This is a genomic window from Streptomyces sp. NPDC091972 (genome assembly GCF_044756385.1).
Taxonomy (GTDB): domain Bacteria; phylum Actinomycetota; class Actinomycetes; order Streptomycetales; family Streptomycetaceae; genus Streptomyces.
The window spans coordinates 1-57,671 of record NZ_JBIVSV010000014.1 but is presented as its reverse complement, the minus strand read 5'-3'; the positions used below and the strand labels follow the sequence as shown (position 1 = coordinate 57,671).

Sequence of the window (57,671 nt, the reverse complement as noted above, 5' to 3'; positions counted from 1 at the left end):
CAGTGGGGGGCGGACGACGCCCGCGCGCACGCCCTGTGGATGCTGCCGGACCACCACGTCGACCGACTGTTGGTGTCGTTGCTCGGATATCTGACGGAGGACACCCCTACAGAGGTGCGCCGCGTCGTGGCATCCCGACTGGCACGCACGGGCCGCCCAGAGGCGCAGGACGCGCTGTTCACCGCCCTGGAAGCGGAGCAGGACCCGGCCGTGGCGTCACAACTGCTGTTCCTGCTCGCGCGATCGGGGGACGAACGTCTGCTCGCTCAGGCCTCGCGCTGGCTGGGCCACGAACGCGCGGGACCGTCGGCCGCCACTGCCTTGGGGTCCGTCGACGGCAAGGTCGCCGCGAGGCTCCTGCGAGCCCTCCTCACCGACCCGGCAACGGCCCCCCGCACACTCGCCGCAGCGGCGACTGCCTATGGCGGCATGGGGAGATGGGACGCCGTGTGGCTGCTGCTGCCCCTGCTGGACCATGCCGCGCCCGAGGTGCACGAAGGTGCGGTGCGCGGCCTGGACGCCATGGCGGACGACGGGTTCCGCCCGTGGGAACGCGGGGCGGTCGCCCGCGCGCTGGTAGCCCGTCTCCAGGTCGACCACACCCTGGTCGGGGTGGTGCAGAGGGTCCTCACAGGCCTGTCGGAAGCCCTGTCCGGACTGCGGGAACTGCTGGACCGGACCACCTCCCCCCTTGTCCGATCCGCCGCGCTGTCGCTCCTCGACCCGCACAACGCGACGGACGCCGACACCCCCCACGATCTGCCGCTCTTCGTGCGGCACTTGGATGACGCCGATATATGGGTCCGCAAAGTCGCCGCGGAAGGAATCGCCCACTGGGTGGAGGAGACCGGCACGCTCCCGCCGGGCGAGGAGGGTCTGCGCGACCGGCTCACCGCCCTGGACGAGGACCCGTCCGACTTCGTACGCGAGGCGGCTGCCGAGGCGTTGCGCGCCCTGGACGACCGCAGAAACAACTGACAGGCACAGCTTCGTGTCGACGGCAGGTTGTCCACGCTTCCGACGACCGCCGCACCATCTGGCCGAAACCGCACGGTCGGAAGCCCTCTCCGCATGCCTTCCCGCGCCGCCCGGAACCGTGGACACCCCCACCCCGCCCACCCACGGCGCCGGACCGCGACAGCTGCGTGACCCGCTCCCGCCACCGATTGTCAGTGATCGCCGCTAACGTTCCTCACATCGTCGCACTGATGCCGGGACGTACCCGGCTGAACTGTGCTTTCTTCTTGTTGTCTTGTGGTGGAAGGCGGGGACTCGTGGGTTGGCTCTCGGCGGGTGACGGGTATGAAGTCGCCCTGGTGGACGGGCGGGTGGCGGCGCGTGCCACCTCGGGCCGGGCTGCGGGGCGGCAGCTGAAGTCGCTGCCGCGCGCGTTGCGCGACCATCCTGAGGTGGACCGGCTGCGGCGGTTCGCCGAATGGCTGGATCGGCACGCCACGGCATGCGTCGCCCAGGTCGACTCCTGGATGGTGTCGTCGCTTCCCGTCCCCACCGGTCTGCTGGCCCGGGTGTGGCCGGACGAGGCCTGGCAGTCGGCGCTGCGTGACCTCGCCGTGGTGGGCGACGACCCCGACGAGGTCGGTTTCCTGCGCGGCGCCACGGAGGACGGCGAACTGCGCGTGGTGAACCTGGACGGCGAGACGGTACGGCTGTCCCCGCGTACGGTCACGCTGCCGCACCCGGTGCTGCTACCGGACCTCGACGACATCCGCGAGTTCGCGGCGGAGCTGGGCATCGTGCAGCGCGTGGAGCAGATCCACCGTGCGACCTGGCAGCGCCCCGAGGACCTCGATCCGAAGGCCCGGGAGATACGGGAGTTCGCCGGAGGGTCCTTCCGTTCCCGTTTCGCCCTGGCCGCGCGGGCGAGTTCGCTCGGCTACCGCGTCTCGGGGGGCTACGCCACGTCCCGGGTCCGCGACGGCGACCGCACCGTGGAGGCCGCCGTGTGGATCGGCGAGCCGTACTGGGAGGACACGGTGGAGACCGGCGGCCTCACCTGGCAGGACATGGACGGCCGCGCCCTGCCGCTGCGGGAGGTGGGCCCGGTGGCCTGGTCGGAGGGGATGCGGATGGCCGCGGCGCTGTACGCCGGGCGCACGATCGAGGAAGGCAAGAACGCATGAGCGGGGGGACGCAGGTGTCGTACGAGGAACTGCTGACGGCGGGTGCGGTTCTGCCGCCGGACACCGAGGAGGCCGGCGAGCGGGCGGTGCCGCTGACGGCACGGGCGTACCGCCACCCGGGCCTCGACGACCGTGTCGTGGTGCGGCTGGTCGCCGGCGAGCTGGGTGCCGCCGAGGACCTGGCGGCCGGCTTCCTCGGCCTGGAACCGGCCGCCGAACCTGCCGTAGTGGGCCTCGGACTGCGCCAGTCGCTGGGCTTTCCCGAGTGGGTGCTGGTGCACCACCCCGAGGACGGCCACCACGCCCTGGGGGTCGTCCCCGACCTGGAGCGGGCCGCGCGGCAGGCCAAGTCCCGTCCGAAGGCCGCGCTGGACGCCTACCTGGAACTCGGCCGGCGGCTCGCCGCGTCGGTGCCGCACTTCCTGCCGACCTTCTACGAGCAGGCCGGCCGGGTGTTCCTCGCCGAGGAGAACGCCACCTATGCGGCCCAGTTGTTCACCCGCGCCCGCAAGGCGGAGGCGGAGCACGGACTGACGGTGGAGGAGGACCGCCTGGACGCGGTGTTCCTGGAGTTCGCGCTGGCCGGGGCGCTGCCGGTGAAGGTGCTCTCCGCCTACGGCAGGGAGCTCGCCGCCCGGGTCTCCGCCGGGGAGGCCCTGGAGCGCTTCACCCGGCTGTGCCTGCGCCGCACCGCGGGCGGCCTGCCGCCGTCCGCCCAGATGGCCAACGACCTGCGCAAGCTGGCCCGTGGCGCCGGCCAGGACGCCGACCGGGCCGAGCAGGACTACCTGGCGGAGCTGCTCGGGCTGCCGGCCACGCTGCGTGCCGCGGGCGGCTGGTGGAAGGGCCACCGGACCGCGCTGGTGGCGCTGGCCGAGCGGGACCCCCGGGTGCGCGGCACTCTGCTGGACATGATGCCGGCCGGCGCCGACGAGGACATGCCCGCGATGTGGCTGGAGGTCCTGGAGACGTCCGGCGCCACGACGGGACTGTGGGACGACTCCCTTCCCCCGGAGCAGCGGCCGAGCGTCGGCACCGCGGGCTGGCTGGAGCGCTTCCTTGCGTTCCGGGAGCGGGCCCGGTCCTGGCGCGGCTCCACCCGGATGCCGGAGCTGTACCCGCTGGTGGAGCGGGCCGCGGCCCGACTGCGCACCGAACTCGCTGCGTCAGAGCGGGGTTTGAGGGTCACGCACGACATCGACCTGATCGACCTGCTGCTGTCCCTTGACGTGCCGGTCGCCGCTCCCGCCAAGGACCAGGAGCTGCCGCTGACGGCGTGGGCCATCGGGGACGGACAGCGTGAGCTGACCTTCCTCGGCGCCGATCCGCGGTTCCGCGACGCCTTCCTGCTGGGAGCCGACCGTTTCCACCAGGGCGACCAGGCGCTGCGTGCCATCCGTCTGCTGGCGGCCTCGCCCGGCGGCCGCCCGTGGCTGACGGAGTGGGTCCGCAGCGTGGTGCGAGGCTTCGCCGCCGTGGGCCTGCCCGGGCTGCCCCACGCGCTGACCCGGCTCGGGTGGCTGCCCGCCGAGGCACTGGCGCTGGCCGAGGACGACGTCCGCGCCGCCGTCGGCACCGACCTCGCGCCGGTGCTGGCCCGCACCCTGCGAGCCGGACTCTTCGACGAACTCGGCTGGCCCGCCTGGGAGGAGGCGACGGCCGAACTCGTCGCCAAGAACCGGGTGGAGGACCTCGTGGTCGCCGACGCCTGGCCCCACCTCGTCGTGGCCGGCAGGACCCAGGCCCGGGTGATCGGCGCCGGCGGCACCGTACTCACCCACGACCTGCGGCTCCCGGCGAACGACGTCTCGGGTGACCCGGGCTTCCACCACGTGGACGGCGAACTCCTCGTGTACTGGAACTCCCGCAGGGACGGGCTGCGCGGCTACTGGCACTCGCGCGCCGACCGCGTCGAGTCCCTCACGGGCGCGCACGTCACGCGGGGCACCGAGATGGACTGGTACCGCGGCGACTTCCCGATCACGCTGCCTCTGCCGGGCGGTGGCCGGACCACCGGTCGCGGAGTGGTGCACGCCGGGGACACCACCCTGCCCGACGAACGGCCGCTGCTCTTCGACGGATCGTCCTACTGGGTGTGGCACGCGGAATCCGAGGACCGCGCGACGCACGGCTGGTACGAGTACGACCCGGCCACCAACGAGCGCGGGCGGATGAGCAAGCCCGCCTTCCTCGCCGACGCCCTGCGTGACGCCCCCAGGGGCAGCAGTTACGTGGGCGGCAGACTGCGCCCCTCCCCCACCACCGAAGCCACTCCCGCCTGCGCTCCCGTGGACGGTCTGGTCGGCCTGCGGGTGATCGAGCTGCCCGGCGGTTCCCATCGCGCCGAGGACCTCGCCGGGCACCGCGTCACCCTGCCCGCCGGAGCCGGTGTGCCCTACGAGCTCATCGTCTTCCCCGGCGCGGACCGGGCCACCGCCGTCGTCCGCGACAACTGGCAGCTCCGCCTGGTCGACGCCGACGGCGTGCACACGGCCTGGGCCAAGACCGACCGCTCCCCCGGCAACTTCGGCGAGGGCACCCTGCTGCTTCCTCCCGTGCAGTTCTGGGAGTGCCTGACGGCCCGTGACCCCGAGGGGTCGAAGGCACTGCGGACCGTCGACCGCGACACGGCCGCCGCCCTGCTGGCCGCAGCGGCCGACCAGGACGGGCGGGCGCTGACCGACACCGTCCGCACCCTCCTGCCGGTCAGCCATGACGCGCTCGTGCAGGGCATCGCCGGAGTCGCGCGTTACGCCGCCGCCCAGCAGGCCGTGCTGGACGCGGCGGCCACCCGGCTGACCCGCGCCCTGGAAGGCGGCCTGGAGGAGGAAGGGCCGGCCGGACCGGCGGACGTCAAGCTCATGGCGGCGACGAACGGGCTCGGTTCCTCCCACGGCTACTGGTGGAACCGCGACGACGAGTCCGACACCGTCTTCCGCACCCTGCGCGTCCTGGCCCGGGCCACCGGACTCGCCGACACCGCCCTGCCCGACCTCCCGGAGGCCCGCCTCCACCTCGACGGTCACCCCCTGCCCTCCGGACAGCCCGACCTGGAGACCCTGCTGGAGAGGACGACCGCACTGGCCTACCGGGCCGCCGGCGGCACCACCGCCCGGGAACACCGCGAGGTCCTGTGCACCCTCCTCGCCGAGTTCGACCGCCTGGGTCTGACACCGGACGACTCCACCACCTGGCGGAAGGTGCACCTGCACCTGGAGGCGGCGACGCTGCGCACCACAGCGGGCGGATGGCGCGAAGGCTCCTGGAACGGCGTGCTCCCGCTCGCCGACGGCGCCTTCATCGCCGTCACGGGCCGCAACTCCCTCGACGACGACCGTGCCTGCTTCACCGGCTACTTCCATGACCCGGCCGGACGCTTCGAGACACCCCTGCCCTACAAGGCGCTCCAGTCACGGCCGTTGGGCGAGAGCACGGCCCCGGGCAGGATCCGGACGTTCCTCGCCGAACTGGCCGAGCGCGGCCCGGCCCCCTGGTTCCCGGAGGCCGCAGAGGAGTTCGCCCGCCTCACCGGCGTGACCGAGACGCTGGCCCGGCTCGTCGTGGCCGGCATGCCGGGGATCGACGTCTACGAGCGCAGCTTCCTCAGCGCCGAGGCCCGCGCCCTCATCGGGGTGAAGGTGGGCCCGGCGGCGGTCGCCAAGGACGAACTGCGCGGCGTCGACGGCGCGGTGCGGGCCGCGGTCGTGGGTGCCCTGCTGCCCGCCGAGCCCGCCCGGCTGTGGACCGAGGGCCCGGACGTGGCGGCCGCCGCCGCGGTGTGGAACGCCAAGGTGGGCAAGCGGGTGGCCGTCCCGGAGGCACTGCTCGGTGACGCGATCCGTGCCTTCCGGCACCCCTCCTGGCCGATCCGGCAGGCCCTGCCTGCCCTCCTGGACCCGGCCGCCTCCCCCCGGCTCAGCCGGGATCTCACCTGGGCGGTCAGCGGGGACCGGGCCAAGCCGGTCGGCGACGACACGGAAGGGTTCACCGCGGACACGCTGGTCGGCGCGGTCGGCCTGCTCGCCTGGCTCGCCCACCGGCTGCCCGCCGGCGACCCGGTCCGCGCCGCACTGCCCCCGGCTCTCACCGTCGTCCGCGAACGACTCGCCCACCCGGGACTGATGCTCGACCTCGGGCGTTACATCAGCCTTCCCGACTTCCGGAAGACCGCCGGCACGCCCACCGAGACCGGCCCGGGCTTCGAGCGGTACGGCGCCGTCGTCCTGGCCACCCACGACGACCGGCCCGCCCCGGCCATCCGCGTCGACCTCCTCGACGAGGCGGGCCAGGACCCCTATCTGCCGGCGGTGCGCGTCGACGGCCAGCAGCCGTACGGTGCCGAGGTGGCGCTGCGTCTGGTCCGCGACCAGAGGTTCGCCGCCCTGCTCGCCGATCCCGGGGAGCCGATCGCGGGGGACCGCGGCAAGGACGCCACCTGGTGGCCGCAGGACCCCGGTCGCTCGGTTCCCGATCTGGTCACCGAGGTGGCCAAGGAGCACGGGCTGGGCGAGGACGCCGCCACGCTCTATCTGATGCTGCTGGCTATGCCCGACCCGACCGACCGCATGACGGCCCGGTGGACGGGCTGGAAGCCGGCACGGCTGAAGGCGGCGCGCGCCGAACTGGCCGCCACCGGCCTCGTGGTGGAGGCCAGCCGGACCCGGGCGGGCCGCTCGCTGTTCCTGCCCGGTGGCTGGGTGGAGCAGTCGGCCCCGCGGGTGCCGCTGGAGCGCTGGAAGCTGCCGCTGTTCGGCGAGATGAGCGAGGATCACGTCCCGTTCGGCGTGATCGTGCCGTTCGAACCGGCCGCGGACCTGTTCCGCAGGGCGTGGCAGCGGGTCCAGGACGGCGACGCTCCCCGGTTCGAGGAGCTGAAGGTCCGGCGGGGCCGACGCCGCTGACGTGTCACCGGCCCGGGGCGCCGCCCGCCGACGGCGCCCCTCCCCCACCTGCACTCCCCCACACATCGACACCGACCGATCTACCGAGCAAGGACCTCCATGCCCCTGACCGACACGGTGACGGCCCTTCCGGCCCGGCAGACCCTGCCCGCCGAAGAGCGCTTCGCCACCGAACTCGCCTTCCTCGCCGCCCATGACGACGGCCCCCGCCCGCCCGGCTGGCTGCTGACGCCCCGCGCGGTGATCACGTTCGTCTGCGGCAGCGGCGGCGAAGCCCTCAAGCTGCCCGAGGCGACCGAGCAACTGCCGGACGAACTCGTGATCGCCCCGAAGTTCGTCGGTGAACGCGCCCTGGTCGAGCGGTGCGTGGTCACCCTCGCCGGAGAACGCGGGCTGCTGCTCGTCGGCGAGCCGGGCACCGCCAAGTCCATGCTGTCGGAACTGCTGTCGACGGCCGTCTGCGGAACCAGCGCGCTCACCGTGCAGGGCACCGCCGGCACCACCGAGGACGCCCTGCGCTACGGCTGGAACTACGCGCTGCTCCTCGCCCAGGGCCCGACCCCGCAGGCCCTGGTGGACTCACCGGTGCTCGCCGCGATGCGCGCCGGGAAGGTGGCCCGTATCGAGGAGATCACCCGCTGCCTGCCCGAGGTGCAGGACGCCCTGGTGTCGATCCTCTCGGACCGCCGGATGAGCGTCCCGGAGCTGTCCGGCTCCGACGACGCCCAGGTCGCCGCCGCTCCCGGCTTCACCGTCATCGCCACCGCGAACCTCCGCGACCGCGGCGTGTCGGAGATGTCCGCCGCCCTCAAACGGCGCTTCAACTTCGAGACGGTGCACCCGATCGCGGACGTCGAGGCCGAGACCGAACTCGTCAAGCGGCAGGCCACGGCCGCCGTCGCACGGGCCGGCGCGGCCTTCGGCGTCGACGACGCGGTCCTCGACGTCCTGGTCACCGTCTTCCGCGACCTGCGGGCCGGACGCTCCGCCGAGGGCTGGGACGTGGAGCGCCCCGGCACGGTGATGTCCACCGCGGAGGCGGTGCAGGTCGCCGTCTCCCTGGGCGTGGCCGCCGCCTATCTCCCCGGCGGGGACTCGCTCGACCTGGTACCGGGCCATCTGCTGGGCGTGGTCCGCAAGGACGACCCGTCCGACCACGCGCGACTGCTCGGCTACTGGGACGGGCCGGTGCGCCGCCGCGCCGAGGACGGCTCGGCGACCTGGCGGCGCCTGTGGGACCTGCGGGAGAACCTCCGGTGACCCTCGCCCTGGAACCGAGGGCGGCCCTCACCGCCCTCGCCGACTGCACGGCCCCCTACCTGCTGGGCGTACGGCACCACAGCCCCGCGCTCGCCGCCGCGGTGCCCGCACTGCTGGACGCCGCCGGCGCAGAGATCGTCTGCCTGGAACTGCCCGTCGACTTCCAGGCGTGGCTGCCCCATCTCGCCGCGCCGGGCACCCACGCCCCGATCGCGCTGGCCGGGGCCGGCGAGGGCGGCCGACTCGGCTTCTACCCCTTCGCCGACTTCTCGCCCGAGCTCGCCGCGGTCCGCTGGGCACGGGAGCGCGGGGCGGAGGTCGTCTGCTGCGACCTGCCGATGTCCGACCCGCGGTGGGGCACCGAGGGGCCGTCCGCGGCCGCGGACGGCCAGAATCACTCCGCCGGAGCGCCCACCGCGTTCGCGGCAGCGCTCACCGCGTCCGGGACCGGCCGCGACGGCGACGACATGTGGGACCGCAGCGTGGAGGTCCTCGCCCCCGGCTGCACCCCCGATGCGATCCGCCGGGCCGCACTGGGCGTCGGCTGGGCGCTGCGCCGTGACGCCGAGTCGGGGGGCGGTGTGCCCGCGGTCGATCTGGCGCGTGAGGCCCACATGCGCGCGGTGATCGCCCGCGCCTCGGCCGAGGGCCGCCGGGTCGCGGCCGTGGTCGGAGCCTTCCACGCCCCCGCCCTGACCGTGTGGGAAGAAGCGGGCCAGCCCGCTGGGCCGGTCGGTGCCGGTGACACCCCGACCGTGGTCACCTCCCTCGTGCCGTACGCGTTCGACCTGCTGGACTCGCGTTCCGGCTATCCGGCGGGCATCCGCGACCCGCGCTGGCAGCAGGCGGTGTTCACCGCGGGCGGCGACCCCGGGCGACTGCACGACGCGGCCGCGCGGGCGGTCACCGACGTGTGCCGCGAGCTGCGGGCGGCCGGACACGTCGCCGGCACCGGCGAGGCCCGGGAAACCCTGCGCGTCGCGTGCGACCTGGCCCGGCTGCGCGGCCTTGCGGCACCCGGCCGCGGCGAGGTGCTGGAGGCGCTCACCACCGTCATGGGCCAGGGCGAACCGCTGGGCCGCGGCCGGGCACTGGCCCGGGCGCTGGAGACCGTCCTGGTCGGCACCGCCCGGGGCCGTGTAGCCCCCGGGACCCCCCGCTCCGGTCTCGGCCCCTCCGTCGAGGCCGAACTCACCGCACTGCGCCTGCCCGGACCGGACGACCCGGCCCCGCGCGAGCTTCGGCTCGACCCGCTGCGCTCGCCCCTCGACGGCCGCCGCGAGGTCCTCCTCCAGCGGCTCGCGGTGTGCGGCACCGGGTACGGCGAACCGATCCAGGTGGCGGGCACCGGCGACGCGGCGGCCCTGACCACCCGATGGCGGCTGGCCTGGACGCCTGCGGTGCCGGTCCGCCTGGACCTGGCCGGGATCCGCGGCGTCACCGCGGCCCTGGCCGCCGAGGGCACCCTGCGGGAGACCTTCCGCAGGGAGGCCGCGGACGGCGGAGCCACCAGCGCCCTGGTCCTCGCGGGACTGCGCGACGCGGCCCGCTGCGATCTGCCCGCGCTGGTGTCCGAGCGGCTCGCCGACGCCGCCGAGGTCCTCCCCACCTGTGCCACCCTGCCCGAACTCCTCGCCGCCCTGGACCTGTTGGAGGCCCTCCAGCGCGGTCACCTGCCCGGTACCACCCCCGGGAGCCGGCGGAGCGCCGCTGAACTGGCCGCGGAGCTGATGGAATCGGCCGTGCGGTCTCTGCCGGGCCTTGCGGGCAGTGACGACCCGCAGGACGCGGACGCCCTCGTGGCGCTGGCCTCCCGGGCGGGCGAACACCGCCTGGGCCTGCGGATGGACGACGCCCTGGACGACCTCGCGCGCCACGGGTCCCCACTCATGCAGGGAGCCGCGCTCGCCGCCCGGGTCATGCTCGACCTGGACGACGCCGGCACCCTCGGCCGCCGGGCCGCGAGCTGGATCGACAACGCGACCGGTCCGGAGGCCCGGCAGGCGATGACCCGCCGGATCACGGGACTGGTCAGCGCCGCCGCTCCGCTGCTCCAGTCGGCACCGGCCGCCCTGGACCCGCTGCTGGACCGGATCGACACGCTGACCGACCAGGGGTTCCTCCACCGGCTGCCCGCCCTGCGCGGCGGCTTCGACACCCTGAGCCCCGCCGGCCGCGACCGGCTGCTGTCCACGGTGACCGAGCGCCTCGGGGACCGACTCGACCTGTCGCTGAGCGCCTCGCCGCGCTTGCTGGCCCTGTGGACGGCCGCCGACGCGGCGGGCCGGACGGCGGTGACGTCCCTGCGCCCGCCGCTGGGGACCGGACTGCACGGCACCGCGGACACCGACAACCCCGCGCGGGACGAACGCCCGCCGCTGGGAACGGGACTGCACGGCACCGCGGACACCGACAACCCCGCGCGGGACGAACGCCCGCCGCTGGGAACGGGACTGCACGGCACCGCGGACACCGAGGACCCCGCGCGGGACGAACCCGGACCACCTGCCGAAGCACCGGCCGGCCCCGCCCCGCACCTCACGCCGGCCGACCGCTGGCGTCTGCTGCTCGGCCGCGAGAGCGAGAAGCTGCCGTCCAACGCCCGCCGTCTCGCCCACGCGCTCGACGAGCTGTACGGCACCGGCCGCGGCGAGGGCTCCTCGGACCTCGGCCGGGAAGGCGGCCAGGGCGGCAGCCAGGACGCCTCCTTCCCCACTGCCCGCGAGTGGGCACAGGAACTCGACGCGCTGTTCGGTGCCGACGTCCGCGAGGAGGTCCTGGCCCAGGCCGCCGACCTGGGCCGCACCGACGTCCTGGCCGAACTGGACCCCAAGGCGGTACGCCCCTCGGTCGACCTGCTGACCTCCGTGCTGAGCCTGGCCGGCGGGATGCCCGAACAGCAACTCGCCCGACTGCGACCACTGGTACGCCGCCTGGTCGACGAACTGGCCAAGGAACTGGCCACCCGGCTGCGCCCGGCCCTGACGGGACTGGCCACCCCGCGTCCCACTCACCGCCCGGGAGGACGGATCGATCTGCCGCGCACCCTGCGGGCCAACCTCGCCCGCACGCGCCGCACCGACGACGGCCGCACCCTGATCGTCCCGGAGCGCCCGGTGTTCAGCACCCGTTCCCGCCGGGAGGCGGACTGGCGGCTGATCCTGGTGGTCGACGTGTCCGGATCGATGGAGGCGTCCGTCGTCTGGTCGGCGCTGACCGCGGCCGTCCTGGGCGGAGTGCCCACGCTGAGCACGCACTTCCTCGCCTTCTCCACCGAAGTGATCGACCTGACCGACCGGGTCGACGACCCGCTGTCGCTGCTGCTGGAGGTACGGGTGGGCGGTGGCACCCACATCGCCGCGGGCCTCTCCCACGCCCGGTCGCTGGTGACCGTTCCCAGCCGCACCCTCGTGGTGGTGGTCAGCGACTTCGAGGAGGGGTATCCGCTCGGCGGACTCCTCGGCGAGGTGCGGGCCCTGGCGAGCTCCGGGGTGCATCTGATGGGCTGCGCCGCCCTGGACGACACCGGCACCCCGCGCTATTCGGTCCCGGTCGCCCAACAGCTCGTCGCGGCCGGCATGCCGGTCGCCGCCCTCAGCCCCCTCGCCCTGGCCCGCTGGGTGGGCGACCGCCTCCGCGGAGAGAACCGATGAACACCGAACTGCCCCCCGTGGCGCCCGAGGTGGTCGCCGCCGCCGTGGAGCAGCTGACCTCGCGGTTGCGCAAGAAACTGGACGCCGCCATCGAGACGTACACGGCGCTGCCCGTCACGGCGGACGGCACGGTACGGCGGGTGCGGTGCGGCGAGGATGCCGAGGTCACCCTCACTCCCGGTCCGTCGGGGGCGGTCACGGACGCCGACCAGGCGCAGTGCAGTTGCCTGCTGGCACCGCGGTGCCTGCATCGCGCGGCGGTTCTGGGGGCCGCGCCGGTGGCCGACGCTGACGCGATGGCCGAGGCCGCGGACCAGCCGTCGGGGGGCGGCACCGAGAAGGCCGAACCGATCGGTGGCGAACAGGCCGAACCGGTCGGTGGCAAGCGGGCCGAACCAGTCGGCGGCCGACAGGAGTCCGGGACTCCGGGCACCGACGCGACCGCCGCATCGCCGCCCGGCTCGGCGGGCCCGACCGCGGCACAGGTCGCCGCAGCGGCCGGGCTGTGGGCCGCTGCGGCGGCGGTGCTGGCCGCGGGAGTGCCCGGTGCGGGCGCCGTACCGCAGGCGGAGGTGCTGCGGGCCGCGCATACCGCCCGCCTGGCCGGTCTGCACCGGGCCGAGGCGGCCGCCCTGCGGGTGGTCCGTGCGCTGCGCGCCGCCCGGGCCCGCCACGACGGCCACCGGCTGGCCGACCTGGTCGCCGGGCTGCGGGAACTGCTGCTCACCAGCGGCCTGCTCGCCGCGTCCGACCCCGACCCGGCCCTGGTCGGCACCGCTCGGCGAGGCTACCGCCCCGGCGGCAGCCTCAAGGTGCACGGGGTGTGCCGGGAGCCGGTGATCTCGGCCACCGGCTACGGCGGGGTCGTCACCCATGTCCTCGCCGAGGACGGGCGCTGGTTCTCCGTGTCGGACGTCAAGCCCGGCGGTCCGGCACGGGCGCGCGGCGCGGCCACCGCCACGGTCGCGCTCGGCGCCGGCAGCCTCGACCACGCGCGGCTCTCCCGGAGCGGCCTGCTGATCTCCGGCGCGACGCTCTCCCCGGACGGCCGTCTCGGCGCCGGCAAGGGCGTGCGGGCCACCCCGGTCACGGGCCTGTCCTGGACGTCGGGACCGCTCGCCCCTCTGTTCGCCCGCCCGCTCGCCCAGGCCGCCGCGGCCCAACTCGCCCCGGGCGACGCACCGGAACGGTCCGAGCCGCAGGCCGCTGAACTGATCGGCTGTGACGTGGTCGTCGTGGGGGCGGCCGGGGACCACCTGTTCGCGCGGGAACTGATTCCCGACGGAGCCGACCGCGAGGGGCTGCTGATCCGCCTGCTGCCGGCCAACGGCCACCCGGAGTTGGCCCATGCGGCCAACTTCCGCAAGCTCGCCTCGCGTCCGGGACTGCGGCTGCGTGTCGTGGGCCGCCTCGATCCCGACCGCGCCGCGACACTGCGGCCACTGGCGGTCGGCCCCGTGCCGGACGGTACGGCCACGCTGCGGCTGCCGCCCGAGTGGGCGGGCCACGCCGATCTGGGGTACGACCGGCTCGAGGGCGCGCACTTCCCGACGGCTGCCGAACTCCCGCCGGTGGAAGGTCCGTCCGAGCTGCCGCCGGACCCGGTGTCCGAGGCGCCCCTGTGGCGGTTGCGGCGGCTGGTCGAGGTCGCGGTGTCCGGTGGCCGCCGGGCAGCCGCCGAGCCCGCACGGGACGGTGCCCGCACCTCGAGTGCCGTGGCCCTGCGCCGCAGCGGTTTCGGGACGGCAGCGGATCTGGCGGTGGCCCTCGCCGCGGAGGCGGACCGGCGCGGCCGTGACGTGTTCGGCCGCACCCGGCAGGCCGATCCGGACGCATACGCGCGGGTGTGGCTGAGCGCGGCCGTGTACCTGTCCGGCACCGAGCGGGCCTTGGTGGAGGCGACGTGGCAGCCCTGACCCTCACCGGCCGCCCTGTCTCGGACCGTCCGAAGCGAGGGGGAGTCCGTCAGGGCCACGGGAGCAGAGACACCTGAGCTGCAACTCCGCGCTCCTGACCACCTGCGTGTCCGACGGGAGCGGATCTGACTCGCCGCTGGTTGAACCGCCTGTGTGCCCGCGGTGTCTGCGCGGCCGCGTGAACACCGGTCCGTTCCCTCCTCCCGGATCAGGTCCGGCAGGAGGGAACGGGGCGGTCGGGTGTATCCGACCCCGGGGATCGCCCGGGGTGCGGCAGACCCGGGATGTGACGTGTTCGGCGGGACGAAGCCGACCGCCGGTTGGCGTCCCGCACGGCAACACACTCGGCATCATGCTCGTGGCGCCGGTCACCGCGGCCGCGGTCGTAAGACCTGACTGACCTCAGCCGAGGTTGAAGTCGAGGTTGGTCACGTACCAGGAGCCCTGGATCCTGCTCGACTCGACGTTGATGTCGAGTTGGTCCTGCGTCACGCCGGTGGAATGAGACAGGACGACCTTGTCGAGGGCCTGGCCGTCGACGCTGATCTCGGAGGCGGGGACCGTGACCTTGTCGCCTGCGCCGGGGGCCTGCGTGACCTCGACCTTCGGGTCGTCCGAGGGCGGGTCAGGAGTGAAGGACTCCTTGAACTTCCCCAGCGCCGCCTCCATCCGCTCGCGCTCGGGCGCGTCGGCACCGCACGTCTTCTCGCTGCCGACCCGCGCGGGTTCGGAACCGTCCGCCGGTTCCGCCATCAGCAGGCACGCCTGCTCGATGTCACCCTTGATGAGCGCCGCCACCCAGCCGGCGACGGCCTTCTCGGCAGAGGACCGGTCCACGCCCGATGCCGGTGACGAGACCCCGTCTGCCGGCTCGCTCGCGTCGGCGACGGGGGAACCGCTCGCGGACGGCTTCTTGCCCTCGGCCGGCTTCGGGTCGTCCGAGCAGCCGGAAAGACCCACGACCGCCGCGACCACAGCTCCCGCGATCGCGCTGACCCGTCTCGTCCTCTGATCCACTAACACCACTTCGACAGCCTCTCTCTGAAACCTCAACTGCAACAGCGGAGCCAGGAGTTGACTCATGTCACGACCCCGCTTCACCCTCAAGACGACGAAGAGGACCGGGTGGTTCTGCTTTGAACGGTCGTTTACGCCATCGGGTCGCCGATAGCGGATGACGGGTGCCGGACATTTGGAGCGGGACCGGAATTCTGGCGTCGTATCGTCTGCACGATCCGCGCTGCGCCGTCTCGCCGCTCTCCCGATTTGGCGGACCTCGTGCCCGACTCATCCGGCCAGGTGAGGCGTTTCCACGTGTCCCGGTACGTCACCGAAGCCCGCGGCACGGACACGGCGAACTCGTTGTGATCGCGCCGCAACCCATCGTCATCCGATCGGACCGTGCTGAACACCGCAGGACGGGGTAACCGGATTCCTGCAAGGTCCCTCGCACGAAAGTGATGCCTACCCCCATGGCGCAGACACGAGACGTCGTTGAACTCATCCTCCAGGACCACCGGAAGATGGAGGATCTCTTTCACCAGATGCGCAGCGTCGAAGCCGACCGGGCTTCCGCCCTTCGGGAATTCTCCGATCTGCTGATCGCGCACGCTCTGGCGGAAGAGGCGAAGGTGTATCCCGCCCTGAAGCGGTACAAGAAGATCGACGACGACGAGGTGGAACACGGCGAGGAGGAGCACGAGGAGGGCAACAAGGCGCTCCTGGAACTCCTGGAGGTCGACGAGGTCGGCTCCGAGGAGTGGGACGAGAAGCTGGAAGAACTCGTGCAGGCCGTGACGCACCACGCCGACGAGGAGGAGCGCACCATCCTGAACGGGGCTCGGGAGAACGTGGCCATGGAGCGCCGCGAGGAACTGGGCGAGGCGTTCATGGAAGAGCGTGAGCGTCAGCTGAAGTCAGGCTGCGGTTCTGTCGACAATGTGCGCAAGATCGTCGGCTCCTGACCGCCTGCACGGTGACGCCCTCGGATGGTCGGTGCCGGGACGCACCCGGCCGTGACCTCCGACTCACCGCGCACCGGTGAGCGCACAGTACGGAAAGTCGAACAAGCCGGGCCCTTGACTCTGGGGCCCGGCTTCGAATATTCAAGGCCCGGCTTCGAAAAGCCGCGATTTCCACAGCTCGCCTCTGGAGAATCTCCCTGATTGCGGACATGCTTGTGGGCCCCTGATCTGTCAGGGGCCCACACACGCTGTTGCTCAGCGGGTCACCAGCGGTACCAGCGTCCCTTTCGGCCACCCGAGTCCGCAGAACGCATGACGAAGCCGAGCAGCCAGATCACCAGCACGATGACGGCGAGCCACCACAGTGCCTTCAGTGCGAAACCAGCGCCGAAGAGCAGCAGGGCCAGCAGAAGAACAACCAGCAGGGGAACCATAGTTATCAACCTCCGTCGCTCCTGATGCCCGGCAATTGCGAGAACACGCAGCAGATCTACCTGGTTTTTCCACCACTCTCGCGGGAATCAGCACCAGTTTCGAGAGTTGTCTCCGTCGGTGTCGTCCCGGGAATGCGGGGTGATGACCCCCGCGCTGTCGGGCGGATGCGAGGCACAGCGCCCCCGGCGGTTCGCGTCAGCACCGTGTGCCGTCCGTCCACGCCGAGATCTCCGCCGCACCCCGCCGTACAGCCTCTTCCTGATCCATAGCGAGCTTCGCGCAGACCGCTGCGACGTCGGGCACACCGTCCGCCTCCGCGAGCGCGTCATGCACCCCGGTCTGCAACCAGTCGGCGTGATTTCCGTCAGCCCCGGTGACCGCGAGAGCGATCAGCCTCACGGCGGCCACTGTGCCCACCCGGGCCAGGGCCTCCGCCGTCCGCCGGGTCACCGCTGTGTCCTCGTCGTCCAGCAGCAGCCGCACCAGCGCTTCCGCGGCCTCGGGAACATCAGCGAAGGACGCAAGGTCGCGCCCGGCACGCGCACGCCGCTCCCATGAAGAAGACGACGCCGCAGCCAAGGCCGATTCCCACTCACTCATCATCTCCGGCACGAACAGACAGTCTCATGCGCACGTCCGGCAGAGCTCCCCGCCGACGACGACTGCCCGCTCCCACCGACTTGTTTGTAGGCTCAACTTCGGCCAGGACTGGCCTGTTTGAGCCACTGGAAGATCATTAATCTGGTGCACAGCACAGGCATCTACCGTTGAGGAGACACGTGTCCACCGCCCAGCAGGTACCTGACATCCTGTCGCCGGAGTTCGCCGAGAATCCCTACCCCGCCTACGCGACGATGCGGGAGAAAGAGCCTCTGATCTGGCACGAGGCCACCCAGAGTTACATCATCTCCCGCTACGAGGATGTGGAGCGCGTCTTCAAGGACAAGAAGGCCGAGTTCACGACCGACAACTACAACTGGCAGCTCGAACCGGTCCACGGCAAGACGATCCTCCAGCTCAGTGGTCGCGAGCACGCCGTGCGCCGGGCGCTGGTCGCACCCGCCTTCCGCGGCAGCGACCTCCAGGAGAAGTTCATGCCGGTCATCGAGCGCAACTCCCGCGAACTCGTCGACGCCTTCAGACACACGGGTTCCGCCGACATCGTCAGCGACTACGCCACTCGCTTTCCGGTCAACGTCATCGCGGACATGCTGGGCCTCGACAAGGCCGATCACGCCCGCTTCCACGGCTGGTACACCACCGTGATCGCCTTCCTCGGCAACCTCGCCGGTGACCCGGAGGTGACCGCGGCGGGCGAGCGCACCCGGGTCGAGTTCGCCGAGTACATGATCCCGATCATCCGCGAGCGGCGTGAGCGTCCGGGAGACGACCTGCTGTCCTCGCTGTGCGCCGCGGAGGTGGACGGCGTGCGCATGAGCGACGAGGACATCAAGGCGTTCTGCAGCCTGCTGCTCGCGGCCGGCGGGGAGACCACCGACAAGGCGATCGCCAGCATCCTGGCCAACCTGCTGCGGCATCCGGACCAGTTGGCGGCGGTCCGCGAGGACCGCAGCCTGATACCCGCTGCCTTCGCCGAGACCCTGCGTTACACCCCTCCCGTGCACATGATCATGCGGCAGTCGGCCACCGAGGTCGAGGTCAGCGGGGGCACCATCCCGGCCGGAGCGACCGTCACGTGCCTCATCGGCGCCGCCAACCGGGACGAACGGCGCTACCGCGAGCCCGACCGGTTCGACATCTTCCGCGACGACCTCACCACCACGTCGGCCTTCTCGGCCGCCGCCGACCACCTCGCCTTCGCTCTCGGCCGCCACTTCTGCGTCGGCGCGCTCCTCGCCAAGGCGGAGGTCGAGACCGGCGTCAACCACCTGCTCGACGCGATGCCCGACCTTCGTCTCGCCGACGGGTTCGAGCCGGTCGAGCAGGGCGTATTCACGCGTGGCCCGCAGGCGCTGCCGGTGCGCTTCACTCCGGCCGGAAACTGAACACCACTCCCCCATACGGCCGTTCCCGTCACCGCCCGCCCCCGACTGACCCCACGGAGCGGGCGGGGCGAGGGACGGCTACTGCACCGCCGGAGTGAACTGCACGGGCAGGGAGGTCAGTCCGCGCATCCAGATCGACGGACGCCACGTCAGTTCCTCGGGCTCGACGGCCAGGACGAGGTCCGGGAGGTGCTCCAGGAGCGTCTCCACCGCCGTACGCGCCATCACGTCCGCCAGCAGGGGCGCGGGATAGGGGCAGCGGTGCTCGCCGTTGCTGAAGGACAGGTGCGCCGAGTTCTCCGCGCCGACGTGCGACTCGGGCCAGATCTGCGGGTCGGTGTTGGCGGCCGCGAGGCCCAGCACGAGGCAGTCCCCCTCACGGATGAGACGCCCGCCGAGCTGGGTGTCGCGCACGGCCCAGCGGCCGATGAAGTTCTGCGTCGGGGTGTCCAGCCACAGCACCTCGTTCAGCGCGTCCCCCACGCTGACCCGCCCTCCGGAGACGTTCAGCGCGAAGCGCTCGTCGGTGAGCAGCAGTCGCAGGGTGTTGCAGATCCAGTTGGCCGTCGGCTGCTGTGCCGCCGCGATGACGGAGATCAGGTCCTGCACGATCTCCTCGTCGCTGAGCCCGGCCGGGTCCTGCACCATCCGGGACGTGACGTCCGGCCCGGGCCGCTCCCGCTTCTCCTTCACCAGATGCGTGATCCGCTCACCGACCCGCATGTAGGCCGCCACCGGGTCGTCACCCTCACCGGCGTCGAGCGAGATCCGCAGGTCGTCGACGAGCTGCTCGGTGTCGGTGCTGTCCTGCGGCATGCCGCACATCCACAGCACGGCACGGGCCGGCAACGCGTGCGCGTACGCGCTCATCAGCTCGGCCTGGCCGCTGCCGGAGAACGAGGAGATCAGCTGACCGGCGATCAGCTCGCACTCGCGGGCCAGCTCGAACTGGTCCACGCCCTCCAGCGCCTGGGTGATCACACCCGCCCGGCGCTGGTGCTCCGCACCCTCGGTGAACAGGACGGACGGCTGGTAGCCGACGAACGGCAGGAGCGGCCAGTCCGCCGGGATGCGGTCCCACTGGTTCCAGCGCCGCGAGTCCCGCGCGAACAGTTCGTCGTGACTGGTCACGTAGCAGACCTCGGGATAGCCGAGGACGAGCCAGGCGGGGATGTCGTTGTCGAGCAGCACCGGCGCGACCGGCCCGTGTTCCCGGCGCATCGAGCGGTACATCTGGGAGGGCGTCTGCTGGTACTCCAGGCCGCTCAGGTGCACCGCGGCGTCGTGTGCCGGGCAGCCGGGAGGCGGAGTGGCCGCGGACGGGGAGCCGGTGGGATCGCTCACGGTGTGCTCTCCTGGGACAGTGCGATGGAGTAGAGGTGGTCCACGAGGGCGATGAGGACCTCCTTGCCCGAGGATCTGACCCGTGCGTCACAGTCGACCATCGGCACGTGCGCCCCCAGTGCGAGGGCCGTGCGGATCTCCTCGAGCGAGTACCGGTTCTCGTCGCCGTCGAAGCGGTTCACGGCCACCACGAACGGGGTCCCGTGGTGTTCGAGCCTGTCTATCGCGTACCAGCAGTCCTCCATGCGGCGCGTGTCGACGAGGACGACGGCGCCCAGCGTTCCGGAGAACAGGCGGTCCCACAGGAACCAGAACCGCTCCTGGCCCGGTGCCCCGAACAGATAGAGCACCATGCGCTCGTTGAGACTGATCCGGCCGAAGTCGAAGGCGACCGTCGTGGTCGTCTTGCCCTCCACACCGGCCGTCACGTCGACGCCCTGCCCCGCCTGAGTCATCAGCTCTTCGGTGTTCAGCGGGCGGATCTCGCTCACCGAACGGACCAGGGTGGTCTTGCCGGCCCCGAACCCGCCCACCACGACGATCTTCAGACCGGTCTCGGCGGCATCGGCCAGCGGCGTGCGCTGGGAGGGAAGCTCAGAGGTTGCGGAGCCCATTGAGGACCTCCTGGAGCAGGGCGGTTTCGGGAAGCGACGCGACGGAGTCGGCGGCGCGGGGATGACGGGCGCTGACCTTGCCCATGTCGTGCAGGTCGCCGACGAGGATGCGGGCGACCGTGACGGGCAGCTTCAGCTCGGCGGAGATCTCCACCAGTGCCGTGGGGTGCCGGCACAGCTCGAGGATCCGCACGTGCTCCGACTGCATGCCGGTGCTCGGTTCGCTCTCGCTGACGATGAGCGTCACCAGGTCGAACGAGTCGTCGGCCGTGCTGCGCCCGCCGGTGACCGTGTAGAGCCGGTCGGGATCCCCGACGTCCACTGGTTTACGGATCACGCGCGGGCACCCCGGCCGGCGGGCGTGCGCGGCTCGGCCCGCAGATGCTCCCCGATCTGTTCGACGAGTTCCGTCATCTGGTGACCGACGACTCCCGGATCGGCGTCCTCCTGGGCGACGACGGCAAGGTGCGCGCCCTCGCCCGCCTCCACGATGAACAGCAGGCCGCCGTGGAACTCGGTCATGGAGTGCCGCACGCCCCCCGATCCGTCCCCGAACTCGACGGAGGCGCCCTGCGCGAGGGCCTGGATGCCGGAGCAGATGGCCGCGAGCTGGTCGGCCTGGTCGAGCGTCATGTGCTCCGTCCAGCACAGCTTCAGGCCGTCCCGCGACAGGACGAGCGCATGGCGCGTGCCCGGGGTGCGCTCCAAGAGGTTCATCAGGAGCCAGGTGAGGCTGTTGTCAGTGGTCTCCATGGCGATCGGGACGGGTTGCGACCGGTCGACGGTCACCCGGCCCGTTCCTCCAATCCATCGAATACGGCGGCGAGGTTCTGGGTGGGGGACTGCTGCCCGTGCGGTGTGCGCAGGCCGTGAGGTGCGGGGGTTCGCGGCTCAGTCGGCCGCGGGGTCGTGCCCGTCGTCGGGCGGGCTGACGGAGTCGCCGGGTGCGCCGCCGTGACGGGCACGGTGGAAGGCGCCGAACCTGCTTCCGGCATCGCGGGCGGGCGACGGTTCACCCGGCTCGGCCGAGGGCGTCGGGGTGGCCGCCTGCTTCTGCCGTGCGCGCTCGGCGGCGGCCATCGTACGGCCGGGGGCACGCACGGGCAGTGCGTTGCCGGTGGCCGCGCCCCGGCCGGCCGGGGCGTCGGCGCCGGGCGCGGGCGCCGCCGCCTCGGACGCGACCGGTTCCACGGACGCGGCAGGTTCCACGGACGCGGCCGGCAGGGCGCGCGGGGCCGGCGTCCTGTCGGCTTCGACGGCGGGTGCCGGCACGGCGGGGGCCTCGGCGGTGCGCCGCGGACGCTCGGCGACGGGTTCGCGCTGCTGGGCCAGGAGCTGCTGGGGCAGCAGGACGACGACGCCGGTGCCGCCACGTGAGGAGGGACGGTAGTTGACGCTGATGCCGTACCGTTCGGCGAGCCGCCCCACCACGGTCAGGCCGAGCCGGGTGCCCTGCAACGAGGCGAGGTCGGTGACCCGGCCGGACACGGACTCCTCGGCACGGCGCATGGCGGCGTCCGACATCTTCAGGCCGCTGTCCTCGATGGTGACGACGAGACCGGCGCTGCGTTCCTCGACGTAGACGTGGACCTCGTCGATGGGCGGCGAGAAGTTCGCGGCGTTGTCCATGAGTTCGGCGAGCAGGTGCATCACGCCCTCGGCCGCGAAGCCCGCGATCGACGCCTTGCTGGAGGAGTGCAGGCGCACCCGCCGGTAGGCGGCGATACGGCCGACGGCTCCGCGCAGGATGCTCTCCATGACGATCGGCTTGTTCCAGACGCGGCTGGAGCGGCCGCCCATCAGCAGGGCCAGCCGGTCCGTCATGAGACCGAGCTGCGAGGTGCTGTGATCCAGCCGCAGCAGGTCGCCGAGGACGTCCTGGCCGTGCCGGTCCTGCATCTCCCGCAGATCGGCCAGCATCGCGACGGTCTTGGACTGGACCCGGCTGAGCGCCTTGGCGGAGGCTGCCTGGGCGGCGGCGGACCGCCGTTCGCTGTAGGCGAGTTCACGGACGAACCACTCGGCCGTTTCCCGGACCAGGGCATTCTGCGGCCAGTCGAACTTGGTGAGGACCGTGTTGCCGGAACTGCCCTCCCGCAGCAGGGCCACCGCGGCAGGCAGGGTCTCCTCGGTGAGCCTCTCCAGTTCCGCCCTGCCCCTCGCCAGTTCGCCGCGCATCTCGCGCAGCTCGGTCTCGGCGGTGACGGCCCGCGCCACCGCCGCGCCGAGCTCCGCCGCGAAGGTGTCGAGTATCTGGCGCAGTTGCGGGTCGGACGGGGCGGCGACCCGGGAGACGGCTTCCTCGGCGCTCGCACCGCCGTTCAGATGCCGCGCGACCCCCGGCAGACCGACGTTGACGAGCTGGGCGACCTCGGTGCCCTGCTTCTTCCAGTTGTCCTTGGTCATCCCGAGCTCGCTGTCCCGGGCGGCCGCCTGCCGACGGACACGACGCAGGAGGTAGACGGCGACGCCGGTGACGAGGGCGAGACAGCACCAGGCGGCGATCACCGTGCCCAGCACCCAGGAGCGGGCCGCCGCGGGAGCGAGAACGGCGGCGGCAGCGGCGGCACCCGCCGCCACGAGCAGGACTGCCGGGAACACGGCCGGAGAGGAACTCGCCCCTTTCCCGCGTCGACGCTGACGGGAGCGAGCAGGCACTGGCATTCCGCGGTCCCTCGGTTCGTACGAGCAGAAGGTGGACGACTGCGCGTCGTCGGCGGTCCGAAGGGCGACCGCTCACGGACGGTGCGCTTCCGGCTCACGCGTGCCGCTCATGCTAGTCACCCTTTCGAGTGGCGGAAGCACACCAACGCCCCCATCCTGCACACGAGTTCACTTAGTCGGGAAACAGCCTTCGCCATTGGTGCGTGTGGTATGCACCTTTGCCCGGTCCGGGTGGATCCCGCACATGCGGAGTTCAGCGATCCGGGACACGCAGCAGGCGCATCGGCCCGCCGCAAGGGGCACACGCCGTACCGGCAGGGCATCTTTTCGGCCAAGTTTCGAGCCGGACCGCGACCGGGAGTGACATGGACACCTAAGAGCAGCGGTCGACCGACGGTTCACCGCCCCAGGGAGCGCACCGTCCCGCACGACGAGTCCGGACGTCCGCGACCGCTATGCCGTGAATATCCCCTATGGCCTTCTGTCGGTCGCGCGGCATAAGATGCTGAACACCTCTGCCGGGACCGTGGCTCTCCAGCCGCGTTCACACCTGTGCCCTGGTCGGACCGCGGAGGTGCGGTATGGCTCGTACACCCTCGATCAACAATCATCACTCTGGCTGGCGCGTCCGGGCGCTGTGCGTGGGCGAGGACCCCGAACTGTTCTTTCCCCTGGTGGAGACGGACGTCGCGACGGCGCCCGCGCGGGCCGTGTGCCGTCGCTGCCCGGTGCTGGCCGCCTGCCGCGACTGGGCCGTCCGCCACGGCGAGGCGGACGGCGTCTGGGGTGACACGACCGCGAGCCAGCGCAGAGCGATCCGCGGCGCCCTCCTCAGTGATCGCCCCGCCCGATCCACCTGAGCGGGGTCACCGGCGTGAGGCGACGACGGTGGTACGGGAGATGCGGCAGGGCCCGGACCCGCAGCACCGGTCCCTCGCCGACCGAATCCCGCACCACCGCCCCCCAGCGAACACAAAGGAGCCGAGCCGTCAGCGACTGGGCACCGTCGACTGCCGCGCCGCCGACTCGTCGTCGCGTCGGCTCTCGGTGCCGAGTGCGCGCAGGATCTCCTCCACGCTCTGTCGGGCGTCGCCGAACAGCATGCTGCTGTTCTCCCGGAAGAACAGGGGGTTCTGCACGCCCGCGTAACCGGAGGCCATGGAGCGCTTGAAGACGACAACCTGCTCCGCCTCCCAGACCCGTAGCACCGGCATCCCGGCGATCGGACTCGCCGGGTCGTCGGTCGCGGCCGGGTTGACCGTGTCGTTCGCGCCGATGACCAGGACGACCGAGGTGGCGCCGAAGTCGTCGTTGATCTCGTCCATCTCCAGGACGATGTCGTAGGGCACCTTCGCCTCGGCCAGCAGCACGTTCATGTGACCGGGCAGGCGTCCGGCGACCGGATGGACCCCGAAGCGGACCTCAACGCCCCGCTCGCGCAACCGCCGCGTCAGCTCGGCAACGGGATGCTGCGCCTGTGCGACGGCCATGCCGTAGCCGGGGGCGATGATCACCGAGCGGGCCTGGACGAGCATCTCGGCCACCTCCGCCGCCCGCACCTCCCGGTGCTCCCCCTGCTCCTCCGCGCCCCCGGACGGCGCCTCGATGCCGAAACCGCCCGCGATGACGGACAGGAAGGACCGGTTCATCGCCTTGCACATGATGTACGACAGGTACGCACCGGAGGAGCCCACCAGCGCGCCGGTGACGATGAGCAGGTTGTTGTCGAGCAGGAAGCCGGACGCGGCCGCCGCCCACCCCGAGTAGCTGTTCAGCATGGAGACGACGACGGGCATGTCGCCCCCGCCGATGGAGGCGACCAGGTGCCAGCCGAGGGCCATGGCCAGCGCGGTCACCGCGATCATCAGGGGCAGGTTCGGACTGATCGTGAACCACACGGTCAGCGCGACGAACGCCACGAGCGCCCCGACGTTCAGGGCGTTCTTGCCCGGCAGCATCAGCGGCCGGGACTTGATGCGCTCCGACAGCTTCAGGAACGCGACGATCGAGCCGGTGAAGGTGACCGCGCCGATGAAGATGCCGATGAACACCTCGACGTGGTGGATGCCCAGCAGGTCGGCGCCGATCCGGTCCTGCGCCGCGCCGTGGTGCTCCACCTCCAGGTAGCTGTTCCAGCCCACGAGCACCGCGGCCAGGCCGACGAAGCTGTGCAGGACGGCGATGAGTTCGGGCATCTGCGTCATCTCGACGCGCCGGGCCCGCCACAGGCCCATGGCCGCGCCGAGCGCCATCGCCAGCACGATCAGCGCGACCGCTCCGGCGCTGATGCTCCGCGAGGCGACCACCACGGTGGCCGCCAGGGCGAGACCCATGCCGGCGATGCCGTAGACGACGCCGGCGCGGGAGGTGCGGTGCTGGGACAGGCCGGCCAGGCTGAGGATGAACAGCAGGGCGGCGACCAGGTCGGCCGCGTGGGAGGCCGTCAGGGAGGTCATCTCGGCTCAGCCTTTCGAGAACATGGACAGCATGCGGCGGGTGACGGCGAAGCCTCCGAAGATGTTCACGCTCGTCAGCAGGATCGCGACGAAGGACAGCGCGGTGACGATCCGGCTCTCGTGCCCGATCTGCAGCAGGGCGCCGATCACGACGATCCCGGAGATCGCGTTGGTCACCGACATCAACGGGGTGTGCAGCGCGTGGTGCACCTTGCCGATGACGTAGTAGCCGATCACCACCGCCAGCGCGAACACGGTGAAGTTGCCGGCGAGTTGGGCCGGAGCGAAGGCCACCAGCAGGAACATCGCGAGCATGCCGAGCCCGATCAGGCCGAAGCGCCGGACCGGCGACAGCCGCGGCTGGTCCGGTGCGGGCGCCTCGGGTGCGGCCGTGACCGGCGCGGCAGGGGCGGCCGAGACCGCGACGGGGGGCGGCGGCCAGGTGACGTCACCGTCCCGAACCACGGTCACCGCCCGCTGCACGACGTCGTCGAAGTCGATGGTCAGACGGCCGTCCTTGCCCGGGGTCAGCAGTTTCAGCAGGTTCACCAGGTTCGTGCCGAACATCTGGGAGGCCTGGGCCGGGAGCCGGGAGGCCAGGTCGGTGTAGCCGATGAGCGTCACACCGTTGTCGGTGACCACGATCCGGCCCGGCACGGTGCCCTCGACGTTGCCACCCATCGCGGCGGCCATGTCGACGATGACGCTTCCCGGCTTCATCACGGCCACGTCCTCGGCGGTCAGCAGCCGCGGCGCGGGCCGCCCCGGGATCAGGGCGGTGGTGATGACGATGTCCACGTCCCCGGCCTGCTCGTGGTAGAGCTCGGCGGCGGCGCGGTCGTAGTCGGCGGAGGTCGCCTTGGCGTAGCCGTCGGCGCTCGCCTCCTGGGCGGCGTTCACCGACAGGTACTCGCCGCCCAGCGACTTCACCTGGTCCGCCACCTCCGGGCGGGGGTCGGTGGCGCGCACGATCGCCCCAAGGCTGGAGGCGGCGCCGATCGCCGCCAGACCGGCCACACCCGCGCCGGCCACCAGCACCTTCGCCGGCGGCACCTTGCCCGCCGCGGTGACCTGACCGGTGAAGAACCGTCCGAAGACGTGCGCGGCCTCGATGACCGCGCGGTAGCCCGCGATGTTCGCCATCGAGGACAGCACGTCCATGGACTGGGCCCGCGAGATGCGCGGCACGGCGTCGAGGGCCAGGGCCGTCACCCCCGCGTCGGCGAGGGCTCGGAGCAACTCGGGATTCTGCGCCGGGGCCAGCAGGGCGATCACGACCGCGCCCCTCCGCAACCGGCGGATCTCGGCTTCGGTGGGGGCGTTGACCTTCAGGACGACGTCCGCCTGCCATGCCTCGCCGATCGCGGCGCCGACGTCGGCGTACGCCTGGTCGTCGAAGCCCGAGGCCTCGCCGGCCCCGGACTCGACGACGACCTCGTAACCGAGGCCCAGCAGCAGCCGTGCGGTCGCCGGGGTCGCCGCGACCCGTGTCTCTCCGGACCCGGACTCGGCCACGACGCCGACGCGGCGGGGAGGATGCTGTGCGCTTTCTTCAGCAGACATGTCCTGTGTCTCTCGTCAAGGAGGTGCGAAAGGGAGATCTGCGCCCCGGGGGGTTACGACGTCCTGCCCCGTGATCGCCCGTGCCTAACCCGTCGGCCGAGTACTGACCGACAGCACACGGCGACGACCTGGACCGACCTGCGCCACCGAACGGGAGACGTGGGGCGACCCTGTTGTGTCCGGCCTCCGGGCCGCCCCGGCGGACCCTCTCCCACTTCCCCCGGCTTCCCGGCCAGGGCCTGCCCGACACTCCGTACAATTGCCATGAATCGCGGCATCGGACGAAGGGAACCTTCGCGTGACATCCCCCTTCACCGAACCCGAGCACGGCTCCGACACCCTGTTCGACCTCGACGCGCTGCCCGGGACAGCGGCGGGCGGCGCACCCGTCGGCGGCACGGCCGCGGCCGGCTCCGGCTTCCGCGACTCCCGCGCGGCCCGGACCATGCTGCCGGTGCGCACGATCTACGCCGAACCCCCGGCCGCCGCCTCCCCCCGGGGCCGCGAGATCCTCGCACGCTTCCCCGCCGCGCAGGTCGTCGAGGTGGACTCCCACTGGCGCATCCCGGGCCTGCACGGAAACGAGGACAACGTCGAGCGCTGGGTCCGCGTCAAGGGCGAGACCCTGGTCCTCGGTGAGCGCAAGACCCTGACCACCCGGCCCAACGGACGCTCCGCCGACTTCATCGCCCCCGGCCCCACCAACGGCTGCGCGATGGCCTGCGCGTACTGCTACGTGCCCCGCCGCAAGGGGTACGCCAACCCGATCACCGTCTTCACCAACATCGACCGGATCATCGGCCACCTCGGCCGCCACGTCGCGCGCCAGGGCCGTAAGCGGGAACCCAACCAGTGTGACGACACCGCCTGGGTGTACGACATCGGTGAGAACGGCGACTGCTCCGTGGACGCGCTCATCTGCGACAACACCGCGGACCTGATCACCGCCTTCCGCCAGTGGCCCCACGCCAAGGCGTCCTTCGCCACCAAGTTCGTCAACCCCGATCTGCTGACGCTGGACCCCCGCGGCCGTACCCGGATCCGCTTCTCCGTGATGCCCGCGGCCGACTCACGACTGCTGGACCTGCGCACCTCCGCGGTGGCCGACCGCATCGCCGCCGCGGCCGACTTCGTGGACGCGGGCTACGAGGTCCACTTCAACCTCTCCCCCGTCGTCCTGCGGCCCGGCTGGCAGGACGACTGGGCCGACGTCCTGCGGCAGCTCGACGATGTCCTGCCCCACCGGGTGAAGCGGCAGGCCGCCGCGGAGATCATCATGCTCACCCACAACCAGGACCTGCACCAGGTCAACCTCGGCTGGCATCCCCGCGCCGAGGGCGTCCTGTGGCAGCCCGAGCTGCAACAGGGCAAGCGCTCGCAGAACGGAGCGCACAACGTCCGCTATCGCGACCACATCAAAGCGGAAGCGGTGCGCTCGCTGCGCGGCCTCATCACCGACCATGCACCCTGGCTGCGGGTGCGCTACGCCTTCTGACGACACAGCGTCGGCGTGGGAGTTTCACGCGGCCTGGCCCGCCCCGTGCGATCGGGGTTCGCGGGTCACCTCGTGCGGGGCTGCGACTGCCGGGTGAGTCGGGCGACCAGTTCGAGCCAACCGGCTTCCAGCCGGTGCAGCGGTAGCTTGCGCTGTTCGCCCAGGTACCAGACAAGCGCTGGATCGAGGTAGCCCAGCGCCGCGTGACCGAGCAGTTCTGCGTCTGCTTCCGGCGCGGCCAGGCCGAACAGCAGGCTGACCCGCTCGTGGTACGCGCGACGGAGTGCGTGTCCGTAGCGCTGATCCGGGGAGGGCTCGGCGGCCATCTGCAGTTCCGGCTCCGTGGCATAGCGCTGTATGGCGGCCACGCCGAATGCGCGAAGCTGCTCGATCGCCTTGTCGCGGGTGTCCGCCGGGTCCGAGCCGCTGAGGTGAGCGGCCTGGAACGCCGCCTCGGAGCGCTGGAGCAGGGCCTGCAACAGACCTGCGCGGTCACCGAACCGTCGGAAGACGGTGCCCTTGCCGACCCCTGCCTCGGCGGCGACCGCTTCCATGGTGAGGTGTGACAGTCCGCGCTCGCGCACTATCTGTGCCGCGGCGGTCAGCACCCTTGTGTGGTTGAGTGCCGCGTCCGCGCGCAGGCGTCTGCCGCCCTCGCGACGAGGTGGTGACAGGGGCCGCGGCCGCGGTACTTCCCTTTGATCGCTGCCCGCCTCGCCCGGACAGGGACAAGCGGGCGGTGACTGGGCGGCCCGCCGATCCGGTGCCGACTGCGCGACCGTCCCGGCGGCGTCGTGGGCGAGGCCGGCAGCGTGCCGTGCGGACGGTTCGGGCCCATCGATCAACGGCAGGAGGTCGGCCAGCAGACCGACGAAGCGGCCGCCGTTCTCACGGATGGCCGTCATCGAGCCTTCCCGTATCGCGGCCCGGACAGCGGCCGCGTCGAGCGACCCGGTCCCGGCGGCCGACTGTGCGAGAAGCTCGGCCAGACGACGCTCGAGGTCGGTCGGCTGCCACGCGCCCTCGCGCAAGTCCCGCATCAGTGCCGCAAGTCGTCCCCGGACGGTGTCGAGCTGTGCATGCTGAGGAGGGTGGGGCACCTCAGGGGTGGTGGACACGCGGAACGCTCCCAAACGGATTCCGGAGTGCGGGTATCGGAGGCATGGAGGTAGTCAGCCAATGGGGTTTCGTGAGTCGGGAATGTGCGGCCGCGGCCACGGCAGCGATGCCGGGCCGGCGGCGTACGGGGGGCGCCCTGCGGCTGTGTGCGGCGGGCGCCGCCCCGGTGGGACGGGTTCGTTCCGAGATCAGTCGCCGGGAAGCAGGACGGATTCGTCGCCCTCGAACCAGGCGTTGTCTATCGTCAGTCGGCTGATGCGCCAGGTGTCTCCGTCACGCGTCAGGTCCGCGTCGTAGCGGTTCATCATCAGGGCGTGGCGGGTCCGGTCCGGCTTGGGGCCTTCTCCGGGCAGGTAGTGCTGGGCCATCGCGTAGCACTTCACCTGGGCGTGGTCGCCGTCCACCCTGGCGCGGACGTTGCTGATCACGTGGCTGGTGTCGAGCGGGCCGACGGCCGGGATGAGGACGCCCACGACGGTGTCGCGCGGCTTGAGCGCAGGGAAGTCGAGACCGATCTTGCTCGTGGCCGGTGTCAGGTCGACCATGGCGTCCTCGGTCAGTGACGAGGCGAGCAGATCGGCGTCACCGTGGTCGAGCCCGGCGGTGTAGCGGTGGAGTGCATCGACGATCGCGGCGTGGTCGATCAGAAGCTGCAGTTTGTCGTCGGCCATCGGGCGCTCCTCGGGGGGAATGTTGTGGTTCAGGCGGAAGAGGTTGTCCGGGTCGAAGCGCCTCTTGATGCCGCGGAGCCGGTGGTAGGCGGCTTCGTCGTAGGCCGCGCTCACGGCAGTTGCGCCGGTGTCCTGGGCGGCCATGAAGTTCAGGTATTTTCCGCCGGTCGACCAGGGGCTCATCCGTTGCAGCAGCTGATCTGCGTAGGCGTTCATCGCGGTGAAGGCGTCGGGTGCGCCGACACCCACGACCCAGAGTGCGAACTGGGCGTCCCGGTGTCCGACGGCGTTGTCCGCGGCCCGGCCCAGAGCGCCGCCGAGGTGGCGCAACTCGACGAAGTGCACCGGGCAGTCGGCCTCCGGGCCCGCTGCGGCCAGGATTTCCTCGACGGCCTCTGCGGTCAGGGAGTGCAGCATCGCGGTGCGCTCCATGAACGGTGCCGGGTCCGCCGGATCATTGTGGATCTGGGCGAAGGACGCGTACGGCATGGGGCCCAGAGTGTCCACGAGGACAGGTGCGGCCGCGCGCAGCGGCGCGACCAGCCGGGCGGCCTCGTCCGGAGAGCCGAGACAGGAGATGCGGACGTGGACGGCGAACCGGTCGGCAAGGAACTCCGGCACGCCGGGCAGTGCCGGCAGCCGCAGCAGGGCGATCGAGGAGCTCAGATCATCCGGGGCCCCCGCCGTGACCTCGGCATAGGCGTGCAGGACGGCTTCCACGTCGGCACCGTCGAAGAACAGTCCGCCCGCCCACAGTTGTTCCACCGGGAAGAGAGCGAACTCCATGGCGGTGACGACACCGAAGTTGCTCTTGCCGCCGCGCAGCGCCCAGAAGAGGTCGGGTTCCGACGCGGCGTCGACGGAACGCAACTCACCATCGGCTGTCACGACCTCCATGGAGGTGACATGGTCGGCCGCCCATCCGAGAGCGCGGCCCATGGTGGGGCTCAAGCCACCGCCGAGGGTGTAGCCGACGACTCCGACGAGCGGTGAGGAGCCGTTGAGCGGAGCAAGACCCGACGGGGTCGCCGCATCGATCACTTGCTGCCAGCGGGCTCCCGCCGCCACGCGGGCCGTGCGGGACGCGGGGTCGACGCTCACCTGCGCCATCCGGTGAGTGGTGATGAGTACCGCGTCGTCGGCCGTGAGTGTCGCCTGGTGGCCGGTGGCCATGACGGCGACCGGCAGACGCTGCTGTGCGGCGAAGCGAACGGCGGCCTGCACGTCGGCACTGTTCACGGCCCCGACAACCACGCGAGGGCGGTGGGTCACGGCAAGGTTGAAGGGGGCGCACTCGGCGGCGAAGCCTTCGTCTTCGGGCTCGAGTACGGGCCCGGTGATCTGCGCTGCCAGTTCGGCGCGCGTGAGGGGATTGAGCATGCGTGCATTGCATCGAACGCGTGTCGACGTGGTGTCGACGGCGCGTCGACGAGCCGTTTCGCCTGCGTGGCCGCGGCCCACGCCAGGGTGTGTACGGGTGCCTGGCCTCGCGCGCGGCCGGTGATGCGATCAGCGCGGCGAGAGCGACACCTTCTCCGCGACCGTGTCCGGAAGGTCGGTGATCTGGTTCAGTACCGCGCGCAGGTCCTCATCACCGACCGTGCTCTCGCCGGCCAGGCAGTGTCGCAGCAGTCGGTGCAGGGCCTGCTGGCAGTGCTCGTGTCCCATCCCGTTGAGGGCTTGGCGCCGGGCGAACGCCTTGACGAGCCCGAGGAAGTGGTAGTCACCGTTCGCGCCGGTCTCCACCACATGAGCGTCGACGAGGGCTTCCATGACCGCGGTGGCTTCGTTGACCGGCAGATCGAGCACTGCCGCTGCCATGGCGGGGTCCAGCCGGCCGCAGTCGGGCACGGCGGCGAGGTGGAAGGCGTCGCGGTGGAAGGCGTCCATGCGGGCCTGGGCGTCACGGAACGGCTTGTCGACGATCTTGCAGTCTTCGTGCATGACGACCGGCTGGCGCAGATCGTCCTCGAGCTGGGCCAGGATCTGGTCGATCGTCCAGGACGGTCGGGCGTCCAACCGGGCGGCCGCCACATGCACCGAGAGCGGCTGGTAGGAGCAGGCCTGCACCAGGCGGCTGGCCGCTTCCCGCTCCGCGAACACCCGCCGGGTCCCGGAGATGGCGGCGAGCAGTTGCAGCGCGTCCTCGGGCTGGAGAACGCCCAGACGCAGCCAGGGGATGCCGGGCAGGTCGATGATGCGGCGCGGGCTGGTCATGATGACGGCACAGCCCGGGGCGGCCGGCAGCAGGGGGCGCACCTGCTCACCGCTGGTTGCCGCGTCCAGGACGATCAGCAAGCGGCGCCCGGACACCGACGTACGCCACAGCGCGGCACGTTCGTCGAGGGATGCCGGCAGCCGCGACACCCCGATGGCGCGCAAGAACTGGCCGAGCACCTCCATCGGGCCGACCGGATCCCTGAAACCGCCGAGGTCGGCGAAAACCTGCCCGTCGGGGAACAGGTGGCGCTGGGTGTGCGCGAGGTGCACGGCGAGCGCGGTCTTGCCCATCCCGCCCAGGCCGGTGATGCCGACGACCGGAGCGTGTGCGGCGTCACGCAGCACTGAGCCCAGTTCCCCGATCTCTGCCCGGCGTCCCGTGAACACCCCGGAATCCGGCGGGAGTTGGGCCGGAACCGGCGCGCTGGCCGAGGCCGGCTCACGGTCTGCAAGGGCGGGCGACTCGTCGTCCTCGTGCAGGACACGGCTGTGCAGGGAGCGAAGGGCGGGCCCGGGATCCACGCCCAGTTCCTCGCGCAGAAGCTGCCGTGTGTGCTGATAGGCGGCCAGCGCCTCGGCTCGGCGGCCGGCCTGGAACAACGACAGCATGAGCTGTTCGTGCAGGCGTTCCCGCAGAGGGTGCTCCATGAGGGCTGCCCGGATCTCGGACGTCAGACCCGGATGCCCTCCGGCCTCCAGCTCCAGGTCGAACACTTCCTCCAGGGCGGCCAGCCTCAGCTCCTCCAGCCGGTCACGCTCCAGCTCGAAGAAGCGGCCCCGGACACCCGACAGCGCCGGGCCCTGCCAGGTGCCGAGGGCCTGGCGCAGGAGATCGGCGGCACGCGCCGAGGCGCCGGCGCCGCGCGCCGTGTGAGCCTGCGCGATCAGCTCGCGGAACCTGCTCAGGTCGACCTGCCCGTCACGAACCGTGAGACGGTAACCGCTGCCGGTCGACTCGATGGTCGCGACGTCGCCGAGGATCGGCCGCAGACGATAGACGTACGTGCGGATGGTGCCCCGAGCGCCTCGCGGCCCTTCCTCGCCCCACAGAGCGTCGAGGATCGCCTCGGTCTCCACCGAGCGCCCTTCGCGCAGAAGGAGCAGCGCGAGCAGTCCGCGTTGCTGTGGGGAGCCGAGGTCGATCTCCTCGTCCCGCCGCCATGCACGGACAGGACCGAGAATTGCAAGACGCATCACGCGACCGATTATTAACCGGTCTCGCACCGGGTTGCACACGAGCGGCCGCGGCTCCCGGCGGCCGACCCCGCACGCGGTGGCGTGGCTCCAGAGCCCGGACCGCGCTCCGAAGCCGACTGCGAGCGCTCCGCGGTCTCGCCTGCGCAGCCACCTGGCACACCTCGGCCGGTGACCTCGATCATCCGAGATTTCCGGCAGGGTGAAGCAGAGGCGAGACCGCCGGGTGGGCAAGCCGGGATGACCCCTCTTGCCCACCCGGATGTGATGGTGTCCGACCCGGACCCGCCGGGGCCGTCAACGGTTTCACCCCGGCACCCCGGGCGATGCGTCGACACTCCTCGTAGTCGCAGCCGGCTCCAACGCCTGCGCAGGGCGGACACCACGGACGGGTGCAGGCCCGTGAGCCGGTCACGCAGCGTCGGAGGCGAGCGCTTCCTTCACGGCGGTGAGGCCGGCGGCGTGCTCGACGACGGGCCGGTAGCCCAGTTCGGCCACGGCCTTGTCGGTGCGCAGCGTGCACGACTGTCCGACGAACCACCGGGCGGGGACCGGCACCACACGGGCGGCGGTGTCGGCGTCCATGTCCGGGATGGGCGTGTCGACGCCGTAGAGCGAGAAGAGCGTCTCCAGGAAGTCCCGCAGGACGACTCGGTGCTGGTCGGTCACGAAGTACGCCTGACCCGGCCGGCCGTGCTGCCATCCGCGTACCAATCCCTCGACGGCGTTATCCACGTACGTCACGTCGGTGGTGTGCCGGCCGCCCTCGATCCAGGCGAACTGCCCGGCCCTGGCCGCAGCCGCCAGGCCCTCGGTCAGACTGCTTTCGGGACCCCAGACGAACCGCGGCCGTACGGAGACGGTGGTGAAGCCCGGCACGTCGGCATCCAGCACAACCTTCTCGGCGATGGCCTTCACCGCGCAGTAGGCGGCTTCGGAGTCCGGCCGCAGCGGTGCGGTCTCGTCCACGTCCAGCAGCGGTTCGCCGGCCAGGAGCGCGGACTCGCTGCCGCAGTTGACGAAGGTGGCGACCCCCGCGGCACGAGCTGCGTCCACGGCCGCCCGAGTGCCGCCGACCGTCACCTGCTCCTGGCGCTCGCGGTCGGCGGTGATGTCCGTCTCGGCGGCAAGGTGGAAGAGCACCTCGCTGCCCGCCACCGCGTCCTGCCATCCGGCCGGCTCCGTCAACTCGCCCCGCACCGGCTCCGCGCCGAGGGCCGCGACCTTGTCGGCCGACGCTTCACTGCGGACCAGTGCGCGGACCGTGTGGCCGTCTCCGACAAGTCGACGGATCAGGGCCCGACCGATGAAACCCGAACCACCCGTGACGAATGCCTGCGCCATGGGAATCTCCATTCCTCGCGTGTGACGCTTCCGCCCGCTGTGGGCGGTAAGCCATGTGAGGTGCAGCGATCAGGGCCTGACCGATGTTCCCTCAAAGTCATTCATGTCTCGACGGCTTACCAAAGAAGATATGGATGGCTGTAGCGCGTCGTCACGGGCTTCGGGTTCGTTGGGAGGACGGGCGGTGGTGGCCGGCCAGACCTGGACGCGATCGAGGCATGCCTTGCCGCCGTGGTCGAGGGACGTGTGAGCCGGGATGCAGCTGACCGGTGGGCCGGACGCTGGGTTGTCGACGACACGCTTGAGTGGGACGAACTGTCCTGGTGGGCGCTGGGGCTCCTGTACGGGATCGATCTGCGGGTGGGACCCGTGGAGCCGTACGTGCACGACGACACGCAGGTACGGGGATGGCTGGAGGAACTACGGCGGCGCCGCGCCGGCTGACGCACCGCGAAGGCTGACCGGAAGAGGACGAGCCCGAAGTCGTCTTGTGCAGGGACGAGTTCGGGCCGTTCAACCTGACGCCCCACCCTGGCCGGCAATGGGCCGGACGCGGCGGCAGGCACAAGGACACAAGGGCCCCGACCGCGAACCACGCCGCAGGCGGCGGGCGACCTACAAACGCTCCGCGGAGTACGACACCTGTTCGCCGCCCTTGACCTGGCCAAGGACACCGGGTCGAAGCAGCCAACGAGCAACGACGCGAGGTCTCACCAGGACGAACGTTGCCTGATGCGGTACTGGCGGGCGTGCGGCAGCGTCCTGGGCGGACGGCGTCACTGTGCCGCCTTAAGTGCCGTGCGGGCGGCGACAGCGAGGAGGACGAGGGCGATTCCGGTGGCCATCGCACCCATCCAGATGGGTGAGGTGTAGCCGAGGCCGGACGTGATCATGAGTCCGCCGATCCATGAGCCGAGGGCGTTGCCGACGTTCACCGCCGCGATCGGGGCGCCGGACGCGATCGCCCCGGCGGCGCGCGCGTGTCGCATCACCTTCTGCTGATAGCCCGGCGCGGCGGCGAAGCCGAACATGCCCATCAGGCCCAGCGCGATCACTGCTACGACCGCATGGCCGGCGAACGATCCGAGGACGATCTGCACGGCCAACAGACCCAGCAGCGACCCTGCCAGCGTGGCGTCCAGGCTGCGGTCGACCAGCCGGCCGCCCAGCGCGTTGCCGACCATGAGACCGATGCCGAAGAGCACGAGCAGCCACGGAACAGCGCTGGTGGGGTAACCCGAGACCTTCGTGAGCGTCAGCGCGGCATAGGTGAAGGCGCCGAACATGCCGCCGAACCCGAACGTCGCGATGCCCATCGCCAGTAGAGCCTGCCGGTCGAGGAGGTGTCGCAGATCGGAGAGCGAACTCGTGGGCGCGGACGCCACGTGGGGAACGACCGCGAGGATGGCAAGGGTCGCGAGGACCGCGAGGGCCACGATGACGCCGAAGACGGCCCGCCACCCGAGATGCTGTCCGAGCACGGTGCCCAGCGGTACACCGAGCACATTCGCGAACGTCAGGCCGGCCAGCATGGTGGCGATGGCCCGCCCTTGATTGCGTGCGTCGGCGAGGCTGACGGCGACGACGATGCCCACGCCGAGGAACGCCCCGTTGGTCGCCCCGGCGATGATCCGTCCCAGGAGGACGACCGTGAAGTCTGGTCCCAGCGCGCTGAGGAGGTTGCCGATGACGAAGATGACGCCGAGCCGCACGAGGGCCGACTTGGGCGGAATACGGCTGAGGGCCGTGGTCAGGACGAGGGCGCCCACGATGATGCCCACCGCGTAAGCCGTCACCAGAATGCCCGCGCTGCCGTCACTCACCGACAGATCACCGGCGATGTCCGGCAGGAGGCCGGCAATCACGAACTCCGCGAGGCCGACGGCGAAACTGGCCAGAGCGAGTGCATACAGCGCGGGGTGTGTCCTGGGGGCCCGGGTGATCGCCTCGCGGGTTGTCTCAGATGGGGTGTGCTGAAGTGTCATGGCGAGCAGAACCGTCAGGCCTCACCTCAGGATTCCTTATTCACGGGTGCTGACCCATTCAAAGTGTTGAGGTCAGCAACTTCCGGCTTTCATAAGCGCAGCTCAGAGGCTCGCACGAGTCATCCCTGGAGAGAGGCGACAGCCCTTCTCCGGATTCACGGCCGCAGGGCAGAGCGTCAGTGATCACTCGCCCGCGACCCCGGCTTCTGCGTCGAGCTGCGTCTGCACGCTGCGGGGAACCCGCACTCCGCGACGGCGCAGCCCTGAGATGAACCGCGCGACGAGCGGATCGGGTCCGGCGGAGGTCACCGCCATCAGGTGTCTGGTCCACCGTGGTGAGAAGGGCCGGACCGCGCCCGGAAAGCCCGCAGTGACCGCGCTCACCGGACAGACCGCGACGCCCAGCCCGGCGGCGGCGAGCTGGGGTGCCGCGACAGTGACGGACGTCCGCATGACCGCCTCCGGCTGGACCCCGGCCCGGGCGAACGACTGGTCGAGCCAGGCGCCGAGGGCGTTGTCCGCCGTGAAGTGCACGAGCGGCGCGCCATCAAGGTCCTGGATCCGCAGTGCGGCCCGCTGTGCCAGAGGGTGGTCGGTGGGCGCCGCCAGCACGATCTCCTCCTCGGCGACGGCAGTGACATGGAAGCGGTCGGACGGAGGGTCCGGCAGCACCACGACGTCAAGATCGTCGGACTCGATCAGCCTCAGCGCCTCGTCCATGACGGTGAGTTCACGCAGAGCGATGGTCACTTCCGGGTGGCGCCGGCGCCAGTCGCGAAGCACGGGGGCGAGCAAGGCGACGGTCAGGCTCTGCGCACAACCGATGCGCAGCGACCCGCCCCCGGCCTCTCCCACCGCGCGCGCCGACCGTACGGCAGCGCTAGCCGCCTCGACCGCCCGCCGGGCGTCCGCGACCGCGACCCGCCCCGCGGCGGTGAGCCTGACCCCCCGCGCCTCGCGACGCAGCAGGGCCGTGCGGGTCTCACGCTCCAGTGAGGCGATCTGATGGGAAACGGCGGGTTGCGAGGAGTGCAGCAGCAGTGCGGCCTGAGTGATCGATCCTGTGTCCGCGACAGCGACGAGGCATTCCAGCGCGCGAAAAGACGGCATTCATGAATTCTATGCCAGCTGCGTGAAGTATCAGTGCTTCGACGGGGGATGTCATGACCGTCAAGGCGGTCGGCCGACACGTTGATACTTGTCAGCGCCAGTGACCGCACAGCAACGCCGATCCGGGCGGAGGCCCCATGCCACTACAGATGAAGTTGGCCGCGATAACTCTCGACTGCCCCGATCCGCCGGCTTTGGCGGCGTTCTATCAGGAGGCCACTGGTCTTGAGCTGCATCCGAAGTCGGACGCCGGCTTCGCGGGCCTCAACGGTGAGCACGGACTCTTGCTCGGGTTTCAGCGGGTCGACGACTACCGGGCTCCGACCTGGCCCGACCAGATCGTTCCCCAGCAGTTGCACATCTGCTTCGCAGTCGAAGAGGACTTGGCCGTGGCCGAGGCCCGGCTCCTGGAGCTGGGTGCGGGCAAGCCGGATCACCAGCCGCACGGGGACAAGGGGCGGGTCCTCACCGATCCGGTGGGGCATCCCTTCTGCATCGTCACGCGCTGATCAGGCCGTCGACCGATGCGAGGTCACCGTCTGCCGGCTCCGTATGGCGGACCGGCAGCCACCGGTGGGGATCACTGAACGCTGAGCACGTGGCCGACCTCCTCAAGGACCGACCGCCGACCACGACCGCCCCGACCCGACCCGCCCCTGAGCACAATTCCAACCACACCGCGGCTGTCCGTGCCGTCTGCGATGATCCCGCCTGGTCCGCGGACACCACGGTAGGAGGGTTCATGTCCTTCGGCTTCAAGACGTCATGGCTCGCGGTGCGCGACGCCGGGCCGGAAGAGGTCGCCGATGCCCTCGACCTGCGGCACCGGCAGCCCGTCGACTGGACAACCGGCACCGAACTCGCCTACCGGCAAGGGGTCTTCGTGGCCAGCCCCGTCCCTGAGTGGACCCTCGCCCACGGCAGGATCCATCTGACGCACGAGACCGACCCCACGCGCCCGGACTTTCCCACCTAGCTGCGGACACTGGCCGCGCGCCTCGGGGACCTCCAGTACTTCGGCACCGACCGTGTCAGCGAGTACCACGCGTGGGCCAAGGTCGAAGCCGGTGAACTGACCCGCGCCTACTGCTACATCGGGATGAGCGGTGAAGTTCCTCTGCGTCTCGGAGAGCCCACTGCCGTCGAAAGGCGGCTCGGCGTGGGGCTGGTCGGGCGCGAAGAGGTCCGGCAGGACTGGGGGGACGCCGAATGCGACGCCTGGCACGACGCCATGCCGACCGAACACGACGTGATGCGCATCGCCGCCGACTGGAGCATCTGCCCACCACTGATCGAGGACGGCTCCGTCACCGCCCTCGGAGTCCACGGACTCCCACCAGGCGTCGAGCCTGGCGGCGCACCCTGACGGCTTGAAGCCCCCTGAGGGGCGCCTTCCCCGCCACCCCTGGCGGCGGCGACAGCGCTCTGCCGGGCAGGCCGTCCCACCTCACGACCCCGCCTGAACGTCCCCCCGCGTCGAGGACGCGATGGCGTCCCGGTGGGCGAAGTCGCCCGGGGGGATGCCCGGGTGGTGTCCCAGCCGGTCGGCCGGTGCGGTAGCCGTGGGGCCGAGGGTGAGCCGGGAGACGATCCGGTAGCGGTCACCGCGGTAGACGGAGTGGACGTATTCGACGGGCTGGCCCCTGGTGTCGGAGGTGAGCCGCTCGAAGAGCAGCGCCGGGGACAGCTCGGGGACGTCGAGGAGTTCCGCTTCGGCACGGGTGACGACGGTCGGCTCGATCGCCTGCACCGCCTCCCGGACGTGCACGCCGTGCTGCCGGCGCAGGTGCTCGTAGAGGTCGCCGGCCTCCAGTTCCTCCGCGGACAGCGCGGGGACCAGCTCGGCCTTGATGTGCAGGTGCTCGATGGCCATCGGGGCGCCGTCGACCAGGCGCAGCCGCGCGACGTACACGATCTCGGCGGCGGGTGAGATCCGCAGCTTGCGGCCCACGCGCGCGCCGGCCGGAATGGTGACGAACTCCAGCAGGCGGCTCGACCAGGCCCCCGCGGCCTGGGGCACGGTCATGGACTGCTCGGCGGAGACGAGTTCCTGAGTGATCTTCTCGGGTGCGACGAACATGCCCCGCCCGTGTTCGCGCACCAGCAGGCCCGCGGCGACGAGTTCGTCCACCGCCGCGCGCAGGGTCGGGCGGGACACTTCCAGCTGGGCGCACAGAGCACGCTCGGAGGGGATCGCGTCCCCGGGGCGGTGGGACTCCACAAGGTCGAGGAGGAAGTCGCGGACCCGCTCGCGCTTGAGCACCGCACCAGGTGCGTCGGCCTTCATGCGTTCCCCCTCGACCTGAGCCCTGAGCCCTGCCCCCTCAGCCCCGAGCCGTCTGCCCTGTGTCGTCAGCCCCGGCGCTCAGCCCTCGGCCTGACCAGTTGACCAGTGGTAAGGCAGTACCTTCTCCGTCTCAGCCACCGAAGTGTAGCCGCAGACCAGCAGAGATCGTCAGCGTATTGGCTGCCCTTCCCGGCAAAACCCTTGTCTGCCACGGGGGTTGACGACGCAATTGGTCTATGCCACCTTCTTCCTCACCTCAACAGGCGAACTGACCAGTGCACCTCACTGGTCAGATGGCCAGACCCAGACGGTGTCCCCCGGAGGTGAAACCGTGCAGCTCCCCCCACCCCGCCGGCTCCGGCTCAGATACCTCGCCCAGCCGCTGTCCCTCCGGCACTCACACCGGGCCCTCGCAGAAGGCCCACACCGCTCCCGCACACGCCGTTCGTCCGCCTGATACACCGCCGCAGCACCCGTTCCTCCGGCTCGCGGGCCGGCGCAGTCAGGAGCCGACCCGCACACCCCGGCCGCCCCGTCTTGGAGGCGACGCATGCCCGCCCTGATCCCCCGCCCCACCACGGCCGCCTTCCCACCCGGCCACTTCACGCTCGACCACCACACCGCCGTCCGCCTCGGCGCAGGCACCGAACCGGCCGCCGACCTGCTGCGCTCCCTTCTCGCCCCGGCCACCGGGTTGCCTCTGCGTCCCTCCCCCGACGGGCCCGTCACCCTCGCCCTCGATCCCACGCACGGCCGACTCGGCGACGAGGGATACGCGCTCACCGTGACCCCCGACGCGGTAGTGCTGCGAGCCGCACACCCCACCGGTCTGCTGCGCGGCATCCAGACGATCCGTCAACTCCTGCCCGCGCAGGCCCTGTCCGGGACCCCGCAGACCGATACCGCGTGGACGCTGCCCTGCGCCGACATCATCGACGTCCCCCACCACCCCTGGCGCGGCGCGATGCTCGACGTGGCCCGCCACTTCCAGCCCGTGTCCTATCTGCGCCGCTACGTCGACCTGCTGGCGCTGCACAAGATCAGCGTGTTCCACCTGCACCTCACCGACGACCAGGGGTGGCGCATGCCGGTCGCCGCCTACCCCAAGCTCACCGAGATCGGCGGCCACCGCGCCGAGACCCAGCGAGGCCCGGCCGGGACCGGCTCGTACGACGGCACCCCGCACGGCGGGTCCTACACCCGGTCCGAACTCGCCGACCTGGTCCGGTACGCGGCCGCCCGCGGAGTCACCGTCCTCCCGGAACTGGAGATGCCCGGCCACGTGCGGGCCGCGCTCGCCGCCTATCCCGCACTCGGCAACCACCCCGAGCGCACCCTCGACGTCTGGACGCGCTGGGGCGTGTGCGACACCGTTCTCGGTGTCCACGACGAAGCCCTCGACTTCTGCCGCACCGTCCTCGACGAGGTCATGGACGTCTTCCCCTCGCCGTACATCCACATCGGCGGCGAGGAGTGCCCCACCGCCGAGTGGACCCACAGCGCCACCGCGCGGCAACGCGTGGCGGCGGAAGGCCTGGTGAACGCTCAGGCACTGCACGGCTGGTTCCTCGGAGAGATCGGCGACTTCCTCGTCCGCAACGGACGGCGCCCGGTCGCGTGGTCCGAGCCCGGCGCCGAACTGCCCCTGGACTTCACCGTGATGACCTGGCGCGACGCCGCCCACACACTGGCGGCCGCCCGCCGCGGCCACCCCGTGGTCAACGCGTACCACCGGGCCACCTATCTCGACTACGCCCGCTCCGACGACCCCCATGAGCCGCCCGCCCAGCCCGGAGCCGCCGTGGACCTGCGCACCGTCCACGCCCACGACCCCGTCCCGGCGGAGGCGGACGCCGAGGCGGCCGGGCGGGTGCTCGGCACGCAGGCACAGCTGTGGACCGAGTTCGTCACCACCCCCGCGCACATCGAGTACCTGACCTACCCGCGCCTGTGTGCCCTCGCCGACCGCGGCTGGAGCGGGCCGACCGACTGGACCGACTTCGAGTCCCGTCTCGGCGACCACACCGCCCGGCTCGACGCGCTCGGCATCCCGCACCACCCCTGACGCACGCCCTGTCCCGTTCCGGGAATCACCCCCACCTTTCTGGAGGGAACGACGATGAGATCCACAACGAACCGGCTGCGCGCCACAGCGGCCGCCGCCATCGCGGTCGGCATGGGCGCCGCCGCGCTCACCGCACTCCCGGCCACCGCGAACGCGGCCGCCGACGGCCTGAGCGTCCAGTACCGGACCAGCGCCTCCGGGGCCCGCGCGGACCAGGCGGAACCCTGGTTCAAGGTCAAGAACACCGGCACCGACAGCGTGTCCCTGCAAGGCGTCAAGCTCCGCTACTACTTCAAGGCGGACTCGGCGAACGCGACCTACCGCTTCGCCTGTTCCTGGGCCGTCAAGGGCTGCGCCAACATCACGGGCACCTTCGGTACTCTCGCCAACCCCACCGCCACGGCGGACCGTTACCTGGAGATCGGCTTCACCTCCGGAGCCGGCTCCCTGGCGCCCGGCGCCGACACCGGTGACATGCAACTGCGCTTCTACCAGTCGACGTGGGCACCGCTGAACCAGAGCGACGACTACTCCTTCGGCGCCTCCCAGACCTCGTACGCCGACTGGTCCAAGGTCACGGCCCAACTGGCCGGCACCACCCTGTGGGGCCAGGCCCCCGCGGGCAACGACCCGACGAACCCGCCCACGGACCCGCCCACCGACCCTCCGACCGGCGGCGCCACGCTGTTCGACGACTTCAACTACACCAGCCACACCGACCCGAGGATCTCGGCGAACGGCTGGAGCGTGCGCTCCAACTCCGGTGGCCCCGGTGTCTCCGGCGCCACCTGGGCTCCCGAGAACATCACCTTCTCCGCCGCCGGCGGCAACTCCATCATGAACCTGGAGACCTCGACCGCCGGCACCGGAGCGAGCACCGAGCAGACCGAGATCCTCACCAAGTCGATGAAGTTCAAGAACGGGACCTACGCGGCCCGCGTCAGGTTCAACGACGCACCCAAGTCCGGGCCGGACGGCGACCACCTCGTCCAGACCTTCTTCACCATCAACGACCTCAAGGCCCCCCTGGCGGACGACTACGCCGAGTACGACTTCGAGTACCTGCCCAACGGCGGCTGGGGCGAGCCGTCCAACATCCTCTACACCACGTCCTGGGAGACCTACCAGGCCGATCCCTGGGTGGCGGTCAACCAGCACAGCGAGAGCCGCCAGAGCTACACCGGCTGGCACGACCTGGTGCTGACCATCGACAACAGCAGCATCAAGTACTACGTCGACGGCCGGCTCTTCGGCACCCATGACGCCGCGTACCTGCCCGAACGGCCCATGTCCATCAACTTCAACCAGTGGCTGATCGACTTCGGCGGCCTGACCAGCAGCACCCCGCGCGCCTACGACGAGCAGGTCGACTACGTACTGCACGTCAAGGACCAGGTCCTCACACCGGCACAGGTCGCCTCCAAGGTGGCGGCGTACCGCAGCGCGGGCACGACGTTCCACGACGACGTCCCCGCCGGCTGACCTCTCTTCCCCACGGTGCCGGGGCCCGGCGGATCGCCGGCTCCGGCACCCTCAGCTCGGTTGTACCTCTCGGTCGGACGCGGGCCACACATAGGGAAGGTCGTCGGGTACGCCGGGAAACAGCTCGCGGTACACCTCCGGGTCCTTGCGGACCAGCGCCGCGCGATGACTCTCGTGGAAGGCCTCGTCGCCGTGCCACGGCGGCAGCTCGTCCGCGGCCGCCAGAGCCGACTGGTCGCGGACCGGGGCGCCGGGACGCAAGGCCGCCAGCCCGGCCACCAGCGAGGCGGCGCAGCTGTCCTGATGCCCCTGTTCGCGCCAGACCCGGCAGATCTCCAGGCCGTACCGTACGAGTGCCTCCTCGTATCCCACCCACATCCGTACGGCCGGATGCCGGCGCCAGCCGTATCCCGGCACCGTCAGGCCGCGCAGGACCTGCAGAGCCTCGACCCGCTGCTTGCCCAGTCGGCGCCGGTCCAGCAGCAGGGCGGTCCGGTGGAAGTCCGGATGGGGCAGGAAGGTCTGCATCCGGCCCGCTCACTTCTTCCGCAGCGCGGACGGCTTGTGGACCGCCGTGTTGCCGGACTTGTCGCTGCGCACCTCGTACTGCGGTTCGTCCGGTGACGCGTCCACGGTGCGTCCCGCGGCCTCGGTGCGCCGGGTGACCTTGCGGACGACCTTGCCCTCGGCGGTGCTGCCGTGGCTCTTCCAGGTGACCTCGTCGCCCTGCGTGAGCTTCTTGCTCCGGCTCTTGCCCTTCGCCTTCTTGGTCATCGCGGTTCCTCCGTTACGTGGTGGCTCGCGGCTGGGAGGTGCAGGCGGCGCGCATGACCCTTCCGCACGTCTGGATGCGCGTCATGATGCGCGTCATGACCATTGCTTCGGCACAGAAGTGCTGCTCGGATGCGGTCACTCTCCTCGCCCCAGCCTTTCCTGCCGTGACCCGTCGCCGGCCTCCTTCTCCGGCCGGTTCGGCCGCGCCCGTGGCGCATCACCCGCCGTGAGATGTTCGAGGACCTCGACAAGCTCCTGGCAGGCTCGTTCCACCGAGCGTCGCGTGTTGCGCTGCTCGGTGATCACGGCGGAGAGCAGCAGGGCGGTGAGGGCGATGGTGCCGTTGAACGCCTGGAGTTTGATCATCACCTCGACGCGGGTCAGGCCTTCGAAAGGGCCTGCTTCCTCCGTTGCGGCGGCGGTGGCGATGATGGACGTGACGAGGGCGCAGAGCATGCTGCCGATGAGCTGGAAGCGGAGGGCGGCCCAGATCAGCAGGGGGTAGATGAGGAACAGCACGCTGAGACTGCTGTGGGTGACCAGCGGCACGACGCCGCAGGTGACGGCGACCAGTGCGGTGGCTTCCGGCCAGCGTGACAGGCGCGGTGGCCATCGTGCCTCGTACAGCCACAGCAGAAGCGGCGTGACGATCAGAACGCCCATCGCGTCGCCCACCCACCACGCCAGCCACACCCCCCAGAAGCTGTGGGTGTGCAGCCGGTCGGCGAGCACGAGCATGCCGACGCCCACCGTGGCGCTGATCAGCATGCCGGTCAGGGCCCCGAGGAACACCAGGGCCAGGCCGTCCCGCAACCGGCTCAGATCGGTTCGGAAGCCCACCGCCCGCAGCATGAGGTACGCGCAGACGGGCGCGGCCGTGTTGCCGGCCAGGTTGCCGAGGACCTCGGGCTTGAGCGAGGTGAGGTGGACGATGACGAGGAGGACGCCGAGCGCGATGCCGGGCCAGACACGCAGCCCGAAGATCAGCAGGCCGGCCACCGCGACTCCGGTCGGTGGCCAGATGGGGGTGAACACCGCGCCTTCGACGGCGAGGTTCCACAGGAGTCCGAGCCGTCCGGCGACGTAGTAACAGCCGGTGACGGTCAGAGTCTGGAGGGCGAAGACGCCGTTCCGGCGCAGATTCTCGTTACCCACCACACCAGCCATCAGACACCCGGGTCGGCGTTCCGGCGAGGCGGGAGGGGGCGTGTGCCGCCCTACGGCTGAGTCTGGGCCCCTTCGTAGCCGACGACGAGAACGGCGGCGTCGTCCTCGTGTCCCACCTGGTCCGCGCCCCGCATCACGGCGGTGGCGAGCGCTCCGGCGTCCATGCCGGCCACGGCGGCGATGCCGGCGAGTCGTACCACCTGGTCCAGGCCCTGGCCGACCTCCATGGACGGCCCCTCCACCACGCCGTCCGTGAGCAGGACGAGCACGCCACCCGTGGTGAGCCGGTAACAGGTGACGGGGTAGGTCACGCCGGCCGCGACACCCAGCGGCGGGCCGCCCTCGTCACTGCCGACCCCGCTCTTCCCGTCCGCCGTCGCCCAGACGAAGGGGATGTGCCCGGCGCGTGCGCTCTCCAGCACCCCGGTTGCCGGGTCGAGGCGCAGGAAGGTGCACGTGGCGAACAGATCCGTGCCCAGGGACAGGAGGAGGTCGTTCGTCCGCGCGAGGACCTCGCCGGGTTCACTCGTCACGGAGGCGAGGGCGCGCAGGCCGACGCGTACCTGCCCCATGAAGGCGGCGGCCTCGATGTTGTGGCCCTGGACGTCCCCGATGGACAGCCCGATCCGGCCGTCCGGCAGGTGGAAGGCGTCGTACCAGTCCCCGCCCACGTTGAGGCCGTGACAGGCCGGTGCGTAGCGTACGGCCAGGTGGTAGCGGGGTGCCGTGGGCATCTCCGCGGGCAGCATGTCGCGCTGCAGGGCGATGGCCAGTTCGACCTGGGAGCGCTGCAGCTCCGCGTACTCACGCGCCCGCGAGGTCAGCGAGCTGAGTCTGGCCAGCAGCTCGTCGCCGTCGTATGCGGGGCTCTTGCGGGACATGCGCCACTCCGAAGGATGTTCATCCTTTTTGGGGCACTAGCCCAAAATCATCCATATCGCATGGTAACGGAACTTCCGGGAGCGTTCAGCCGCGACGAGTCCGCCGAGGATGCCGGCCGCCCCTTGCCGGGAGTGGACGCATGGCGCCAGGCTTCGACCCTGTGACGGCATCACGAACGGGGGCTCGCGATGAACGATGACATGTTCTCCAGCGGTTGGGACGTCCTTGACGCCTCCCACGAAGCACTGCGCACGGCGGTCCGCGCCGTCCCGGCCGACGGCTGGGACCTTCCGACACCCTCCACGGAGTGGACCGTCGCCCAAGTCCTTCAGCACGCCGTCGGCGACCAGATCGGCTTCGCCGCCGCGCTCACCGGCGAACCCGGCCCCGGCTTCGACCCGTTCGCCCCGTCGGGCGAGATGGAGGGGGTGGACCCGACGGCGTTCCTGGGGGACGCCCTGGCACGAGCGGCCAAGGCATGGGCGGGGGTCGACCGGGACGCCACCGAGGTGCCCACTCCGGTGCCGCCGCACAAGATGTCCCCGTGGTCCGGGTCGGCAGCGTGCGGGCTGGACGCGGCGGTCCACGCCTGGGACATCGCCCTGGCGACGGGCGGGCCGTCGCCGCTCACGCCGGAGCTGGCCCGTCCCCTCCTCAAGGTCGCCAGGGAGATCGTCGAGCCGCTGCGTTCCTACGGCGCGTACGCCGCGGCCCTGGATCCTCAGCAAGGCGACGACGACGAGGCGCTACTCCTGCGCTATCTCGGCCGCGACCCTCACTGGAGCGCCTCTTGAGGCGATGACAGGGCCTCGGGACACATCAGTACGGCGGCCGGCAGATCCGCTCCGCGCCGAAGGGCCCGGTCATTTCGACTGAAACGGAATTGATGGCCAAAGGCTCCGCCGCCGTGAATACTCGCTCCTGCCCCGGGGAGAACCGGGTCAGCGGTTTGCACATTGTTGATCAAGGAGTCCACGTGCCTCGACCCAAGCACGCAGTCGCCGTCGTGCTCACGACCGTCGCCGCCCTCACCGCCCTCGCCCCGCAGGCCGTGGCCGCACCCATGCCCTGGGAGACCAGCAGGACTCCCTCAGTCACCCCACACCACATCAAGTCGACGCCGACCGACAACGCGGGCACCCTCACCGTGCTGTGCGTGGGGGGCTGTTACCAGTAAGCGACCCCCGCCGGGCTTCACCGGCCTCGGTCATGCGGTTCCGGCGAGCGACGACCGGTGCTTGCATAGGGGCAACGGAAGTTCGCCCGTGCTCGGGGAGGTCTTCGTGGGGATCAGGTCCGTGCGGCACCCGCACCGTGTTGCTGTCATCGGAGTGGGCATCCTCGGAGCCTCCGTGGGCTGGAACCTGTCCCGGCAAGGCGCCGAAGTGATCCTCATCGACGCGGGCCGGCCGGGCGAAGGCGTCACCGACTGGTCCTTCTCGTGGGTCAACGCCAGCAACAAGACGGTTCGCAAGTCCTACTTCGACCTGAACGTCGCCGGGTTGGCGGCCCACCGCGAACTCGCCGGGATCATCGGGCCGGACTCGTGGTGGTATCCCAGCGGCCACCTGCGTTGGTCGGACGATCCCGCAGCACGGGCGAAGGTCCTGGAGACAGCCGAACTGCTGACTGACTGGGGGTACCGGGTCGAGGTCTGCACGGGCGCCGAGGTGCGCCGACGCCTGGAGCCCGACGTCCCGATTCCCGGCGACGTTCCGGTCCTGTTCTACCCGGACGAAGCCTGGGTGCACGGACGTCGTCTCGTCGGCCGCCTGGTGGACCGGGCTGTTGCGTCCGGCGCCGAGCTCCGGTCCGGCAGAGCGGTCCGTGACATCCGCACCGGTGGCGACGGGAGCGTCCGGACAGTTGTTCTCTCCGACGGCAACCGTCTCGACGTGGACATCGTCGTGAACGCGGCGGGCCCCGGTGCCTCCCACGTCGCCGGGCTCCTCGCCCGGCACTTGCCGATGCGCCGCGAACCCGGCGTCATCACCCGGATCGACTGTGCTCCGGTCCCTGTCCGCCGCCCCCTGCACGCGCCCCGCATCGAGATCCGTCCCGACGGGGACACCTCGATGGTCCTTCACAGCCGCGAGACCGACGCACTCATCGACACCGGCGAGGACCCGGCGCAGCTCGGTCGGCGACTGCATGAGCTGGCCCGTCGGGTCGTACCGGAGCTGAGCAGTTCCCGCATCGCGCGGACACGAGTGGCGCAGCGGCCGATCCCCGCCGACGGATTCCCCTCGGTGGGAGCGGTGCCGTCCGTGCCGGGTTACTACGAGGCCGTCTCCCACAGCGGCATCACGCTCGGGCCGGTCATCGGCCGACTGCTCGCATCGGAGATCCTCAGCGGGAACAGAGACGAGCTGCTGGCGGACTTCCGCCCGGAGCGGTTCCCCGCGTGACGGTCGGGTGAGCGCGACCAGGGCGGCCCGCGGCTCGCCGTCCCCGGGGAGTGCGGCCCCATGGGGTTTTCCCGTCACCCCACAGCGTGGCCGATGAGTTTGCGGCTCCCGGCCGGTCCAAGCTCGTGACACCCCAGGAAAGGACACCGCCATGTCGGAGCTTCTCGTCGACTTCATCACCTCCCTCGACGGCTACGCGTCAGGAGAGGGGTGGCCCGGGTTCTGGGGCCTCGAGGGACCGGAGTACCTCGCGTGGCTCGGCGAGCAGCCCAAGGCCACCTACCTCATGGGAGCGAACACCTACCGCCTGATGTCGGGCTTCGCCGCGGGCGAGGTCCCGGAGGGCCAGGACGAGTTCCGGCCCGAGGAGGAGGCGTCCGTCGACGAGCTCACGCAAGCGTCCAAGGTGGTGTTCTCCTCCACTCTCGAGGAGCCACTGACTTGGGCCAACTGCACGCTCGTCCGCGACGACGCCGTCGAGGCGGTCCGCGCCATGAAGTCGGGTGGCACGGGACTCCTCAGCACGATCGGCAGCCTCAGCCTGTGCCGGTCCCTGCTGCGGGCCGGACTCGTCGACCGCTTCCGGGTCGTGATGTTCCCGGTGATCACCGGTGCCACGGGCCAGGAACGCATCTACGACGGCTATCCGGACGTGGCCCTCGAGATGACCGAGCACCGCACCTTCGACGGCCGCATCCAGCTGGTCGAGTACAAGCCCCGGGTCCTCGAGCACCCGCCGCTCGGCGCCCCCGCGTGACACCGACCCGTCCGCCGGCCGCGGTGGGCTCGGCCGACCCGTTCGTGCGGGCCGGCCGCGAGCGGCCCTTCACCGCCGGACCGCCGGGCTGAGGAGTGAGGAGCTGCCCGGGGCGGCCCGCCGCTGCGTCGGCAGATCACCGCTGAGCAGGGCGGCACCCAGCGGGGTGAGGGTGTGGACGACATGGGTGCCGTCGCGCCGGCTGTGCGCGAGGTCCACCTCCCGCAGGGCGGCCACGTGCTCGCTGGCCGACGGAGCCGAGATGCCCAGACGGCGGGCGATCTCACCGGTGGTCGCGGTGGTGTCCAGGCAGGCCAGTACCCGGGCCCGGGTCCGGCCGAGCAGGGTGGCCAGGGCCTCGGCGCGCCGGTCGCGGGTGACCTCCGGCGCCCAGGTCGCGGGATGGGCGACGGGGTAGGCGAGGACCTGCGGCAGGGTGGGGTCGGCCAGGGCGATAGGTGTGTTCCAGCAGAAGTGCGACGGGATCAGCCGGACACCTCGTCCGCCGAGGTGCAGATCGCGGTCCACCGGATAGCGCACGTGCAGCACGGGAGGGCGCCAGACCATCAGCGGACGGAAGGAGTTCAGCAGTCCGTGGACACCGCGATCGCGCAGCGTGCGCGTGCGCAGGGCCCGGTCGGCCTCGGTGGTCCTGTCCGTCCCGGCCCAGTCCGGCGCCACGATGGTGCGGTGCACCAAGCGGAACGCCGTGGCGACCTCCTCCATCAACGTCCGGTCGCCCGCGCCCAGTTCGTGCGCCCAGCGCGGCAGGCTGTGGACGCCGGCCATCCGGTCCAGTTCCTTGCGCAGCCGTGACCGGGGAGTGGCGCGCAGTTCCTCCACCGCGGCCTCCAGGCCGTCGGCCGAGGCGCCGGGTGTCAGGAAATCGGGCCAGTAGCTCGCCGACGCCGGGGCGAGGACGGAGAGCATTCTCGCCGGTCCTCCCAGTCCCTTCGCGGCCAGTCCGGCCCGCGCGGTGCGCCGCCAGTGGGCGAAGACGGGCAGGCCTTGTCTCGGCGTGCTCATGTGGTGCAGGCTCAGCAGCGTCTCCCACACCGGGTCCGGTTCCCGAGCCAGGTGGACGCGCGCCAGGTCCGCGGCTGTGAAGTGAATGCGCAGCATCGTCTCTCCCCCGATTGCCCTTGCTGCTCCGACCGTGCCGGTGGTCATTCCGGGCGGTGCGGTAGTTGTCCAGAGTGGCATGGAGAAGATCCGTCCAACGGTGCGCGGGCGATGAGAATATGGGGCCCGATCGATGCAGGGGCCGCTATGGCCGCAGGTTAAGGACGTGCGCGGTGCCTGATCCGGAGGGAACGGCGGAGCCGAGCCTGCACCAGCTGCGGCTCTTCCTGGCGCTGGGCGAGGACCTGCACTTCGGCAGGGCCGCCGCCCGGTTGCACATAACCCAGCCGACGCTGAGCCGCCAGGTCCAGGAGCTGGAGAAGCGGCTGGGCGTTCCGCTGTTCACACGCGACAGCCGCAGCGTCACGCTCACCGACGCGGGCCGCGCGCTGGCCGCAGAGGCGCGGGCGACCGTGGAGGCGATGGACCGGCTGCGGGTCCGCGCCGGCCAGTGGGCCCGCACACTGTCCGCGCACGTGGTGGTCGGGACGGTCGGCGCGGAGGCCGCCATGCCCTACACCCACGCGGTCCTCGAGCACCTGCGCACACTGCATCCGGCACTCACCGTGGAGATCCGCACGCTCGGCTTCGCCGAGCATCTGACCCGGTTGCTCTCCGGCGACATCGATGTCGCCTTCCTCCGGCCGCCCGTGCCCGAGGGCGTCGAAGTGCTGGAACTGGCCACCGAGCCGCGCATAGCCTGCCTGTCCGCCGACGACCCGCTGGCACGACGGTCCGAGATCTCCCTCGCCGACCTCCGCGACCGGGTCTTCGTGGACGTACCCCCTGAAGTGCCCCGCGTGTGGTGGGACTTCTGGGCCGTGGACCCGCGGCCGGACGGCAGGCGGGTGCGCTACGGCCCCGTGGTGTCCGACATGGAGGGGCTGCTGCACACGGTCGCCACGGGACAGGGCATGTGCTTCCTGCCGGCGGCGGCCCGCGGCCTCTTCCCACGCCCGGGGGTGCGCTACGTCGACGTGGTGGATCTGTCCCCGACGGTGTCGGCGCTCGGCTGGCCGGCCGAGCACCGTGACCGTCCGACGGTGCGGGCCGTGCGTGAGGCCGCGACCGCCGCGATGTCCGCGGCCCGCCGGCAGGACCCGCCGTCCCCCTGAGCCGCTCTGCGGAAGGGGCACCGATTGCGGTGTGCTCGCACGACGACGGGGCGCCCCAAGCGGGCGCCCCGTCGCGGTGCGGTCGTCGCCGGTCAGTCGGCCGGTGTCAGGGCGACCTCGGCGCTGCCCGACAGGGACGGCAGGCCGTCCGGGGGCGTGTCGGTGTAGGAGGCGTTGAAGACCGCCTTGAGGTTGTCCGAACCGGAGTGACCGCCGTCCACGAACGTCTTGAACGATCCGGAGCAGCCGTTGCTCGTCGACAGCGGGTGACCGTGCGAGTCGTGGCCGAGGATGAACGAGACGGTGACCTTGGCGCAGTCCACCGGCTGGTCGTCGGTGACGGTGACCTGCCAGGTGACCGTGTCACCCCAGTGGAACGGGGTGCCGCCGTGCGGGGCCGGGTCGGTGGTGAGGGAGACGACCGGTGCCTTGTTGCCGACGACGACGGGGACGGACGCGGACGCCGAACGCCCGGTGCTGTCGGTGACCTTCAGGGTGGCGTCGTAGACGGCGTTCTCGGTGAACGTGTGCGTCGGGTTCGCCTCCCTGGAGTCGACCGTGCCGTTCGCGTCGAAGTCCCAGGCGTAGCGCAGGGCGTCGCCGTCGGCGTCCGTCGTGCCGGCGCTGGAGAACCGGACGGTCAGCGGGCTGGTGCCGTTGACCACGTCCGCGGCGACCTTGGGCTCCGGGGTGCGGTTGCCCCGGGTGAAGTCGATGCGGGAGAGCTGGGCCTCGGGCAGCTCCGCGAAGTAGCCGGTGCCGTACTCCAGGACGTACAGCGCGCCGTCCGGGCCGAACTCGGCGTCGATCGGGCCGTCCGTCTTGATCGTGGGGACGGCGTCCTCGATCTTGAGGACCTGGTTCTGCTTGCCGAGGGTGATGGCCTTCATCTGGTCACGGGTCCACTCGTAGAAGAGCGGCTTGCCGTCGAAGTACTGGGGCCAGCGGTTCTGGGCCTTGTTGCGCTTGTCGTACTGGTACACCGGGCCGCCCATGGGGCCGATGCCGCCCGTGCCGAGCTCCGGGAACTCCGCCGAGGCCCCGTAGCCGTACACGATCTCCGCGTCCTCGACCGGGGGCAGCACGCTGCGGCCGGTGTTGTGGCGCGAGTCGTTGACGGGCTTGGCGCAGTCGAAGGCGCCGCTCGACTTCTGGGTGGCGAAGTCGTAGTCCTGGTACGGCATGTCCTGTGTCACGCAGTACGGCCAGCCGTAGTTGGCGGGGCGGTCGATGACCATCCAGCGTCCGTGGCCGGCGGGGCCGCGGCCCGGGTTGGCGGTGTTGGCGTCGGGCGAGTAGTCGCCGACGTAGACCTCGCCGGTCTTGTCGTCGACCCCGAAGCGGAACGGGTTGCGCAGGCCCATGGCGTAGATCTCGGGGCGGGTCTTCGGGGTGCCCGGCGCGAAGAGGTTGCCGCGCGGTATCTGGTACCCGCCGCCGGGCTTGACCTGGATGCGCAGGACCTTGCCGCGCAGGTCGTTGGTGTTGCCCGCAGTGCGCCGCGCGTCGTAGGCCGGGTTGCGGTCGGGGCGGTCGTCGAGCGGGGCGTAGCCGTCGGAGGAGAACGGGTTGGAGTCGTCGCCGGTCGACAGGAAGAGGGTGCCCTTGCGGTCGAAGTCGATCTTGCCGCCGACGTGACAGCAGATGCCGCGGTCCGCCGGTACGTCGATGACCTTCTGCTCGGTGGCGAAGTCGAGCTTGTTGCCCACCAGCTTGAACCGCGACAGCCGGGTGACGCCCTTGTACTTGGCGAAGTCCGCGTCCGTGCCGAACTGCGGTGCGTCCCCTTCGTTGACCCCCGGGGTGGCCGGGTCGTCCATGGGGGTGTCGAGGCGGGGCGAGTAGTAGAGGTACACCCAGTGGTTCTTGGCGAAGCCGGGGTCGACGGCGATGCCCTGGACGCCTTCCTCGTCGTGCTGGTAGAGCCCCGCGGGGCTCTTCTTCATGTCGGCAGCGAGGAAGTTCACACCGCTCTTGGGGTCGTGGATGCGGACCTCTCCGGTGCGCGCCGTGTGCAGCACCCGGCGGTCGGGGAGGACGGCGAGGGCCATGGGCTCGCCCGGGCGGTCGTTGAGGGTCACCTTCTGGAAGTTCGCCGAGGCCGGCGGTGCGGGGTCCGGTTTGGCGGCCTGCGCCGGGGAGAGGGGCAGGAGCCCGACGGCTCCGGCCAGGGTGGCGGCCCCCAGGAGGGTGACGATCCGTCTGTTGCGCACTCAGAACTCCTTCGGTCTGGTCGGCGGCCGCGCAGAGGGTCCGCGGCCGCCGGCCGCTGCAGGGTGGAGGCGGGTCGAGAGCCGGACGTGCTCAGTACGTCGGGCAGTGGAGCGTGCCGGTGGGAAGGCCGAGTGACGTCACGTCAGCGGCGGGCACGCAGGGCCGCGAGGTTCTGGTAGCCGATGCGGGCGAAGTCCAGGGACTGGCCGGGCACGGTCGTGCTGGGCGCGTTGTCCTGCTCGACCATCGGGTTGCGGTAGTTCTTCGCCCCCACCCGGGTGAAGAAGCGCCGGTAGTCGATGTCGCCCGTGCCGAACGGCACCATGTCGTAGCCCATCCCGCTCTGCGGGTTGACCACGCCGTCCTTGGCGTGGAAGAGCGGGAACCGGGTGCTGTTGCGCTCGACGAGTGCGGCCGGGTCGAAGACGCGCTCGCGCTGCGAGCCGTCATGGGCGGTGTACGTGTGGAACTTGTACTGGGCCACGTGCGCCCAGAAGACGTCCAGCTCCAGGTAGACGCTCTTGCGGTCGGTCACCTTCAGGAAGTACTCCAGCTTGCGGATGCCGGAGCTGCGGGTCGGCCGGCCCTGCGCGTCGAGCGGGCCGCCGTCGAGCAGGAAGTCGTAGGCGCTGTCGTGGTTGTGGGTGTAGAGCTTGATGCCCTCGCGGCGCGCGATGGCGCCCAGCGTGTTCCACTTCTCGGCGGCCACGTCCCAGTCGGCCCGGTAGGGGGTGTTGGTGGGGTCGGCGCCGGTGCCCATGTGGTCCATGCCGATGATGTTGGCGATCTCCAGCCAACGCTTGAAGGTGTCCCGGTCGGCCGGGGTCAGCGGCCAGGACGGCGGGATGTAGCCGTGGCTGCCCTGCGCCCGCAGCCCGTACTCGTCGAGCCAGGAGCGCAGCAGCTTCGCGCCCTGGACCGTGCCCAGATCGGCGCCGCCGGGCGCGTTGGCGTGCTGGCCGTAGCCGGCGAACTCCACCTGCCGGTAGCCGAAGCGCGACAACTGCCTGAACACCTCGCGGAAGCCGGACGGCAGGTCGGAGGCGAGCGGGTCGCGGCCGATGGCGTCCCGGACGGTGTAGAGGATGATGCCGCGCTTGTGCGGAGGGACCAGCGCGGAACGGCCGTGGTCGTGGCCGGCGGCCTGTGATCTGTCCTGGGCCAGCGCGGGCGCGGCGCCGAAGACGGGGGCCGCGATCGCCGCCCCGGTGACGGCCGTGCACGTGCTGAGGAAGCGGCGGCGGCTGACGCCGAGTGCGCGGCGCAGGGTGTCGCCGGTGACGGCTTCGTCGTTGAACGCGGTCACAGTGGTTCTCGCTTTCGTCGTCGCGGTGCTGCGGGTGCCTTGCGGCTCTCGCCTCCGGCCGGGCCGGTGAGCCGCAGGGGAAGGAACTTCACTTCGGTGGCCGCTGCACGGCCGGATACTGCGCGGGGGGTGGGCAACTGGACGAGCGGACGGTCGTCGCTCGTGGGGAAGCGGCCGTGGCTGCCGCGAACGGAGGACGGATCGAGGTGGAGGTCGTCGCGGGCCGCTCAGGTGCGACGCCCGTGCCGCACCAGCGCGCGGGCCCTCGGTGCCGGCCCCCGGCGCGGTCACAGGGTAGGGAGCAGATCACCGCGCCTCCCGCAGGCGGTCGGCGAACGACAGCAGTGCCGTGAACTGTTCCGACAGACCCGCCGGTCCCCCGTCGGGGTCCTTGAAGTAGAAGCCCAGCTCCGTGAGCGGTCCGGAGAGCCCCGCCTCGTGGGCGCGGGCGGTCAGGCGGGCCAGGTCCAGGACGAGGGGTGCGGCCAGGGCCGAGTCGCAGCCCTGCCAGGTGGTCTGGAGGGTCATGCGGGTGCCGAGGAAGCCGTCGAAGGCGATGTGGTCCCAGGCGGTCTTCCAGTCGCCGAGGGCGGGTACGTCGTCGATGTGCACCTCGCCCTGCGGTGTGTGCCCGAGGGTGTCGGCCAGGACGCGTTCCTTGCCGGCGTTCTTCGCCGCGGCCGCGGCCGGGTCGGCGAGGGACGCACCGTCGCCGCCGCCCAGCAGATTGGTGCCGGACCAGGCCCGGACCGTCAGGGCGCGCTGGACGAACATCGGGGCGAGCACGGCCCGCAACAAGGTCTGGCCGGTCTTGCCGTCGCGGCCCGCGTGCGGCAGTGCGCCGGCTGCGGCGGCCTCCGTGAGGGCAGGTGTGCGCAGTCCGGTGGAGGGCGTGAAGTTGACGTAGGGGCAGCCGGCTCGCACGGCGGCGGCCGCGTAGAGGGAGCTGGGAGGCAGGCGTACCGCGTCGGGCGCGGGCAGCGGCTCGGTGGAGGCGACGTTGACGACGACCACCCGTTCCAGGGCGTTGCGCACGCGGAACGAGGTGAGGTCGGCCGCGAAGTCCGCGATGAGTTCCTCGTCGCTGCGCGTGTCGCCCGGGGACGGGCCGCCGAACCGTATCTCCTCGTCCGCGGCCCGGAGTTCGGCGCGCACCGCGGGGACGAGCCCGTGCGGCAGGACACCCGCGTCGGTGAGGTGCTCGGCCCGCTTGGGCAGCGGACAGTGCGCGGTGTCGTGGCCGCCGAAGACCAACGAGGACAGGGGCGGCAGGCCGGTGCCGTCGAAGGGGGCGGTCTCGGTCACCATGCCGGTCGGCGGCCGCAGTCCGGCGGTGACCGCGGCGCATCCGGTGACGGCGGTCGTGGCCACCGACCCGCGGGCACCGACGAACCAGACGCCGGTGCGTGCGGTCGGCCCGCCGGTCCGGGGCTCCGATGCGTTGCCGTCGGTGTTCACGGGCTGCCTCCCTGCCATGTCGGTGTTCCGATGCGGTTGGCGGACGGTGGGCTGGGGCGCGAGGGGCTCCCGCCCGCCGTCGGCATGGGGACGGCTTTGACCGCGGCCCGGAGGTCTGCTCCGTGACGCGTGCGGTCGCGGCGTGCGAGGGGCGGCAGTGGGCCGCCGCCGGGAAGTGCGCGGTGCCTGAGGGTTCCTGGTCCTGCGCTGTGCGGGGTCGTCCTCTGTCGGTCGGGCGAACGAGGTTGCGCTGAACGAACCGGACGGGTCGTCAGTTTCCAGCCACTGTGTGGTTCCTGTGCACGAAGGGACCGTAACCCCGTTCGTCCGTGGCCGGAACCCCTTGCGCAGCGAAACGACGAACTTCTTCCAGGATCAGGACAAAGGTGAACGAGGGCAGCGCGGACCAGCCCGGCGACTTTCCGTCACGGTTTGTCAACACCGGGCCGGTTGGGGCCTCTTGCTGTCGGGGGCCTACCTGTCCTTGCCTGCGAAGGCGGCGTCGAAGGAGGCCGAGGGCGGGTCGAAGTCGAACTTCTTGAGCCGGTTCAGTGCCTCGGGTGCGCCCTGGAGGCGGTC

The 57,671-nt window shown here is 71.4% G+C and carries 46 protein-coding genes and 2 pseudogenes (1 of these 48 running past the window's edge); 22 read left to right on the top strand and 26 right to left on the bottom strand.

The window, feature by feature from the left end; translation table 11 throughout:
- The 6 genes from ACIQJT_RS33245 to ACIQJT_RS33220 form a co-directional block, all read left to right on the top strand.
- Positions 1–978, top strand: the 3' portion of a protein-coding gene (locus tag ACIQJT_RS33245) for a HEAT repeat domain-containing protein (RefSeq protein WP_402649526.1). The gene continues 519 nt to the left of window position 1, outside the view; 978 of the gene's 1,497 nt are visible here — the last part of the coding sequence; the start codon falls outside the window, past its left edge; it ends in the stop codon at positions 976–978.
- Positions 979–1,274: 296 nt separating this feature from the next.
- Positions 1,275–2,141, top strand: coding sequence for a DUF4132 domain-containing protein (locus ACIQJT_RS33240; protein WP_402649525.1), 867 nt, complete (start codon positions 1,275–1,277; stop codon positions 2,139–2,141).
- Positions 2,138–7,042, top strand: a complete 4,905-nt coding sequence (locus ACIQJT_RS33235; protein WP_402649524.1) for a DNA-binding protein — start codon at positions 2,138–2,140, stop codon at positions 7,040–7,042. The genes ACIQJT_RS33240 and ACIQJT_RS33235 overlap by 4 nt, the downstream gene beginning before the upstream one ends.
- 99 nt (positions 7,043–7,141) lie before the next feature.
- Complete coding sequence (locus ACIQJT_RS33230; protein ID WP_402649523.1) at positions 7,142–8,302, top strand: AAA family ATPase; 1,161 nt, start codon at positions 7,142–7,144, stop codon at positions 8,300–8,302.
- Positions 8,299–11,955: a DUF5682 family protein gene (locus ACIQJT_RS33225; protein WP_402649522.1), complete on the top strand. Its 3,657-nt coding sequence runs from the start codon at positions 8,299–8,301 to the stop codon at positions 11,953–11,955. The genes ACIQJT_RS33230 and ACIQJT_RS33225 overlap by 4 nt, the downstream gene beginning before the upstream one ends.
- Complete coding sequence (locus ACIQJT_RS33220) at positions 11,952–13,871, top strand: hypothetical protein (protein ID WP_402649521.1); 1,920 nt, start codon at positions 11,952–11,954, stop codon at positions 13,869–13,871. The genes ACIQJT_RS33225 and ACIQJT_RS33220 overlap by 4 nt, the downstream gene beginning before the upstream one ends.
- Before the next feature lie 402 nt (positions 13,872–14,273).
- Here ACIQJT_RS33220 and ACIQJT_RS33215 read toward each other — a convergent pair whose 3' ends face one another.
- Positions 14,274–14,888, bottom strand: a complete 615-nt coding sequence (locus ACIQJT_RS33215; RefSeq protein WP_402649520.1) for a hypothetical protein — start codon at positions 14,886–14,888, stop codon at positions 14,274–14,276.
- Positions 14,889–15,343: 455 nt separating this feature from the next.
- On the opposite strand from ACIQJT_RS33215, the gene ACIQJT_RS33210 reads away from it, so the two are divergent.
- Positions 15,344–15,835 (top strand): hemerythrin domain-containing protein, encoded by a 492-nt coding sequence (locus tag ACIQJT_RS33210; RefSeq protein WP_365460071.1) that lies wholly within the window; start codon positions 15,344–15,346, stop codon positions 15,833–15,835.
- A gap of 263 nt (positions 15,836–16,098) precedes the next feature.
- On the opposite strand, the gene ACIQJT_RS33205 is transcribed toward ACIQJT_RS33210, so the two are convergent.
- Positions 16,099–16,269 carry a hypothetical protein gene (locus ACIQJT_RS33205; protein WP_053846593.1) on the bottom strand — a complete coding sequence of 57 codons (171 nt, stop codon included), beginning with the start codon at positions 16,267–16,269 and terminating at the stop codon, positions 16,099–16,101.
- Between the two features lie 196 nt (positions 16,270–16,465).
- On the bottom strand, positions 16,466–16,873 hold the full coding sequence (locus tag ACIQJT_RS33200) for a HEAT repeat domain-containing protein (protein ID WP_402649691.1): 408 nt from the start codon (positions 16,871–16,873) through the stop codon (positions 16,466–16,468).
- Positions 16,874–17,049: 176 nt separating this feature from the next.
- On the opposite strand from ACIQJT_RS33200, the gene ACIQJT_RS33195 reads away from it, so the two are divergent.
- Positions 17,050–18,276: a cytochrome P450 gene (locus ACIQJT_RS33195; protein ID WP_402649519.1), complete on the top strand. Its 1,227-nt coding sequence runs from the start codon at positions 17,050–17,052 to the stop codon at positions 18,274–18,276.
- Between the two features lie 78 nt (positions 18,277–18,354).
- Here ACIQJT_RS33195 and ACIQJT_RS33190 read toward each other — a convergent pair whose 3' ends face one another.
- The 5 genes from ACIQJT_RS33190 to ACIQJT_RS33170 all read right to left on the bottom strand — a co-directional run bounded on the left by ACIQJT_RS33190 (position 18,355) and on the right by ACIQJT_RS33170 (position 22,898).
- Positions 18,355–19,620 carry a cytochrome P450 gene (locus tag ACIQJT_RS33190; protein ID WP_365460077.1) on the bottom strand — a complete coding sequence of 422 codons (1,266 nt, stop codon included), beginning with the start codon at positions 19,618–19,620 and terminating at the stop codon, positions 18,355–18,357.
- Positions 19,617–20,234, bottom strand: a complete 618-nt coding sequence (locus ACIQJT_RS33185; RefSeq protein ID WP_365460080.1) for an ATP/GTP-binding protein — start codon at positions 20,232–20,234, stop codon at positions 19,617–19,619. Before ACIQJT_RS33185 ends, ACIQJT_RS33190 begins: the two co-directional genes overlap by 4 nt.
- Positions 20,215–20,571 (bottom strand): DUF742 domain-containing protein, encoded by a 357-nt coding sequence (locus ACIQJT_RS33180; RefSeq protein WP_053846597.1) that lies wholly within the window; start codon positions 20,569–20,571, stop codon positions 20,215–20,217. Before ACIQJT_RS33180 ends, ACIQJT_RS33185 begins: the two co-directional genes overlap by 20 nt.
- Positions 20,568–20,987, bottom strand: a complete 420-nt coding sequence (locus ACIQJT_RS33175; RefSeq protein ID WP_053846610.1) for a roadblock/LC7 domain-containing protein — start codon at positions 20,985–20,987, stop codon at positions 20,568–20,570. The genes ACIQJT_RS33180 and ACIQJT_RS33175 overlap by 4 nt, the downstream gene beginning before the upstream one ends.
- 138 nt (positions 20,988–21,125) lie before the next feature.
- Complete coding sequence (locus ACIQJT_RS33170) at positions 21,126–22,898, bottom strand: ATP-binding protein (protein ID WP_402649518.1); 1,773 nt, start codon at positions 22,896–22,898, stop codon at positions 21,126–21,128.
- 581 nt (positions 22,899–23,479) lie between these two features.
- Here ACIQJT_RS33170 and ACIQJT_RS33165 point away from each other — a divergent pair.
- A complete protein-coding gene (locus ACIQJT_RS33165) occupies positions 23,480–23,758 on the top strand; it encodes a WhiB family transcriptional regulator (RefSeq protein WP_402649517.1) in 279 nt (92 codons plus the stop codon).
- A 129-nt stretch (positions 23,759–23,887) separates the two neighbouring features.
- Here the strand turns inward: ACIQJT_RS33165 and pntB are convergent, their stop codons facing one another.
- Positions 23,888–25,354 carry a Re/Si-specific NAD(P)(+) transhydrogenase subunit beta gene (gene pntB / locus ACIQJT_RS33160; protein ID WP_402649516.1) on the bottom strand — a complete coding sequence of 489 codons (1,467 nt, stop codon included), beginning with the start codon at positions 25,352–25,354 and terminating at the stop codon, positions 23,888–23,890.
- 6 nt (positions 25,355–25,360) lie between these two features.
- Complete coding sequence (locus ACIQJT_RS33155) at positions 25,361–26,917, bottom strand: Re/Si-specific NAD(P)(+) transhydrogenase subunit alpha (RefSeq protein ID WP_402649515.1); 1,557 nt, start codon at positions 26,915–26,917, stop codon at positions 25,361–25,363.
- A gap of 298 nt (positions 26,918–27,215) precedes the next feature.
- Between ACIQJT_RS33155 and ACIQJT_RS33150 the strand changes: the two genes are divergently transcribed.
- Entirely contained in the window at positions 27,216–28,412 is a 1,197-nt protein-coding gene (locus ACIQJT_RS33150; protein WP_402649514.1) for a spore photoproduct lyase family protein, read from the top strand.
- Positions 28,413–28,477: 65 nt separating this feature from the next.
- Here ACIQJT_RS33150 and ACIQJT_RS33145 read toward each other — a convergent pair whose 3' ends face one another.
- The 4 genes from ACIQJT_RS33145 to ACIQJT_RS33130 all read right to left on the bottom strand — a co-directional run bounded on the left by ACIQJT_RS33145 (position 28,478) and on the right by ACIQJT_RS33130 (position 34,960).
- Positions 28,478–29,443: a TetR/AcrR family transcriptional regulator gene (locus ACIQJT_RS33145; RefSeq protein ID WP_402649513.1), complete on the bottom strand. Its 966-nt coding sequence runs from the start codon at positions 29,441–29,443 to the stop codon at positions 28,478–28,480.
- A gap of 276 nt (positions 29,444–29,719) precedes the next feature.
- The gene (locus tag ACIQJT_RS33140; RefSeq protein ID WP_402649512.1) at positions 29,720–31,582 is read right to left on the bottom strand and encodes a nuclear transport factor 2 family protein; all 1,863 of its coding nucleotides are present in this window, start codon (positions 31,580–31,582) and stop codon (positions 29,720–29,722) included.
- 129 nt (positions 31,583–31,711) lie between these two features.
- A complete protein-coding gene (locus tag ACIQJT_RS33135; protein ID WP_402649511.1) occupies positions 31,712–33,616 on the bottom strand; it encodes a BTAD domain-containing putative transcriptional regulator in 1,905 nt (634 codons plus the stop codon).
- Between the two features lie 411 nt (positions 33,617–34,027).
- Complete coding sequence (locus ACIQJT_RS33130) at positions 34,028–34,960, bottom strand: NAD-dependent epimerase/dehydratase family protein (RefSeq protein ID WP_402649510.1); 933 nt, start codon at positions 34,958–34,960, stop codon at positions 34,028–34,030.
- 246 nt (positions 34,961–35,206) lie between these two features.
- Here ACIQJT_RS33130 and ACIQJT_RS33125 point away from each other — a divergent pair, with 246 nt between their 5' ends.
- Positions 35,207–35,404, top strand: a complete 198-nt coding sequence (locus ACIQJT_RS33125) for a hypothetical protein (protein WP_402649509.1) — start codon at positions 35,207–35,209, stop codon at positions 35,402–35,404.
- 17 nt (positions 35,405–35,421) lie between these two features.
- Positions 35,422–35,632, top strand: a pseudogene (locus ACIQJT_RS33120) (IS630 family transposase); the annotation flags it as partial.
- Between the two features lie 104 nt (positions 35,633–35,736).
- Here ACIQJT_RS33120 and ACIQJT_RS33115 read toward each other — a convergent pair.
- Entirely contained in the window at positions 35,737–36,945 is a 1,209-nt protein-coding gene (locus tag ACIQJT_RS33115; RefSeq protein ID WP_402649508.1) for an MFS transporter, read from the bottom strand.
- Positions 36,946–37,128: 183 nt separating this feature from the next.
- Entirely contained in the window at positions 37,129–38,055 is a 927-nt protein-coding gene (locus ACIQJT_RS33110) for a LysR family transcriptional regulator (protein ID WP_402649507.1), read from the bottom strand.
- Positions 38,056–38,192: 137 nt separating this feature from the next.
- On the opposite strand from ACIQJT_RS33110, the gene ACIQJT_RS33105 reads away from it, so the two are divergent.
- From ACIQJT_RS33105 to ACIQJT_RS33095, 3 genes are all read left to right on the top strand, one after another.
- Positions 38,193–38,564 (top strand): VOC family protein, encoded by a 372-nt coding sequence (locus ACIQJT_RS33105; protein ID WP_402649506.1) that lies wholly within the window; start codon positions 38,193–38,195, stop codon positions 38,562–38,564.
- 233 nt (positions 38,565–38,797) lie between these two features.
- Complete coding sequence (locus ACIQJT_RS33100; RefSeq protein WP_402649505.1) at positions 38,798–39,031, top strand: hypothetical protein; 234 nt, start codon at positions 38,798–38,800, stop codon at positions 39,029–39,031.
- A 183-nt stretch (positions 39,032–39,214) separates the two neighbouring features.
- Positions 39,215–39,421 carry a hypothetical protein gene (locus ACIQJT_RS33095; RefSeq protein ID WP_402649504.1) on the top strand — a complete coding sequence of 69 codons (207 nt, stop codon included), beginning with the start codon at positions 39,215–39,217 and terminating at the stop codon, positions 39,419–39,421.
- A gap of 81 nt (positions 39,422–39,502) precedes the next feature.
- Here ACIQJT_RS33095 and ACIQJT_RS33090 read toward each other — a convergent pair whose 3' ends face one another.
- Positions 39,503–40,342 (bottom strand): GntR family transcriptional regulator, encoded by an 840-nt coding sequence (locus ACIQJT_RS33090; RefSeq protein WP_402649503.1) that lies wholly within the window; start codon positions 40,340–40,342, stop codon positions 39,503–39,505.
- A 550-nt stretch (positions 40,343–40,892) separates the two neighbouring features.
- On the opposite strand from ACIQJT_RS33090, the gene ACIQJT_RS33085 reads away from it, so the two are divergent.
- Complete coding sequence (locus ACIQJT_RS33085; protein ID WP_402649502.1) at positions 40,893–42,407, top strand: beta-N-acetylhexosaminidase; 1,515 nt, start codon at positions 40,893–40,895, stop codon at positions 42,405–42,407.
- Between the two features lie 54 nt (positions 42,408–42,461).
- Positions 42,462–43,889 carry a cellulose binding domain-containing protein gene (locus ACIQJT_RS33080; RefSeq protein ID WP_402649501.1) on the top strand — a complete coding sequence of 476 codons (1,428 nt, stop codon included), beginning with the start codon at positions 42,462–42,464 and terminating at the stop codon, positions 43,887–43,889.
- Between the two features lie 51 nt (positions 43,890–43,940).
- Here ACIQJT_RS33080 and ACIQJT_RS33075 read toward each other — a convergent pair whose 3' ends face one another.
- The 4 genes from ACIQJT_RS33075 to ACIQJT_RS33060 form a co-directional block, all read right to left on the bottom strand.
- Positions 43,941–44,417 (bottom strand): MSMEG_6728 family protein, encoded by a 477-nt coding sequence (locus tag ACIQJT_RS33075; RefSeq protein WP_402649500.1) that lies wholly within the window; start codon positions 44,415–44,417, stop codon positions 43,941–43,943.
- Positions 44,418–44,426: 9 nt separating this feature from the next.
- Complete coding sequence (locus ACIQJT_RS33070; RefSeq protein WP_053849053.1) at positions 44,427–44,663, bottom strand: DUF2945 domain-containing protein; 237 nt, start codon at positions 44,661–44,663, stop codon at positions 44,427–44,429.
- 135 nt (positions 44,664–44,798) lie between these two features.
- Positions 44,799–45,830, bottom strand: coding sequence for an MASE1 domain-containing protein (locus ACIQJT_RS33065; protein ID WP_402649499.1), 1,032 nt, complete (start codon positions 45,828–45,830; stop codon positions 44,799–44,801).
- A gap of 50 nt (positions 45,831–45,880) precedes the next feature.
- On the bottom strand, positions 45,881–46,711 hold the full coding sequence (locus ACIQJT_RS33060) for a PP2C family protein-serine/threonine phosphatase (protein WP_402649498.1): 831 nt from the start codon (positions 46,709–46,711) through the stop codon (positions 45,881–45,883).
- 189 nt (positions 46,712–46,900) lie between these two features.
- On the opposite strand from ACIQJT_RS33060, the gene ACIQJT_RS33055 reads away from it, so the two are divergent.
- From ACIQJT_RS33055 to ACIQJT_RS33040, 4 genes are all read left to right on the top strand, one after another.
- The gene (locus ACIQJT_RS33055) at positions 46,901–47,506 is read left to right on the top strand and encodes a TIGR03086 family metal-binding protein (protein WP_402649497.1); all 606 of its coding nucleotides are present in this window, start codon (positions 46,901–46,903) and stop codon (positions 47,504–47,506) included.
- A 182-nt stretch (positions 47,507–47,688) separates the two neighbouring features.
- A complete protein-coding gene (locus ACIQJT_RS33050) occupies positions 47,689–47,889 on the top strand; it encodes a hypothetical protein (protein WP_365460145.1) in 201 nt (66 codons plus the stop codon).
- A gap of 106 nt (positions 47,890–47,995) precedes the next feature.
- Positions 47,996–49,120: an NAD(P)/FAD-dependent oxidoreductase gene (locus tag ACIQJT_RS33045; RefSeq protein WP_402649496.1), complete on the top strand. Its 1,125-nt coding sequence runs from the start codon at positions 47,996–47,998 to the stop codon at positions 49,118–49,120.
- A gap of 151 nt (positions 49,121–49,271) precedes the next feature.
- Complete coding sequence (locus tag ACIQJT_RS33040) at positions 49,272–49,877, top strand: dihydrofolate reductase family protein (protein WP_365460148.1); 606 nt, start codon at positions 49,272–49,274, stop codon at positions 49,875–49,877.
- Between the two features lie 69 nt (positions 49,878–49,946).
- Here the strand turns inward: ACIQJT_RS33040 and ACIQJT_RS33035 are convergent, their stop codons facing one another.
- Positions 49,947–50,999 carry an ArsR/SmtB family transcription factor gene (locus tag ACIQJT_RS33035; RefSeq protein ID WP_402649495.1) on the bottom strand — a complete coding sequence of 351 codons (1,053 nt, stop codon included), beginning with the start codon at positions 50,997–50,999 and terminating at the stop codon, positions 49,947–49,949.
- A 173-nt stretch (positions 51,000–51,172) separates the two neighbouring features.
- On the opposite strand from ACIQJT_RS33035, the gene ACIQJT_RS33030 reads away from it, so the two are divergent.
- Complete coding sequence (locus ACIQJT_RS33030; protein WP_402649494.1) at positions 51,173–52,114, top strand: LysR family transcriptional regulator; 942 nt, start codon at positions 51,173–51,175, stop codon at positions 52,112–52,114.
- A gap of 92 nt (positions 52,115–52,206) precedes the next feature.
- Here the strand turns inward: ACIQJT_RS33030 and ACIQJT_RS33025 are convergent, their stop codons facing one another.
- The 4 genes and pseudogenes from ACIQJT_RS33025 to ACIQJT_RS33010 form a co-directional block, all read right to left on the bottom strand.
- Positions 52,207–54,327 (bottom strand): PQQ-dependent sugar dehydrogenase, encoded by a 2,121-nt coding sequence (locus ACIQJT_RS33025; RefSeq protein WP_402649493.1) that lies wholly within the window; start codon positions 54,325–54,327, stop codon positions 52,207–52,209.
- Between the two features lie 143 nt (positions 54,328–54,470).
- On the bottom strand, positions 54,471–55,634 hold the full coding sequence (locus ACIQJT_RS33020; RefSeq protein WP_402649492.1) for a sugar phosphate isomerase/epimerase family protein: 1,164 nt from the start codon (positions 55,632–55,634) through the stop codon (positions 54,471–54,473).
- Positions 55,635–55,940: 306 nt separating this feature from the next.
- The gene (locus ACIQJT_RS33015; protein WP_402649491.1) at positions 55,941–57,092 is read right to left on the bottom strand and encodes an inositol-3-phosphate synthase; all 1,152 of its coding nucleotides are present in this window, start codon (positions 57,090–57,092) and stop codon (positions 55,941–55,943) included.
- Positions 57,093–57,566: 474 nt separating this feature from the next.
- Positions 57,567–57,671 (bottom strand): annotated as a pseudogene (locus ACIQJT_RS33010) (sugar phosphate isomerase/epimerase); the annotation flags it as partial.

Coding starts and splice junctions, on each gene's coding strand:
- ACIQJT_RS33080 (WP_402649501.1), top strand. CDS start 42,462: ATGAGATCCACAACGAACCGGCTGCGCGCCACAGCGGCCGCCGCCATC.
- ACIQJT_RS33235 (WP_402649524.1), top strand. CDS start 2,138: ATGAGCGGGGGGACGCAGGTGTCGTACGAGGAACTGCTGACGGCGGGT.
- ACIQJT_RS33170 (WP_402649518.1), bottom strand. CDS start 22,898: ATGCCAGTGCCTGCTCGCTCCCGTCAGCGTCGACGCGGGAAAGGGGCG.
- ACIQJT_RS33175 (WP_053846610.1), bottom strand. CDS start 20,987: ATGGAGACCACTGACAACAGCCTCACCTGGCTCCTGATGAACCTCTTG.
- ACIQJT_RS33040 (WP_365460148.1), top strand. CDS start 49,272: ATGTCGGAGCTTCTCGTCGACTTCATCACCTCCCTCGACGGCTACGCG.
- ACIQJT_RS33165 (WP_402649517.1), top strand. CDS start 23,480: ATGGCTCGTACACCCTCGATCAACAATCATCACTCTGGCTGGCGCGTC.
- ACIQJT_RS33090 (WP_402649503.1), bottom strand. CDS start 40,342: ATGAAGGCCGACGCACCTGGTGCGGTGCTCAAGCGCGAGCGGGTCCGC.
- ACIQJT_RS33210 (WP_365460071.1), top strand. CDS start 15,344: ATGGCGCAGACACGAGACGTCGTTGAACTCATCCTCCAGGACCACCGG.
- ACIQJT_RS33130 (WP_402649510.1), bottom strand. CDS start 34,960: ATGGCGCAGGCATTCGTCACGGGTGGTTCGGGTTTCATCGGTCGGGCC.
- ACIQJT_RS33230 (WP_402649523.1), top strand. CDS start 7,142: ATGCCCCTGACCGACACGGTGACGGCCCTTCCGGCCCGGCAGACCCTG.
- ACIQJT_RS33060 (WP_402649498.1), bottom strand. CDS start 46,711: ATGTCCCGCAAGAGCCCCGCATACGACGGCGACGAGCTGCTGGCCAGA.
- ACIQJT_RS33070 (WP_053849053.1), bottom strand. CDS start 44,663: ATGACCAAGAAGGCGAAGGGCAAGAGCCGGAGCAAGAAGCTCACGCAG.
- ACIQJT_RS33100 (WP_402649505.1), top strand. CDS start 38,798: ATGTCCTTCGGCTTCAAGACGTCATGGCTCGCGGTGCGCGACGCCGGG.
- ACIQJT_RS33205 (WP_053846593.1), bottom strand. CDS start 16,269: ATGGTTCCCCTGCTGGTTGTTCTTCTGCTGGCCCTGCTGCTCTTCGGC.
- ACIQJT_RS33185 (WP_365460080.1), bottom strand. CDS start 20,234: ATGGGCTCCGCAACCTCTGAGCTTCCCTCCCAGCGCACGCCGCTGGCC.
- ACIQJT_RS33155 (WP_402649515.1), bottom strand. CDS start 26,917: ATGTCTGCTGAAGAAAGCGCACAGCATCCTCCCCGCCGCGTCGGCGTC.
- ACIQJT_RS33135 (WP_402649511.1), bottom strand. CDS start 33,616: ATGCGTCTTGCAATTCTCGGTCCTGTCCGTGCATGGCGGCGGGACGAG.
- ACIQJT_RS33085 (WP_402649502.1), top strand. CDS start 40,893: ATGCCCGCCCTGATCCCCCGCCCCACCACGGCCGCCTTCCCACCCGGC.
- ACIQJT_RS33140 (WP_402649512.1), bottom strand. CDS start 31,582: ATGCTCAATCCCCTCACGCGCGCCGAACTGGCAGCGCAGATCACCGGG.
- ACIQJT_RS33065 (WP_402649499.1), bottom strand. CDS start 45,830: ATGGCTGGTGTGGTGGGTAACGAGAATCTGCGCCGGAACGGCGTCTTC.
- ACIQJT_RS33105 (WP_402649506.1), top strand. CDS start 38,193: ATGCCACTACAGATGAAGTTGGCCGCGATAACTCTCGACTGCCCCGAT.
- ACIQJT_RS33110 (WP_402649507.1), bottom strand. CDS start 38,055: ATGCCGTCTTTTCGCGCGCTGGAATGCCTCGTCGCTGTCGCGGACACA.
- ACIQJT_RS33200 (WP_402649691.1), bottom strand. CDS start 16,873: ATGATGAGTGAGTGGGAATCGGCCTTGGCTGCGGCGTCGTCTTCTTCA.
- ACIQJT_RS33035 (WP_402649495.1), bottom strand. CDS start 50,999: ATGCTGCGCATTCACTTCACAGCCGCGGACCTGGCGCGCGTCCACCTG.
- ACIQJT_RS33220 (WP_402649521.1), top strand. CDS start 11,952: ATGAACACCGAACTGCCCCCCGTGGCGCCCGAGGTGGTCGCCGCCGCC.
- ACIQJT_RS33115 (WP_402649508.1), bottom strand. CDS start 36,945: ATGACACTTCAGCACACCCCATCTGAGACAACCCGCGAGGCGATCACC.
- ACIQJT_RS33055 (WP_402649497.1), top strand. CDS start 46,901: ATGAACGATGACATGTTCTCCAGCGGTTGGGACGTCCTTGACGCCTCC.
- ACIQJT_RS33075 (WP_402649500.1), bottom strand. CDS start 44,417: ATGCAGACCTTCCTGCCCCATCCGGACTTCCACCGGACCGCCCTGCTG.
- pntB (WP_402649516.1), bottom strand. CDS start 25,354: ATGACCTCCCTGACGGCCTCCCACGCGGCCGACCTGGTCGCCGCCCTG.